The 55929-nt window shown below is 74.6% G+C and carries 56 protein-coding genes, 1 pseudogene and 1 riboswitch (2 of these 58 running past the window's edge); of the genes and pseudogenes, 17 read left to right on the top strand and 40 right to left on the bottom strand.

Features of this window, described 5'->3' with window-relative positions:
• Both AC5L34_RS20735 and AC5L34_RS20730 read right to left on the bottom strand, forming a co-directional pair.
• On the bottom strand, positions 1-78 hold the start of the coding sequence (locus tag AC5L34_RS20735; protein ID WP_441176688.1) for a TerC family protein. It extends 810 nt beyond the left edge of the window; the window shows 78 of its 888 coding nt (coding positions 1-78); the start codon lies at positions 76-78; its stop codon lies off the left edge, out of view.
• Positions 79-628: 550 nt separating this feature from the next.
• Positions 629-1327 carry a CBS domain-containing protein gene (locus AC5L34_RS20730; protein WP_441176585.1) on the bottom strand — a complete coding sequence of 233 codons (699 nt, stop codon included), beginning with the start codon at positions 1325-1327 and terminating at the stop codon, positions 629-631.
• Positions 1328-1518: 191 nt separating this feature from the next.
• On the opposite strand from AC5L34_RS20730, the gene AC5L34_RS20725 reads away from it, so the two are divergent.
• Positions 1519-2088 (top strand): hypothetical protein, encoded by a 570-nt coding sequence (locus AC5L34_RS20725; protein WP_441176591.1) that lies wholly within the window; start codon positions 1519-1521, stop codon positions 2086-2088.
• Between the two features lie 303 nt (positions 2089-2391).
• Complete coding sequence (locus AC5L34_RS20720) at positions 2392-2784, top strand: FKBP-type peptidyl-prolyl cis-trans isomerase (protein WP_357720756.1); 393 nt, start codon at positions 2392-2394, stop codon at positions 2782-2784.
• 277 nt (positions 2785-3061) lie between these two features.
• Here AC5L34_RS20720 and AC5L34_RS20715 read toward each other — a convergent pair whose 3' ends face one another.
• A complete protein-coding gene (locus tag AC5L34_RS20715; protein ID WP_441176592.1) occupies positions 3062-3412 on the bottom strand; it encodes an STAS domain-containing protein in 351 nt (116 codons plus the stop codon).
• 153 nt (positions 3413-3565) lie between these two features.
• Between AC5L34_RS20715 and AC5L34_RS20710 the strand changes: the two genes are divergently transcribed.
• Complete coding sequence (locus AC5L34_RS20710; RefSeq protein WP_494826502.1) at positions 3566-4585, top strand: SMP-30/gluconolactonase/LRE family protein; 1020 nt, start codon at positions 3566-3568, stop codon at positions 4583-4585.
• Positions 4586-4661: 76 nt separating this feature from the next.
• On the opposite strand, the gene AC5L34_RS20705 is transcribed toward AC5L34_RS20710, so the two are convergent.
• From AC5L34_RS20705 to pdhA, 5 genes are all read right to left on the bottom strand, one after another.
• The gene (locus tag AC5L34_RS20705; RefSeq protein WP_494826500.1) at positions 4662-5930 is read right to left on the bottom strand and encodes a L,D-transpeptidase; all 1269 of its coding nucleotides are present in this window, start codon (positions 5928-5930) and stop codon (positions 4662-4664) included.
• Between the two features lie 283 nt (positions 5931-6213).
• The gene (locus AC5L34_RS20700) at positions 6214-7878 is read right to left on the bottom strand and encodes a right-handed parallel beta-helix repeat-containing protein (protein WP_441176689.1); all 1665 of its coding nucleotides are present in this window, start codon (positions 7876-7878) and stop codon (positions 6214-6216) included.
• A 142-nt stretch (positions 7879-8020) separates the two neighbouring features.
• On the bottom strand, positions 8021-9397 hold the full coding sequence (locus AC5L34_RS20695; protein WP_441176595.1) for a dihydrolipoamide acetyltransferase family protein: 1377 nt from the start codon (positions 9395-9397) through the stop codon (positions 8021-8023).
• On the bottom strand, positions 9394-10410 hold the full coding sequence (locus tag AC5L34_RS20690; protein WP_441176596.1) for an alpha-ketoacid dehydrogenase subunit beta: 1017 nt from the start codon (positions 10408-10410) through the stop codon (positions 9394-9396). Before AC5L34_RS20690 ends, AC5L34_RS20695 begins: the two co-directional genes overlap by 4 nt.
• Entirely contained in the window at positions 10410-11573 is a 1164-nt protein-coding gene (pdhA, locus tag AC5L34_RS20685; protein ID WP_441176597.1) for a pyruvate dehydrogenase (acetyl-transferring) E1 component subunit alpha, read from the bottom strand. The genes AC5L34_RS20690 and pdhA overlap by 1 nt, the downstream gene beginning before the upstream one ends.
• Before the next feature lie 104 nt (positions 11574-11677).
• On the opposite strand from pdhA, the gene AC5L34_RS20680 reads away from it, so the two are divergent.
• Positions 11678-12184, top strand: coding sequence for an Lrp/AsnC family transcriptional regulator (locus AC5L34_RS20680; protein WP_357720738.1), 507 nt, complete (start codon positions 11678-11680; stop codon positions 12182-12184).
• A gap of 34 nt (positions 12185-12218) precedes the next feature.
• On the opposite strand, the gene AC5L34_RS20675 is transcribed toward AC5L34_RS20680, so the two are convergent.
• Both AC5L34_RS20675 and AC5L34_RS20670 read right to left on the bottom strand, forming a co-directional pair.
• Complete coding sequence (locus tag AC5L34_RS20675) at positions 12219-13190, bottom strand: DNA polymerase domain-containing protein (protein WP_441176598.1); 972 nt, start codon at positions 13188-13190, stop codon at positions 12219-12221.
• Between the two features lie 146 nt (positions 13191-13336).
• A complete protein-coding gene (locus AC5L34_RS20670; RefSeq protein WP_089003424.1) occupies positions 13337-13567 on the bottom strand; it encodes a hypothetical protein in 231 nt (76 codons plus the stop codon).
• A 252-nt stretch (positions 13568-13819) separates the two neighbouring features.
• Between AC5L34_RS20670 and AC5L34_RS20665 the strand changes: the two genes are divergently transcribed.
• The 7 genes from AC5L34_RS20665 to AC5L34_RS20635 all read left to right on the top strand — a co-directional run bounded on the left by AC5L34_RS20665 (position 13820) and on the right by AC5L34_RS20635 (position 20365).
• Positions 13820-14839, top strand: a complete 1020-nt coding sequence (locus tag AC5L34_RS20665; protein ID WP_441176690.1) for a sigma-70 family RNA polymerase sigma factor — start codon at positions 13820-13822, stop codon at positions 14837-14839.
• 109 nt (positions 14840-14948) lie between these two features.
• Positions 14949-15668: a DUF899 domain-containing protein gene (locus tag AC5L34_RS20660; protein WP_441176600.1), complete on the top strand. Its 720-nt coding sequence runs from the start codon at positions 14949-14951 to the stop codon at positions 15666-15668.
• A 2-nt stretch (positions 15669-15670) separates the two neighbouring features.
• Positions 15671-16393: an alpha/beta hydrolase gene (locus AC5L34_RS20655; RefSeq protein ID WP_441176601.1), complete on the top strand. Its 723-nt coding sequence runs from the start codon at positions 15671-15673 to the stop codon at positions 16391-16393.
• 136 nt (positions 16394-16529) lie between these two features.
• On the top strand, positions 16530-17261 hold the full coding sequence (locus AC5L34_RS20650) for a histidine phosphatase family protein (protein WP_494826496.1): 732 nt from the start codon (positions 16530-16532) through the stop codon (positions 17259-17261).
• Entirely contained in the window at positions 17245-18114 is an 870-nt protein-coding gene (locus AC5L34_RS20645; protein ID WP_396802100.1) for an NAD(P)H-hydrate dehydratase, read from the top strand. The genes AC5L34_RS20650 and AC5L34_RS20645 overlap by 17 nt, the downstream gene beginning before the upstream one ends.
• 147 nt (positions 18115-18261) lie before the next feature.
• The gene (locus AC5L34_RS20640; RefSeq protein ID WP_441176604.1) at positions 18262-19749 is read left to right on the top strand and encodes a S8 family peptidase; all 1488 of its coding nucleotides are present in this window, start codon (positions 18262-18264) and stop codon (positions 19747-19749) included.
• Positions 19750-19864: 115 nt separating this feature from the next.
• Positions 19865-20365, top strand: coding sequence for a hemerythrin domain-containing protein (locus tag AC5L34_RS20635; RefSeq protein ID WP_363897866.1), 501 nt, complete (start codon positions 19865-19867; stop codon positions 20363-20365).
• Here AC5L34_RS20635 and AC5L34_RS20630 read toward each other — a convergent pair.
• Both AC5L34_RS20630 and AC5L34_RS20625 read right to left on the bottom strand, forming a co-directional pair.
• On the bottom strand, positions 20334-21260 hold the full coding sequence (locus AC5L34_RS20630) for a metallophosphoesterase family protein (protein ID WP_441176605.1): 927 nt from the start codon (positions 21258-21260) through the stop codon (positions 20334-20336). The genes AC5L34_RS20635 and AC5L34_RS20630 overlap by 32 nt on opposite strands.
• 91 nt (positions 21261-21351) lie before the next feature.
• Positions 21352-22158 carry an SDR family NAD(P)-dependent oxidoreductase gene (locus tag AC5L34_RS20625; RefSeq protein ID WP_396802093.1) on the bottom strand — a complete coding sequence of 269 codons (807 nt, stop codon included), beginning with the start codon at positions 22156-22158 and terminating at the stop codon, positions 21352-21354.
• 155 nt (positions 22159-22313) lie between these two features.
• Positions 22314-22403: riboswitch (ZMP/ZTP riboswitch) on the top strand.
• A 17-nt stretch (positions 22404-22420) separates the two neighbouring features.
• On the opposite strand from AC5L34_RS20625, the gene AC5L34_RS20620 reads away from it, so the two are divergent.
• Positions 22421-23860 (top strand): glycine hydroxymethyltransferase, encoded by a 1440-nt coding sequence (locus tag AC5L34_RS20620; protein ID WP_441176607.1) that lies wholly within the window; start codon positions 22421-22423, stop codon positions 23858-23860.
• Between the two features lie 165 nt (positions 23861-24025).
• Here the strand turns inward: AC5L34_RS20620 and AC5L34_RS20615 are convergent, their stop codons facing one another.
• The 8 genes and pseudogenes from AC5L34_RS20615 to AC5L34_RS20580 all read right to left on the bottom strand — a co-directional run bounded on the left by AC5L34_RS20615 (position 24026) and on the right by AC5L34_RS20580 (position 32211).
• A complete protein-coding gene (locus tag AC5L34_RS20615; RefSeq protein ID WP_494826607.1) occupies positions 24026-24436 on the bottom strand; it encodes an FGGY-family carbohydrate kinase in 411 nt (136 codons plus the stop codon).
• A gap of 82 nt (positions 24437-24518) precedes the next feature.
• Positions 24519-25613 (bottom strand): annotated as a pseudogene (locus AC5L34_RS20610) (ribulokinase); the annotation flags it as partial.
• A gap of 275 nt (positions 25614-25888) precedes the next feature.
• The gene (locus AC5L34_RS20605) at positions 25889-26149 is read right to left on the bottom strand and encodes a hypothetical protein (RefSeq protein WP_350821249.1); all 261 of its coding nucleotides are present in this window, start codon (positions 26147-26149) and stop codon (positions 25889-25891) included.
• Positions 26150-26216: 67 nt separating this feature from the next.
• The gene (locus AC5L34_RS20600; protein WP_494826491.1) at positions 26217-27539 is read right to left on the bottom strand and encodes an aminotransferase-like domain-containing protein; all 1323 of its coding nucleotides are present in this window, start codon (positions 27537-27539) and stop codon (positions 26217-26219) included.
• 3 nt (positions 27540-27542) lie between these two features.
• A complete protein-coding gene (locus tag AC5L34_RS20595; protein WP_350821247.1) occupies positions 27543-28652 on the bottom strand; it encodes an alpha-hydroxy acid oxidase in 1110 nt (369 codons plus the stop codon).
• Positions 28652-29653 (bottom strand): LipP1 family hormone-sensitive lipase, encoded by a 1002-nt coding sequence (gene lipP1, locus AC5L34_RS20590; RefSeq protein ID WP_494826489.1) that lies wholly within the window; start codon positions 29651-29653, stop codon positions 28652-28654. The genes AC5L34_RS20595 and lipP1 overlap by 1 nt, the downstream gene beginning before the upstream one ends.
• Positions 29650-30870: a cytochrome P450 gene (locus AC5L34_RS20585; RefSeq protein WP_494826487.1), complete on the bottom strand. Its 1221-nt coding sequence runs from the start codon at positions 30868-30870 to the stop codon at positions 29650-29652. Before AC5L34_RS20585 ends, lipP1 begins: the two co-directional genes overlap by 4 nt.
• A gap of 66 nt (positions 30871-30936) precedes the next feature.
• Positions 30937-32211 carry an SGNH/GDSL hydrolase family protein gene (locus AC5L34_RS20580; protein ID WP_441176691.1) on the bottom strand — a complete coding sequence of 425 codons (1275 nt, stop codon included), beginning with the start codon at positions 32209-32211 and terminating at the stop codon, positions 30937-30939.
• Between the two features lie 299 nt (positions 32212-32510).
• Here AC5L34_RS20580 and AC5L34_RS20575 point away from each other — a divergent pair, with 299 nt between their 5' ends.
• The 4 genes from AC5L34_RS20575 (at position 32511) to AC5L34_RS20560 (ending at position 37372) form a co-directional block, all read left to right on the top strand.
• Entirely contained in the window at positions 32511-34106 is a 1596-nt protein-coding gene (locus tag AC5L34_RS20575) for a class I adenylate-forming enzyme family protein (protein ID WP_494826485.1), read from the top strand.
• Positions 34103-35422: an MFS transporter gene (locus AC5L34_RS20570; protein WP_494826483.1), complete on the top strand. Its 1320-nt coding sequence runs from the start codon at positions 34103-34105 to the stop codon at positions 35420-35422. The genes AC5L34_RS20575 and AC5L34_RS20570 overlap by 4 nt, the downstream gene beginning before the upstream one ends.
• A gap of 130 nt (positions 35423-35552) precedes the next feature.
• Positions 35553-36338: a GNAT family N-acetyltransferase gene (locus AC5L34_RS20565; protein WP_494826481.1), complete on the top strand. Its 786-nt coding sequence runs from the start codon at positions 35553-35555 to the stop codon at positions 36336-36338.
• 344 nt (positions 36339-36682) lie between these two features.
• Positions 36683-37372, top strand: a complete 690-nt coding sequence (locus tag AC5L34_RS20560; RefSeq protein WP_494826479.1) for an SGNH/GDSL hydrolase family protein — start codon at positions 36683-36685, stop codon at positions 37370-37372.
• A gap of 153 nt (positions 37373-37525) precedes the next feature.
• Here the strand turns inward: AC5L34_RS20560 and AC5L34_RS20555 are convergent, their stop codons facing one another.
• From AC5L34_RS20555 to AC5L34_RS20495, 13 genes are all read right to left on the bottom strand, one after another.
• Positions 37526-38488: a phosphotransferase family protein gene (locus AC5L34_RS20555; RefSeq protein WP_494826477.1), complete on the bottom strand. Its 963-nt coding sequence runs from the start codon at positions 38486-38488 to the stop codon at positions 37526-37528.
• 174 nt (positions 38489-38662) lie between these two features.
• The gene (locus AC5L34_RS20550) at positions 38663-40021 is read right to left on the bottom strand and encodes an ATP-grasp domain-containing protein (protein ID WP_494826475.1); all 1359 of its coding nucleotides are present in this window, start codon (positions 40019-40021) and stop codon (positions 38663-38665) included.
• Entirely contained in the window at positions 40022-40993 is a 972-nt protein-coding gene (locus AC5L34_RS20545; protein WP_441176618.1) for an alpha-ketoacid dehydrogenase subunit beta, read from the bottom strand.
• The gene (locus tag AC5L34_RS20540; RefSeq protein WP_494826473.1) at positions 40994-41965 is read right to left on the bottom strand and encodes a thiamine pyrophosphate-dependent dehydrogenase E1 component subunit alpha; all 972 of its coding nucleotides are present in this window, start codon (positions 41963-41965) and stop codon (positions 40994-40996) included.
• The gene (locus AC5L34_RS20535) at positions 41962-42759 is read right to left on the bottom strand and encodes a DUF3050 domain-containing protein (protein WP_441176620.1); all 798 of its coding nucleotides are present in this window, start codon (positions 42757-42759) and stop codon (positions 41962-41964) included. Before AC5L34_RS20535 ends, AC5L34_RS20540 begins: the two co-directional genes overlap by 4 nt.
• 1 nt (position 42760) lies before the next feature.
• Positions 42761-43690, bottom strand: a complete 930-nt coding sequence (locus AC5L34_RS20530) for a phytanoyl-CoA dioxygenase family protein (protein WP_441176621.1) — start codon at positions 43688-43690, stop codon at positions 42761-42763.
• A complete protein-coding gene (gene hppD, locus AC5L34_RS20525) occupies positions 43687-44787 on the bottom strand; it encodes a 4-hydroxyphenylpyruvate dioxygenase (RefSeq protein ID WP_494826470.1) in 1101 nt (366 codons plus the stop codon). The genes AC5L34_RS20530 and hppD overlap by 4 nt, the downstream gene beginning before the upstream one ends.
• A 67-nt stretch (positions 44788-44854) precedes the next feature.
• The gene (locus tag AC5L34_RS20520; protein WP_441176623.1) at positions 44855-46093 is read right to left on the bottom strand and encodes a beta-ketoacyl-[acyl-carrier-protein] synthase family protein; all 1239 of its coding nucleotides are present in this window, start codon (positions 46091-46093) and stop codon (positions 44855-44857) included.
• On the bottom strand, positions 46090-47706 hold the full coding sequence (locus AC5L34_RS20515; RefSeq protein ID WP_494826468.1) for a class I adenylate-forming enzyme family protein: 1617 nt from the start codon (positions 47704-47706) through the stop codon (positions 46090-46092). The genes AC5L34_RS20520 and AC5L34_RS20515 overlap by 4 nt, the downstream gene beginning before the upstream one ends.
• Positions 47703-48236, bottom strand: a complete 534-nt coding sequence (locus AC5L34_RS20510) for a beta-ketoacyl synthase chain length factor (RefSeq protein WP_441176626.1) — start codon at positions 48234-48236, stop codon at positions 47703-47705. The genes AC5L34_RS20515 and AC5L34_RS20510 overlap by 4 nt, the downstream gene beginning before the upstream one ends.
• Complete coding sequence (locus tag AC5L34_RS20505) at positions 48233-49315, bottom strand: beta-ketoacyl-[acyl-carrier-protein] synthase family protein (protein ID WP_494826466.1); 1083 nt, start codon at positions 49313-49315, stop codon at positions 48233-48235. Before AC5L34_RS20505 ends, AC5L34_RS20510 begins: the two co-directional genes overlap by 4 nt.
• The gene (locus tag AC5L34_RS20500) at positions 49308-49553 is read right to left on the bottom strand and encodes a hypothetical protein (protein ID WP_088999970.1); all 246 of its coding nucleotides are present in this window, start codon (positions 49551-49553) and stop codon (positions 49308-49310) included. Before AC5L34_RS20500 ends, AC5L34_RS20505 begins: the two co-directional genes overlap by 8 nt.
• Complete coding sequence (locus AC5L34_RS20495) at positions 49553-49819, bottom strand: acyl carrier protein (RefSeq protein WP_088999969.1); 267 nt, start codon at positions 49817-49819, stop codon at positions 49553-49555. Before AC5L34_RS20495 ends, AC5L34_RS20500 begins: the two co-directional genes overlap by 1 nt.
• 15 nt (positions 49820-49834) lie before the next feature.
• On the opposite strand from AC5L34_RS20495, the gene AC5L34_RS20490 reads away from it, so the two are divergent.
• The gene (locus tag AC5L34_RS20490) at positions 49835-50554 is read left to right on the top strand and encodes a 4'-phosphopantetheinyl transferase family protein (protein ID WP_494826463.1); all 720 of its coding nucleotides are present in this window, start codon (positions 49835-49837) and stop codon (positions 50552-50554) included.
• Here AC5L34_RS20490 and AC5L34_RS20485 read toward each other — a convergent pair.
• The 7 genes from AC5L34_RS20485 to AC5L34_RS20455 all read right to left on the bottom strand — a co-directional run.
• Complete coding sequence (locus tag AC5L34_RS20485; RefSeq protein WP_494826461.1) at positions 50485-51870, bottom strand: class I adenylate-forming enzyme family protein; 1386 nt, start codon at positions 51868-51870, stop codon at positions 50485-50487. The genes AC5L34_RS20490 and AC5L34_RS20485 overlap by 70 nt on opposite strands.
• 276 nt (positions 51871-52146) lie before the next feature.
• Positions 52147-52449: a hypothetical protein gene (locus AC5L34_RS20480; RefSeq protein ID WP_357720645.1), complete on the bottom strand. Its 303-nt coding sequence runs from the start codon at positions 52447-52449 to the stop codon at positions 52147-52149.
• Positions 52450-52549: 100 nt separating this feature from the next.
• Positions 52550-52927 carry an antibiotic biosynthesis monooxygenase family protein gene (locus tag AC5L34_RS20475; protein WP_441176631.1) on the bottom strand — a complete coding sequence of 126 codons (378 nt, stop codon included), beginning with the start codon at positions 52925-52927 and terminating at the stop codon, positions 52550-52552.
• Positions 52924-54171 (bottom strand): beta-ketoacyl synthase N-terminal-like domain-containing protein, encoded by a 1248-nt coding sequence (locus tag AC5L34_RS20470; RefSeq protein WP_494826458.1) that lies wholly within the window; start codon positions 54169-54171, stop codon positions 52924-52926. The genes AC5L34_RS20475 and AC5L34_RS20470 overlap by 4 nt, the downstream gene beginning before the upstream one ends.
• Positions 54168-55442: a beta-ketoacyl-[acyl-carrier-protein] synthase family protein gene (locus tag AC5L34_RS20465; RefSeq protein ID WP_494826456.1), complete on the bottom strand. Its 1275-nt coding sequence runs from the start codon at positions 55440-55442 to the stop codon at positions 54168-54170. Before AC5L34_RS20465 ends, AC5L34_RS20470 begins: the two co-directional genes overlap by 4 nt.
• The gene (locus tag AC5L34_RS20460; protein WP_441176634.1) at positions 55439-55843 is read right to left on the bottom strand and encodes a cupin domain-containing protein; all 405 of its coding nucleotides are present in this window, start codon (positions 55841-55843) and stop codon (positions 55439-55441) included. Before AC5L34_RS20460 ends, AC5L34_RS20465 begins: the two co-directional genes overlap by 4 nt.
• Positions 55836-55929: the final stretch of an SRPBCC family protein gene (locus AC5L34_RS20455; protein ID WP_441176635.1), read on the bottom strand. The gene runs 632 nt beyond the window's last position; only the last 94 of its 726 coding nucleotides appear in the window; its start codon lies off the right edge, out of view; its stop codon occupies positions 55836-55838. Before AC5L34_RS20455 ends, AC5L34_RS20460 begins: the two co-directional genes overlap by 8 nt.

The raw sequence follows: 55929 nt of genomic DNA, 5'->3' as shown, positions 1-55929 counted from the left end.
GACGCCGCTCCACAGCAGCGCCTCACGCAGTTCGATCACGTGGTCGTCGCGGTGGGAGAACATGTCGACGGCGAGCATGACGGCGATGACCACGCCCACCGCCGCCCAGGCCCACAGCGGTGCCGCGAACGTCGCCTCGTCCACCCGGCGTCCTCCGCATCCCCGACGGCGGCTCCGCTCCCGGCGTACGGCCGGCGCACGCCCCGACTTGCCGGCGGGGCGGACGCCCCGTGAGGCCGGCGGCGCGGGTGCGCACGTGGCGCCCGGCACGCACTGGTGCCGGCGCGCCCGATGCCGGCGTACTGGCCGGACCACCCCGACCACGCCCGCGCACTGGTGTCCGGCGGCGCAGGGGGCCGTCCGGCGGCGGCCGGCGGCCTGAGCGCGTCCGATCCCGAGCCTAGGCGAGCCGACCACGGGCCGACGGCGGTCCGGACAAGTCGGGGCCGCCGACGTTGCGGCCCCGCGCCGACGTCAGGCGTACGGGCGGCCCACCGGGTCGGCAGGGCGGTGGTCGCCTCCCGCGGCGAACCCGGCCCCACGATCGGCACCCGGCGGGTCCCGACCCGCCTCGGCCCCGGGGCGGTCCGGACCCGCACGGCGTCGGCGGGTCCGGACCGCGGCCCTGTCAGGCCACCGGGGTGACCCGGTCGGCGTCGAGGTCGACGAGCGCGCTGTCGTCGACGTCGTAGGCGAGGGTGCTGGTCACCCGGACCACGCCGCTGACCTGCCCGGCGAGCCGGGCCGCCAGCTCGACGGCGCTGCGCCGGTCCAACCGGCCGTCGAGCGTCACCTCGCCGTCGCGCACCCGGACCGTGACCAGGCCGTCCCGCACGGCGAGCACCCGACGCAGCACCTCCTGCACCACGTCCTCGCGGATCTCCGCGTCGGTGCGCAGGTGCACCCGCAGCAGGTCGCCGCGCGTGACGATCCCGACGAGGCGGCCCAGGTCGTCGAGCACCGGCAGCCGCTTCACCGACTCCCGGTCCATCCGCCGGGCGGCGGCGGAGATCGTCGCCTCCGCCCAGGTCGTCACCGGCGGTGCGGTCATCAGCTCACGCGCCACCAGCGCGTCGGCCTTCTCCCGGGCGACGCGGCGACGGCGCCCCTCGAAGACCCGCCGCTCGTCCGGGTGGCCGGCCTGCTCGACCTTATGCAGGAGGTCCGACTCCGACACCACGCCGAGGACCCGGCGGAACCCGTCCACCACGGGCACACCGCTGATGCCCCGCCGGACCAACGCGTCGACGATCTCCCGGTAGGGGGTCTCCTCCCCCACCGTCGCGACCTCCCGCGTCATCACGTCGCCCACCTGCCACGTCCTCATCACGACCTCCCTGTCGTTTCACCTGCGACGCTACGGCCGGGTCGGCCCGCCGGGTCAGGGCCGCCGGACCGGGCCGGAAGGGGTCCAAGGTCCCGGTCCGTTGGGGCCCGGTCGGCCCTGCCCCGCCGACGCCGGCAGGCGTCCAATGGAGATGCCACCGGGAAAGCGCGGTGCGAGGCACACGAAGGGACGTGGAGACAATGACCGCGACGATCGAGCGCACCACCGCCAGGACCGACGCTCCCGTGGCGGAGACGCGGCACGAGACCACCAGGCAACGGGCGGCCCGGTACGTCTTCGCCGGCATCCGGATCGCCCTCGGCTGGACCTTCCTCTGGGCGTTCCTGGACAAGGTCTTCGGCCTGGGCTTCGCCACCGAGGCGAAGAACGCCTGGATCAACGGCGGCAGCCCCACCAAGGGCTTCCTGACCTTCGGTGCCGCGGGTCCGTTCGCGGACTTCTACCACGGCATCGCCGGGGCCGCCTGGGCCGACGTGCTCTTCATGACCGGCCTGGCCGCGATCGGCGTGGCGCTGCTGCTCGGCATCGGGATGCGCGTCGCCGCGGTCGCCGGCGCGGTGCTCTACGTGATGATGTGGACGGTCGTCCTGCCTCCCGAGAACAACCCCTTCATGGACGACCACCTGCTCAACGCGGCGCTGCTGGTCGGTCTCGCCCTGGTCAACGCCGGCGCGACCCTCGGCCTGGGCAGGGCGTGGGCGAAGCTCCCGATCGTGCGGCGGTTCCCCTGGCTGCGGTGACCGGGTACGGCATCTCCCCCGCAAGCGGGCGTCACCACCGGTGGCGCCCGCTTCCGCGTGCCCGCCCGGCCAGCTCGCCTGCCCGCCCGGCCAGCCCGCGGTCGCGCCCCGGCCGCCTCACGTGCTCGCCCCACCGCCTCACGCGCTCGCCCGAACGTCTCCCGTACCCGGCCCGACTGCCGGCCGGCGCGCCGCCCCGAACCCGTCGGGCGTTCCGGGCGGGACCGCCACGCGGCGCCCGATCGCCATCGGGCAGGATCTCGGGTGACGGACATCAGGACCGAAACGGTAGGAGACTCCCGAATGAACCAGGCAGCAGGCGCCCGCTCGGGCAAGCCCGAGGTGGGTCCGATCGAGGGCGCGCCCCCGGCCGATCTCGTCATCGACGACATCACCGTCGGCGAGGGGCCGGAGGCCCAGCCGGGACAGCTGGCCAGCGTCCACTACGTGGGGGTCGCACACTCCACCGGTCGCGAGTTCGACGCCTCGTGGAACCGGGGCGAGGCGTTCGAGTTCCCGCTGGGCGGCGGGCAGGTCATCTCCGGCTGGGACCGGGGCGTCGTGGGCATGCGGGTCGGCGGCCGGCGCCGCCTGACCATCCCGCCGCACCTGGGTTACGGCGACCGGGGCGCCGGCGGCGTCATCAAGCCGGGCGAGACGCTCGTCTTCGTCGTCGACCTGCTCGGCGTGCGCTGAGCGCGAAGCGATCCACCGATCGGACGGTCGGACCCCGGGCGCGCGGCTGACCGCACGGCGGCGGGCCGGTCACCGCAGCGGGCGACCGGCCCGACCACCGGCCGGTGCCGCCTGCGAGCGGCCCGTCGGGCGCAAACGGCGAAGGGCCGGTCGGTGCGGACGGCGGACCACGGGTCGGTGCGGGCGGCGTACGGCGCCGTCGGCACCGGCCCGCACGCGTACGGCGCCCGGGCTCCGCAGGTCTCGCGGCCGGTAGGTCGCACCGGCGGCACCTCGGTCAGCAGGGCACCAGCTCCCGGTCGGCGCACAGATCCATGATCGGGATGACCCGGTGCAGGCCGGTGGCCCGCAGCACCCGATCGACGACCGGGTCGGGACGGAGCAGCACCAGCTCCCCGCCCCGGGCGCGGACGCGCAGGTGCGCGGCGACCAGCGCCCGCACCCCCGCGGCGGAGAGCAGGCGGACGCCGGAGAGGTCCAGTCGGAGCACGGGCCGGGGCGGGGCGTCCCAGAGCGCGGAGCGGAAGGCGCCGACCGTGGCGATGTCGACCTCGCCGGTCGCCCGCACCTCCACCTCGTGGTCGGCCACGGTGATCTCCATGTGGAGCCGGTCGTCGCGCTGTCGCATACCGACGAACCTATCCCCCACCACCGACATTTCCGCCCTGCTGAGGGACCGGATCCGGGTACGCCCAGGGTCTACCCGGAGACTCCCGGATCCTCCTCAGGGAGGACGCCCGCAGGGCCTGTGGGCTGCGACATCGGCGGGCGAGAATGGGGCATGGTCCCTCGCCGCCCCCGTGCGCCCCGGCTGATCCGCCCCGTCCGCGAACCCGCCACCGTGCCGCCGCCGCTCGACGGTCCGTGGGCGCCCGCCGACCGACGGCTCGACGCCGTCGAGCTGCTGCCCCTGCCGGCTGGCGTGTCCGGCCCGGAGGACGTGGTCGTCGACCCGTCCGGCCGGGTCGTCAGCGGGTCGGAGGACGGCAGGCTCTGGTGGTGGCCGGTGGACGCGCCGCCCGGCACCCTCCCCCGGCCGCTCGCCGACACCGGGGGCCGACCGCTGGGCGTGGAGGTCGACCCGCGCGACGGCAGCCTCGTGGTCTGCGACGCGTACCGGGGGTTGCTGCGGGTGACCGGTGACGGGGCGGTACGCGAGTTGGGCGGGCTCGGGGCGAGGGCGCACCTCGCCGACAACGCCACCGTCGCCCGCGACGGGACGGTCTACTTCACCGACTCCTCCGACCGCTTCCCGCTCTCGCACTGGAAGCGGGACCTGCTGGAGCATCGGCCCAACGGGCGGGTGCTGGCGTACGACCCGCGCAGCGGACGCACCGACGTCGTCCGCGCCGGGTTCCACTTCCCCAACGGGCTCGCGCTCACCCCGGACGAGTCGGCGCTGATGCTGGTCGAGACCGCCACCCACCGGCTGGTGCGGGTCGCCCTGGCCGACGGCGCGGTCACCGTCCTGGCCGACCTGCCGGCATACCCGGACAACCTCACCCCGGTGGGCGACGGGACGTACTGGATCGCGCTGCCCAGCCCCCGGGTGCCGGTGGTCGAGCGGCTACTGCCCCACCCCCGGCTGCGGCAGCTGGTGGCGGTGCTGCCGGCGGCGGTGCAGCCGAAGCCGCTGCGCTACGGCCTGGTGGCCCTCGTCGATGGCGAGGGGCGGGTGCTGCGCACCCTGCACGGCCCGCGCGGGACGTACGACATGATCACCGGCGTCCGTCAGCACGGCGGGCACCTGTGGCTGGGCAGCCTCACGGGCCCCGGGGTGGCCCGGGTGCCGCTGGGCTGAGCCGCGCGACGACCGGCACGCCCGGGACCGGCCCGCGTGGCGGCGGACCGGTCCGGCGGGTGTGCGTACGGTCTGGTCAGCCGCCGCGCACGGACGGTGCCGGCGCCGGCGAGCCCCCGGCCACCGCGCCCGGGTGCGGCACGGCCGACGGGGACGGCCGCAGCCCGGCCGGCACGGGCAGCGCGCTGCCCTTGACGAACTCGTCCCAGCTGACGTTCCAGGCCGTCCAGCCGTTGCCCTCGTTCAACTCGACCTCGGTGCCCTTGATGGTGACCAGGTCGCCGACCTGCGTGACGCCCATCAGCCAGTCCGCGGCCTCGTTGGACACGTTGGTGCAGCCGTGCGAGACGTTGGTGTTGCCCTGGTCCCCCACCGACCACGGCGCGGCGTGGATGAACTCGCCGCCCCAGGTGAGCCGCTGGGCGTCCTCGACGTCGACCACGTAGGGGTCGGCCGAACCCCGGGTGTCGAACGTCGTGAAGTCGTGCTTCTCCATGATCACCATCTTGCCGCTGGAGGTCGGCGTGCTCGGCTTGCCCATGCTGACGGGGATCTTGCGGACCACCTTGCCGTCCCGCAGCACCGACATCTGCTTGGTCGCGTTGTCGATCTCCAGGGCGACCTGCCGTCCGATCTTCGAGGTGGCGGTGCGGTCGGAGTCGCCGACCCGCTCCTTGCCGATCGGCAGGCCCTCCAGCCCGGCGCGGACGCTGATGCTGGTTCCTGGCCGCCAGAAATCGGGGGCCCGGTAATAGGCCTGGCTGCCGTCGGACACCCACGACCAGGCGCCCGGCTGCGGCGGATCCGTCTTCACGAACAATCGGCGCTGCACGTCGGCCCTGGCCTCTTTCGGAATGGGCGGGTCGAAAGCCACGGTCACCGGCATGGCGGTGCCGTACGTCCGATCACCGGCGAAGTACAGCGTGCTGGTGACTTCCGGCTTCGTCGGTTTCGGCATCGTGGTGAAGGTGGTCTTCCGGGTGGTCGTCGTTCCCGAGTCACCCGTGGCGGTCACCTCCGCGGTGTACGTGCGCTTCGGCTGCAACGGCGCCTTCGGCACCCAGCCCGAGCCGTCCTCGCGGGGCTCCGCCTCGACCCGAGCGCCCTTGTCGTCGGTGATCCGGACGGCGGTCACCTTGCCGTTCCTGACCGCGGTCCCCACCTCGGCGGTGATCGGCACCTCCCGGGCGCGGTCGGCGGGCGTCACGGTCAACTCCAGTGCGGCCGCGGCCCGTTCCTCGGCCGGCCGGGCGCCCGGTTTGCGGTCGGCGGTGCACCCGCCGAGGGCCAACGGCGCGGCCGCGATCGTCACGGCCAGCACCGCCAGTCGCCGCCTCAACTCCATGATGCGTCCCCCCGTTAATTGGTGTCCCTCAGCCACATTCTCTCCACGCCCCGTCGCATGGGAGCGCAATTTCGACGGAAATGAAGACGCAATTTCGGGAAGCATTTCCCGCCCTGCACGGAATGGGGCCGCCCGCGCCTGCTTCCGGATCCGTCCGCAATCGTCCGCCCCCGCCGTCGCCAGCCCCCCTGGTGCCCGTCCGTCCCGCCTGCGCCGCCCCGCCGAGGGCGCTCACGTTCCCGCGCCCTCGGCGCCGGGGAGGGCGCCCTGCTCCCGCCGCTGCTCACGTCCAGTCGTCGTCGCCGTGGTTGCGATCCCACCGGCCACCCACGGGCGGGGTGTCCATCCGGATCGCCGAGTCGGCGTTGCCGGCGAGGTCGTTGTCCTCGACGCGGCAGTCCACGCAGCTGCCCTGCGCGGTGATCCACAGTCCGTGGTTCTGCGTGCTCGGCTGCTTGTTGTCCCAGATCCGGTTTCCCCGGATGGTGGCCGAGTCGACGGCCGCGTTGATCGCGATGCCGGCCCGCACCGGCGGCCCTCCCGGCAGCTCGTACGGCGTGCCCGGCGCCGGGGTGGCCCCGCTCCACCCGCTCGGCGAGTCCGGTCGGATCGGCGCGAGCGTGAGCTCGGTGTCGTCGTTGGCCGCCACCACGGCGATCCGCTCGCCGACGTGCACCACCTTGCCCCGGTGGCCGTCGTTCGGCCACGTCGCCCGCCGGTCCACCACCGACTTCTCGGTGTACCGCACCGAGTTACCGTGCCCGCTCATGGCCGGCGCCCACTGCCGTCCGTTGTTCCGGATCCGGTTGCCGACCACGATGGCGTCGCGGATCGGCCGGTCGATACGGATGGCGTCGGCGCTGTTGCCGTAGAAGTCGTTGCTCTCGATGACGATCTCCTCGGCCACGGCCTCCTCGGACCCGCCGAGATCGCGCTGGTGGTAGCCGTAACGGCCATTGCCGCTGATCCGGTTGCCGCGGATCGTGTACGGGCCCGGGGTGTTGCCGATGCTGACCCCGTCGCGCAGGTTGCCGTCGATCACGCAGTCGGTGAGGATGCCGCCCCGCCCGGCGGTGTGCGTGGTGCCCTTCGCCGAGACGTGGAAGCCGGCCTCCAGGTTGCCGGTCATCGTGCAGGCGGAGACGATCAGGCCGTTCGCGCCCCAGTCGGAGATGCCGAAGCGGTTGCCCTGGGTGTGGCAGCCGATGATCCGCACCCCCCGTGGGCGCAGCTGGCCTGCCTCCTGCAACTCCAGGAAGATGCCGTTGGTGGCGTTGGCGACCGCGCTGCAGTTGACGATGTTGAACCGCTCCACGCTGCCCCAGCCGCCGATGCCGACGCCGATGCCCGCGCCACCCATCTCGGTGCCGTTGTCCAGCCGCCCACACCCGACCACCAGCACCCCGTCGATCAGGCAGTCCTGGAGGAAGTCGCAGCCCAGGCCGGTGGCGGCGGTGTGGTGGATGTACAGGTTGCGGAAGACACCCCGTACGACGTACTGCAAACCGAGCCCCTTGGCCAGCGGGTTGTAGTCCGCCGACGCCACTCCCGAGCCGTCGATCTCGAAGTCGGCGAAGGTGCAGTCGGCCAGGTGCCGGTCCCGGTCGGCGCCGTGCTGGAGCGTGGTGTAGAACGCCAGCGGCGACGGGTCGGCCCGGTTGCCGGCGTTGCTGAGCACGAAGCGGGTCGCCCCCGGGCCGGCGCCGACGAGCGACACCCCGGTACGCCACACGGTGCCCGAGTCCCGCATCGAGTAGACCCCGGGCGGGCAGTAGATGATCCTCGCCCGGCCGTCGGCGGCGTACGCGTCGCCGAGCCGGTCCACCAGCGCGGCGAGCGCCGGCTGGTCGTTGGCGACCCCGTCGCCGACCATGCCGTGCTCCCGGGCGTCGCAGAGCAGCGGGGCGCCGGCCACCGCGTGGCGCCGCACGCCTGCGGCGGAGGGCATGTCCGGGTACGCCACTCGTCCTCCCCTCGGCGGGACTGCCCGGCCCGCATTCCCGGCGCGCCCGTAGGGAAACGCGGCCCGGCACGGCGACGGCCCCGGCGCCCGCCGGGAGGCGGAGGGCCGGGGCCGTCGCGGACGCGGGTCAGACGTTGGCGATCAGCACCGCCGGCCGCTCGACGCAGTCGGCGACGTGCCGCAGGAAGCCGCCGGCCACCCCGCCGTCGCAGACCCGGTGGTCGAAGGTCAGGCTGAGCTGCGTCACCTTGCGCACCGCGAGCTGCCCGTCCACCACCCAGGGCTTGTCCACGATCCGGCCCACCCCGAGCAGCGCCGCCTCCGGGTGGTTGATGATCGGGGTGGAGCCGTCGACACCGAAGACGCCGTAGTTGTTGAGCGTGAACGTGCCACCGGTCAGCCGGGCCGGGGGCAGCGTGCCGGCCCGGGCGGCCGTGGTGGTCGCGCTCAGCTCGGCGGCCAGCTCGGCGGTGGTGAGCCGCTGCGCGTCCCGCAGCACCGGCACGACCAGCCCCCGGTCGGTCTGGGCGGCGATGCCCAGGTGCACCCCGGCGGACTGGACGATCCGCTGGCCCTCGGTGTCGACCCGGGCGTTGAGCTGCGGGTACCGGCGCAGCCCGGACAGGCAGATCCGGGCCAGCAGGGCCAGGATGCTCACCGGCGCGTCCGGGGTCGCCGCGTTGATCGCCGCACGGGTCTCCAGCAGCCCGGTGGCGTCCACGTCCACCCAGATGGTGACCTCGGGGATCTCCCGCCGGCTGCGGGAGAGCTTGTCGGCGATCACCTTGCGGATGCCGGTCAGCGGGACGACGAGGTCCTCGGCGCCGGGGACGGCCGACGGGGCGGGCTCGTCCGGCACCGCGGCGAGCCGGGCGGCGGGCGTGGCCGCCTCGGCGACGGCGGCCTCCACGTCCGCCCGGCGCACCACGCCGCCGGGGCCGGTGCCGCGCAGGGCGGCCAGGTCGAGGCCGTGCTCGCGGGCCAGCCGGCGCACGATCGGCGAGATGACCAGGGGCGCCGCCGCGGCGTCCGGACGGTCGGCAAGGGCGGCCGGACGCTCGACCGGGGCGGGCGCCGCCGACGCGGCGGGGGTGGGATCGGGCGCGGCCACGAGACGGGGGCGCCGACGCCGCCGCCCCGCGCCGCCGTGGCCGGTGCCGTAGCCGATGAGGACGTTGCCGGAGCCGGCCCGCTCCTCCTCGCGGTAGGTGGCGTGCCCGGCGGGCTCGTCGCCGGCCCCGCCGTCGCCGTCCAGGGGCGCGATGGTGATCAGCGGCTGGCCGACCGGGCGGGTCTCGCCCGCCGCGCCGTGCAGCGCCACGACCCGCCCGGCGTACGGGCAGGGCACGTCGACAACCGCCTTGGCGGTCTCCACCTCGACGACGCTCTGGTCCACCGTGACCACGTCACCCACGGCGACCCGCCACTCGACGATCTCGGCCTCGCTCAGCCCCTCGCCCAGGTCGGGCAGGAGGAAGACCTGCGTACCGTCCACGGTGGTCACGCCGCGCTCCCCCGGCTCAGCCAGCGCCCGTCGGGCTGGTCGTCCCACTGGAGCCGGGCCACCGTGTCGAGGACCCGGTCCACCGACGGCAGGTGGGTGTGCTCCAGCATCGGCGCCGGGTACGGGATGTCCAGCCCGGACACCCGCAGCACGGGGGCGTGCAGGGCGTGGAAGCAGCGCTCCTGCACTCGGGCGGCGATCTCGGCGCCGACCCCGGCGAAGCCCTGCGCCTCCTGGATCACCACGCACCGGCCGGTACGCCGGACGGAGGCCGTGACGGTCTCGTCGTCGAACGGCACGATGCTGCGCACGTCCACGACCTCCAGGTCCCAGCCCTCCTCGCGGGCGGCCTCGGCGGCCTCCAGCGCGACCGGCACCGCCGGCCCGTACGCCACGAGCGTCGCGTCGCGGCCGGGGCGGCGCACGACCGCCCGGCCGATCGGCGCGGAGGTCGTGGACAGCTCCGCCTCGGCGCTGGAGAAGTAGAGCTTCTTCGGCTCCATGAACACGACCGGGTCGGGATCGTCGATCGCCTGGCGCAGCAGCGAGTACGCGTCCTCGACCGTGGCCGGGGTGACGACCTTCAGCCCGGGGGTGTGCGCGTAGTACGCCTCGCTGGAGTCGCAGTGGTGCTCGACGCCGCCGATACCGCCGGCGTACGGCACCCGGATGACGATCGGCACGCTGAGCGCGCCCCGGGTGCGGTTGCGCAGCTTCGCCACGTGCGAGGCGATCTGCTCGAACGCCGGGTACGCGAACGCGTCGAACTGCATCTCGACCACCGGGCGCATCCCGGACATGGCCATGCCGACGGCGAAGCCGACGATGCCGGCCTCGGCGAGCGGGGTGTCGAAGCAACGCTTGTCGCCGAAGCGGGCCTGGAGGCCGTCGGTGATCCGGAAGACGCCGCCGAGCGCCCCGACGTCCTCGCCGAAGACGACCACCCGGTCGTCGTCGAGCATCGCGTCGGCGAGCGCGGCGTTGAGCGCCTTCGCCATGGTCAGGGTCGCCATCAGCGCTCACCCTCCTCGTCCGCGGCGGCGGCCAGTTCGGCACGGACCTGCTCGCGCTGCTCGACCAACTGTGGGGTGGGCTCGGCGTAGACGTGGTCGAAGAGGCTCATCGGGTCGACCGTCGGCTGCGCGTTCATCCGGGTGCGCAGGTCGGCGGCGTACGCCTCGGCCTCCTCGGCGACCGCGGCGACGGCGGCGTCGTCGAGGGCGCCGCGCGAGCGCAGGTACGTCTCCAGCCGGGCGACCGGGTCCCGGTCCCGCCAGGCCTCGACCTCGGCGCCGTCGCGGTAGCGGGTGGCGTCGTCGGCGTTGGTGTGCGCCTCCATCCGGTAGGTGTGCGCCTCGACCAGGAACGGGCCCTTGCCGGAGCGGGCGTGCTCCACCGCGCGGGTGAGCACGGCGAGCACGGCCACGGGGTCGTTGCCGTCGACCTGCTCGCTGGGCACGCCGTAGCCGACGCCCTTGTACGCCAGCGACGGCGCGGCGGTCTGCCGTGACAGCGGGACGCTGATGGCGTACCGGTTGTTCTGCACGAAGTAGACGACGGGGGCCTTGAACACGGCGGCGAAGTTGACGCCCTCGTGGAAGTCGCCCTCGCTGGTGGCGCCGTCGCCGATGAACGCCAGCGCCACGGTGTCGCGCCCCTGGTACGCCTCGCCGTAGGCCAGGCCGGCGGCGTGCACGCACTGCGTGGCCAGCGGCGTGCACTGCGGGGCGGTGCGCCGCTCGGCGGGGTCGTACCCGCAGTGCCAGTCCCCGCGCAGCAGGGTCAGCACCTCGACGGGGTCGATGCCCCTGCTGACGAGGGCCATCGACTCCCGGTAGGTCGGGAAGACCCAGTCCGACTCGCGCAGGGCGAGGACGGCGCCGACCTGGCAGGCCTCCTGGCCGCGCGAGGACGGGTAGACGGCCAGCCGGCCCTGCTTGGTCAGCGCGGTGGCCTGGACGTCGAAGCGGCGGCCGACGACCATCCGCCGGTACATCTCGACGAGCGCCTCGACGGGCGGCTCGGGGTAGGCGGCGGGGGCACGCAGCGGCGTGCCGGTCGGGTCGAGCAGGCGGACGGGCTCGGTGGCCGGCAGCAGCGGCTTGGCCGGGTCGGGCGGGGTGGCCGCCCGGCGGCTGCGCGGGGCCCTGCGGACCGCCTCGGGTGTGGTCGTCACGGCGGGACCTCCTGGACGTGTGGTGGGCCTATGCTCCTGCTGTCGGATGATTGACTCAAGATCCAGGACAAACGCGGGACGGATGGCATGGGACGGGCAGCGAAGTGAGCCAGGAGTCCGGGGGCGCGGCGGAGCCGGCAGCCGGAACGGGACGTTCGGCGCGACCGCTGGACGACGTCGACCGGCGGATCCTCGACGAGCTGGTCCGCGACGGCCGCACGTCGGTGCGCACCCTCGCCGAGCGCATCCACATCTCGCGCACCAACGCGTACGCCCGCGTCGAGCGGCTGCTGCGCGACGGCGTGATCACCGGCTTCCGGGCCCAAGTCGCGCCCGAGGCGGCGGGGCTCGGCACCTCGGCGTACATCGCGTTGAAGATCGAGCAGAACACCTGGCGCGAGGTGTCGGCGGAGCTGGCCCGGGTGCGCTACATCGAGCACGCCGCCCTGCTCGGCGGCGACCACGACGTGCTCGCCCTGGTCCGGGCGCCCGACAACGCCACCCTGCGCGACGTGGTGCTGGGCCGCGTGCAGAGCATCGCCGGCGTGCTCTCCACCCGCACCTGGCTGGTCTTCGAGGAGTTCGACGGCGAGCGCAGCCCGTGGGAGTGAGCCGGCACGGCGGCCTCCCCGCCGGCCGGTCCGCTCAGCGCTCCGGCGGGGCCTCCAGCCCCTCCCGGTCGGCCAGCTCCAACAGCGGCTGGAGGGAGAACCGCCGGTCGTCGAGGCCCGCGTGCGGGTCGCCGCGCTCGGCGAACCGGGCGGGTATCGTGGTCACGGCGAAGTCCTCCGGCCGCGCGTCGTCCAGCTCCGACCAGTCCAGCGGCGCGGAGACCAGCGCCTGCGGGGTGGGGCGGATGGAGTACGCCGAGGCCATCGTGTGGTCCCGGGACATCTGGTTGTAGTCGACGAAGACCGGCCGGTCGCGCTGTTCCCGCCACCACGTGGTGGTGACCAGGTCCGGCAGCCGGCGCTGCATCTCCCGCCCCAGCGCCAGCACCGCCCGCCGACAGTCGCCGAAGCTCCACCGGGGCTCGATGGACAGGTAGACGTGCAGGCCCCGTCCGCCGGTGGTCTTCGGGTAGCCGGTCAGCCCCAGCTCGGCGAGGAACGCGCGCACCTCGTGGGCCACCGGCACCACCTGGTCGAAGCCCACCCCCGGCATCGGGTCCAGGTCGATGCGCAGCTGGTCGGGCCGTTCGACGTCGGCGGCGGAGACCGGCCAGGGGTGGAACCGCAGGGTGCCCAGGTTGGCCGCCCAGATCACCACCGCCAGCTCACCGGGCGCGACCTCGTCGGCCGTACGTCCGCTGGGGAAGGTGATGTGGGCGGTGCGCACCCAGTCGGGCGCGCCCGCCGGCAGCCGCTTCTGGTAGAAGGCGTCGCCCCGGTTGTCCTGCCGGGTGCCGATCTTCGCCCCGTCGAAGACGCCGCGCGGCCACCGCTCCAGCATGGTCGGGCGGTCCCGCAGGGCGCGCAGGATGCCGTCGCCGACGGCGAGGAAGTAGCGCACCACGTCCAGCTTGGTCAGCCCGAGTTCCGGGAAGTACGGCTTGTCGGGGCTGGAGACGCGCACCAGCCGCTCCCCCACCTGGATCTCCTCGGCCGGCGTCGCCACGTGCACACCGTAACCCGGCCGGTCGGCCGGCACGCCGCGTCACGGCCCGCGCCGACCGACGCGGATCCCGCCGGGGCCGACGCCGGGCCCGCGCGCCGACGGCCGGGCGCTCCGCGCGCGGAGCCCCGGCCGCCGGCGGCCGGGTCTCAGCTCATCTCCTCCTGGAGGCGCGAGATGAGCATCCGCTTGCCCTGCTCGCCCGCCTTGCGGTTGTTCTCCTGGATCTTGCGGAACCAGGTGGCCAGTTCCGTGTCGCCGCGCGCGTCGGCGTCGGCGATGTAGTTCTCCAACTGCCAGATGTGCTGCAACGACATCTGCAGCGCGTGGATCAGGTCGTAGTTCTGATCCTTCACCGGGCTCGCCGGCTCCCTGACCATCGTGGCCACGGCACACCTCCCCGTCTCGGTGATCGATGGAGGCAGCGCTTACCCGGCCCGGCCCCGATCACGCCCCGGGCGCGGGGCACCCCGACGGACCTGGTCGACGCCTTCCTTGCCGGAAGCGGACGCCGGTGACGACTCCGTCGGTCGTCGTCGCACCGGTGGGTTACGGTGCGTCGATGATCCGGTGACCGGGACGGGGGGAGACGGTTCGTGGGCGAAGGCGACGCGGGATCGGGCGGGAGCGGGGTGACCGCGGCCGGTGCGGCCCTCCGGTCGGGCGACGAGCAGGCCTTCGCCGAGCTGACCGACCGGCACCGGCGGGAGTTGCAGGTGCACTGCTACCGGATGCTCGGGTCGTTCGACGACGCCGAGGATCTCGTGCAGGAGACGTTCCTGCGGGCCTGGCGCAGCCGGGAGAGCTTCCAGGGCCGCTCCACCGTGCGGGCCTGGCTCTACCGGATCGCCACCAACGCCTGTCTCGACTTCCTCGACCGCCGCCAGCGGCAGCCCGGTCCGCTCGTCGCGCCGACGTCGTCCCGGGTCCCCGGGCCCGGCCGGGCCTCGTTGCCGCAGGCGGAAATCCCCTGGCTCCAGCCCTATCCGGACCGGTTGCTCGATCCGCCCGCCCCGCCGGACGTCGAGCCGGACGCGGCACTGGTGGCCAAGGAGACCATCGAGCTGGCGTTCCTCGCCGCGATCCAGCACCTGCCGCCCCGGCAACGGGCGGTGCTCATCCTGCGCGACGTGCTCGGCTGGCCGGCGGCGGACACCGCCACGCTGCTCGACGGCACGGTCGCCGCAGTCAACAGCGCCCTGCAACGGGCGCGCGCCACCCTCCGGCAGCGCCTGCCGCAACGGCGGACGGAGTGGCCGGCGGCGACCGACCCGAGCGCCGAGGAACGGGCGGTGCTCCAGCGGTACGTCGCGGCGACCGAAAGCGCCGACCTGACGGCGCTGGCGGCGTTGCTGCGCGAGGACGCCCGCTTCACCATGCCGCCCGAGCCGACCTGGTACGAGGGACGGGACGCGATCATCGAGTGCTGGGCGCCCGCGCTGGTCGGGCCCACCGCCTGGAAGGACTGGTGTCACGTGCCCACCCGCGCGAACCGCCAGCCCGCCGTCGCCTGCTACGTGCGTGAGCCCGGCCGGCCCCGCTACCACGCGCTGGGCCTCGACGTGCTCCGCATCGAGGCTGGCGAGGTCGTGGAGGTCACCGCGTTCCCTCCCCGCGTCTTTCCGGCCTTCGGGCTGCCGATGACCCGTTGACGGATGGTGGCGGCGATGAGTTCTCACGCGCCCCGCCGTCTCAATGGGGGTGGCCGGCGGTGCGGCGCGACGCTGACGTCGCCGGAAGGACGGAGGCAGGAGAGACACCATGACCCAGCCGAGAGTTGTCAGCCGAGACGAGTGGGAGGCGGCCCGTGCGGAACTGCTCGTCAGCGAGAAGGAGCTCACCCGGGCACGCGACGCGTTGAGCGCTCAGCGGCGTCGGCTACCGATGGTCCGGATCGACAAGAAGTACGTCTTCGACTCCCCGGACGGCCCGGTGGACCTGCCGAGTCTGTTCGACGGTCGTCGCCAGCTCGTCGTCCGGCACTTCATGTTCCACCCCGACTGGGACGAGGGTTGCGTGGGCTGCTCCCTACAGGTCGACAACCTCGGCCACCCGGCTCACCTGCACGCCCGGGACACCAACCTGGTGCTGGTGTCCCGGGCACCGCTGACCAGGATCGAGCCGTTCCGGCGGCGGATGGGGTGGACTGTTCCCTGGTTCTCGTCCTTCGGTGGGGACTTCAATCCCGACTTCGGGGCCACCAGGGACGACGCGGAATGCTCCGGGCTGAGCGTGTTCCTCCGCGACGGAGCGGACGTCTTCCACACCTACTCGTCCTTCTCCCGGGGCGGCGACGCGTTGATCAACACCTACAACTACCTCGACCTGACGGCGTTGGGCCGACAGGAGGAGGGGCTGGATTATCCGCAGCAGTGGTGGCGGCACCACGACCGGTACGACGACCGACGCCGCGGGACCCGGCGCCGCGACGCCTCACCCGCGCGCGCCATGGGCCACTCCCCGGACCTGGAGGATCACTGACAGTGGCGACCTACGTGTTGATCCCGCCCGCGGGCAGTGGGCCCTGGTACTGGCACCTCCTCGCGGCGCAGTTGCGTGAGCGCGGGCACGACGTGGTGGCGGTCGACCTGCCGTGCGCCGACGAGTCGGCGGGGCTGGCGGAGTACACCGACGCCGCCGTCCGGGCCGTCGGGGACCGTACGGACCTGGTCGTCGTGGCTCAGTCGTTCGGCGCGTTCACCGGCCCGCTGGTGTGCGACCGGGTCCACGCGGACCTGCTCGTGCTGCTGACCCCGATGGTGCCCTGCCCCGGCGAGTCGCCGGGCGAGTGGTGGAGCGGCACCGGCTACGCGCAGGCCAGGCGGATCCAGGCCGAACGCGAGGGCTGGACGCCGGAGCAGGACGAGGACCCGAACGTCGTCTTCTTCCACGAGCTGCCGCCCCGGCTGGTCGAGGAGGCCACGGCGAACGCCCGGGACCAGTCGGGCACGCCGTTCGAGAAGCCCTGGCCGCTCGCCGCCTGGCCGGACGTGCCGACCCGGGCGCTGCTCTGCCGGGGTGACCGCTTCTTCCCCGTCGACTTCCTGCGGAAGCTGGTGTCCGACCGGCTGGGGATCACCCCGGACGAGATGGACGGTGGGCACCCGGTGGCCCTGAGCCGGCCGCGGGAGCTGGCCGTCCGGCTGGAGGAGATCCGGCGGGAGGTCTGCGAGGTCGCCCGCCCCACGCCGGATCGCCGGCGCTGACCGGCGCGCCGGGGGCCGGGTGCGGAATCGGCACCCCGGCGCGACCCGGGGCACCGTCTCCGTCCGCTGCCCGGGCCGAACGACACCGGTGGCGGGCCGCGGTTACCCGGGGCGGGGCGCGGGTAGGGGTTGCCGCATGGCGGAACTGGCGACGCTCTGGATCATCCGACACGGTGAGAGCACGGCGAACGTGGCGGCCACGGCGGCCGAGGCCGCCGGCGCCGAGCTGATCGACCTGACCCACCGCGACGCGGACGTGCCGTTGAGCACGACCGGTGAGGAGCAGGCCCGGGCCACCGCGCGCTGGCTGGCCGGGCTGCCCGAGGCCCGCCGGCCGGACGTGGCGGTGGTGTCGCCGTACCTGCGGGCGGTGCAGACCGCCGAGCTGGCCCTGGCCGGCACCGGCATTCCCCTCAGCCGAGACGAGCGGCTGCGCGACCGGGAGTTGGGCATCCTGGACGGGCTGACCGGGCAGGGGGTGCGCCGGCGACACCCGGAGGAGGCGGCACGCCGCGACCGGCTCGGCAAGTTCTACTACCGGCCGCCGGGCGGCGAGTCCTGGACCGACGTGGCGCTGCGCCTGCGCGCCCTGCTCGGCGACCTGCGCCGCGACCACGAGGCCCGACGCGTGCTGCTGTTCGGCCACGACGCCCTGGTCTTCCTGACCCGCTACCTGGTGGAGGGGCTCACCGAGGTGGAGCTGATGGCGCTGACCCGCGAGCACGTCATCGCCAACTGCTCGATCACCGGCTGGTCCGCCGGCACCGACGGCCGGCTCGCCCCGGACGTGTTCAACGACGTCGGTCACCTGCACGCGCAGGGCGCCCGGCCGACCAGGGAGGACGAGGTCCATGCCGAACCGGTCTGACACCCGGGTGATCACGCCCGGGCTGCTGCGGGACTGGGCGCTGCCCGTGCCGACCGGCGGCAAGGAGGCCCGGGGCACGGTGCTGGTGGTCGGCGGTTCGCGGTTCACCCCCGGCGCGGTGCTGCTCGCCGGCGTGGCCGCGTTGCGGGCCGGGGCCGGTGTGCTCCAGCTCGCCGCCGCCGAGTCGACCGCCGCCGCGCTGAGCATCCAGGTGCCCGAGGCGCTGGTGGTGGGGCTGCCGGAGACCGCCGAGGGGGCGGTCGCGGGACGGCCCGGCGAGCTGCTGGGCGAGCTGGTGGCGCAGGCCGACGTGGTGGCCCTCGGCCCCGGCCTGAAGGACATCGACGAGACCGGCCGCCTGCTGCGCCTGGTACTCGACGCCGCCGGCCCGGAGACGTCGCTGGTGCTCGACGCGTACGCCCTGGGTGCCCTGAGCCACGCCCCCGACCTGCTGGTCGGGTCCGGTCGGCCGGTGGTGCTCACCCCCAACCTCACCGAGGCCCGGCACCTGCTCGACCGGGAGCCCGGCGACGACCTGGACGCCGAGGCGACGGAGCTGGCCCGCCGCTACGACGCGGTGGTCTCCCTCTACGGCCACATCGCCACCCCCGACGGCCGCAGTTGGCGGGAGGAGAGCGGCGACGCGGGCCTCGGCACCTCCGGCAGCGGGGACGTGCGCGCCGGGCTGCTGGCCGGACTGCTGTCGCGGGGCGCCGCACCGGCGCAGGCCGCGTGCTGGGCGGCGTTCGCCCACGCGGTGAGCGGTCAGCGGCTGGTCCCCCGGTTCGGCCGGATCGGCTTCCTCGCCCGGGAACTGCTCGACGAGATCCCGCACACCCTGGCGACCGTCTGACACCTTCCGTTGGCCCGCACGGACGCGTGTAACGCCAGCGGACCCCGTGGCGCTGCTGCTTGCGGAGGCGTGCATCCCGCGCGCCTCCCGCCGGTCGCTCCCCGCCAGGGGGCGTACCCCGGCTGGAAACAGCCCCTGGGAGTCTGTGTGAAGAACCTCCGTCGCAAGACACTGGCTGCCGCGTCCGCCGTGACGCTCGGCGTCGGCCTCGCCGTCGCCGGCGGGGTGGCCCCGGCGGCGTCGGCCGCCGGCCCGGACACCACGTTCCTGGTGCTCGCCCCGCAGGGTGCCAAGACGGACAAGGCGGCCGCGCGCGTGGCCGCCGCCAACGGCACCGTGGTCGCCAGCTACGACCAGATCGGCGTGCTCGTCGTCCGGTCGACCAACCCCGACTTCGTCACGGACGTGGCGGGCGCGGGCGTCGACTCGGTGGCGTCCACCGCCGGCCTGGGCACCGCCCTCGACGAGGGCGAGACCCTGGAGGTCTCCGCGGCCGAGGCGGTCAACACGACCGCCGACCCGACCAAGGAGCCCCTCTTCGGTCAGCAGTGGGACATGCCGATGATCGACGTCCCGCAGGCCCACGCCGTCAACGCCGGCCGGGCCGACGTGGTGGTGGGCGTGCTGGACAGCGGCATCTCGTCCAGCCACCCCGATCTGGCCAGCCAGATCGCGAAGAACAAGAGCACGTCCTGCATCGGTGGCGTCACCGACACCACCGAGTCCGCCTGGAACCCGACCACCTCCGACCACGGCACCCACGTGGCCGGCACCATCGCCGCCGCCGTCAACGGCGTCGGCGTGGCCGGTGTCGCCCCGGGCGTCAAGGTGGCTGCCGTCAAGGTGGTCAACGACGACGGCTACATCTTCCCGGAGGCTGCGGTCTGCGGGTTCATGTGGGCCGCCGAGCAGGGCATGCGGGTCACCAACAACAGCTACTACATCGACCCGTGGCAGCTGAACTGCCGCAACGACGCGCGCCAGCGTCCGGTGTGGAAGGCGGTCCAGCGGGCCCTGCGTTACTCGCAGGGCAAGGGCGTGCTGCACGTGGCGTCCTCGGGTAACAGCAACTGGGACCTCGCGCACAAGATCACCGACACGGGCAGCCCGAACAACGGGACGCCCGAGGAGCGCGAGAACCTCACCAACGCCTGCCTCGTCCTGCCGGCCGAGGCGCCGGGCGTGGTGACGGTGTCGGCGGTCGGCCCGACCGGGGAGAAGAGCTACTACTCCTCGTACGGCCAGGGCGTGGTCGAGGTGACGGCGCCGGGTGGCGACACCCGCTTCCGCACCCGGGGTGCCAGCTCGACCCTCTCCGACGGCATCCTCTCCACCACCTACAACACCACCACGAAGACCAACGGTTGGGGCTACAAGCAGGGCACCTCGATGTCCTCGCCGCACGCCGCCGGCGTGGCCGCCCTGGCCGTCTCGGCGCACCCGGGCATGACGCCCGGCCAGCTGTCGGCCTTCCTGGGCACCACCGCCGAGGCGATCGCCTGCCCCAGCGGCGTCTACAACCCGGTGCCGCTGATCGCGGCCGGCCCGAACGCCTACGACGCGACCTGCTCCGGCGGCAAGCGCAACGGCTTCTACGGCGCCGGCATGGTCAACGCGTACAACGTGGTGAAGTAGCAAGCACGGCACGACCCGTGGTGGGGCCCGGCGGATCACCGCCGGGCCCCACCCGTTTTCGCTGCTCACCACGGGGGTACGGGAGGAGGTGTCAGACGAACCGAGGAGGTCGACGGTGTCCACCGATGCCATCGTGGTGTTGAAAGAGGACCACAAGGAGATGCGCCGCCTGTTCAAGGCGTTCCAGGACGCCGAGGAGGGTCCGGCGGCGCGGCGCCAGAAGCTGGTGAACGAGATCCTGGAAGCCCTCACGGTCCACACCTACCTCGAGAACGAGGTGATGTACCCCGAGGTCCGCAAGCTCCTGCCCGACCTGGAGGACGACATCCTCGAGTCGTACGAGGAGCACCACGTCGCCGACGTGCTCTGCGCCGAGCTGTTCACCATGGATGCCGGCGACGAGCGCTTCAACGCCAAGACCACCGTGCTGATCGAGAACGTCCTGCACCACGTCGAGGAGGAGGAGCAGGAGTGGTTCCCCAAGGTGCGCGAGGCACTCGGCCGTAAGCAGCTCCAGGAGATCGGCGAGCGGATGATCGCGCTGCGCGCGGACGCGCCGCGCAAGCCGACCGACCCGAAGGCGATCAAGAAGTCGCTGGACGCGGTGACGGCCTGAGCGGACGCGACCCCACGGGCCCCGGTGCGCCGGGGCCCGTCGTCACGTCCGGGGGCGCGGGCAGGATCCGCCGCAGCGTCGGTGGCGCGGCGCGGGGCCGCCACTCCCGGGGGTAGCCCACCGAGACCTCCTCGAACCGCACCCCGTCGTGCCAGGTGGTACGGGGGATGTGCAGGTGGCCGTAGACCACGGCGGTGGCGTCGAAGCGCAGGTGCCAGTCGGCGGTGGACTCGGTGCCGCACCACTGGGCGAAGATCGGATAGCGCAGCACCCGGGTCGGCTCGCGCAGCAGCGGCCAGTGGTTGACCAGCACCGTCGGCAGCCCCGGCTCCCGGTCGGCGAGCCGCCGCGCGGTCTCGGCGACCCGGGCGGCGCACCACGCGGACCGGCTCGGGTACGGGTCGGGGTGCAGCAGGAACTCGTCGGTGCATACGACCCCCACCCGGTACGCCTCCTCCAGCGCCGCCTCGGGGGTGTCGAGCCCGTCCGGGCGCCAACTGTGGTCGTAGAGCAGGAACAGCGGCGCCACCAGCACCGGCCCGCCCTCCCCCCGCCACACCGGGTACGGGTCCTCCGGGGTCAGCACGCCCAGCCGCCGGCAGACGTCGACCAGGTACGCGTAGCGCGCGGCCCCGCGCAGCGCCACCGGATCGGCGGGCGGGGTCCACAGCTCGTGGTTGCCCGGCGCCCAGAGCACCTTCGCGAAGCGGCGACTGAGCAGGCCGAGGGCCCACTCGACGTCGGCCACCGTGTCGCCCACGTCGCCGGCGACCAGCAGCCAGTCCCGCGGCGACCCGGGGCGCAGCCCCTCGACCACCTCCCGGTTACCCGCGTGACCGACGTGCAGGTCGCTGATGGCGAGCACACTGCCGCCCTCGCCGTCCTCCCCCGCCATGCCGCTGATCCTAGGCAGCGACGGGCCCCACCGCGAGGGTCACCCGCGTCGCCGGCCGGGCCCGACGGACCGCCGCCGGGCCCGGAAGGGCTCAGCCTCCGGAGCCCGGCTCGGCCATCCTGCGGTGCTGCGCCGCCTTGAGCCGGTCCGGGACGATCTTGCCGGCGGCGGTCTGCACCTTGTTGAGCAGGGAACCCGCGGTCACCGTCTGGTCGCCGCGCATCATCGCCGCGAAGCCCTGCTCGGCTACGGTCCGCGGGTCGTCCTTGCGCCCGGAGCCGACCCGGGTGTCCTCCATCTCGGCACGGTCGAAGAACTCCGTGTCGGTCGGCCCCGGCATCAGCGACGTCACCGTCACCCCGGTGTCCTTCAGCTCGTTGCGCAGCGCCTCCGCGAACGACTGCACGAACGACTTCGAGGCGTTGTAGACCGCCTGGAAGGGCCCCGGCATGGTGGCGGCGATCGACGAGGTGAACAGGACCCGTCCGGCGCCGCGGCGCACCATGGCGGGCAGCAGCAGCTTGGCCAGGTGCACCGTCGAGCGTACGTTCAGGTCGACCACGGCCAGCTCGTCCGCGAGCGCGGTGCCCCCGACGAACTCCCCGCCGGCGCCCCGCCCGGCGTTGAGCGCCAGCCCGTCGACCGGGCGGCCGGTCGCGGTCACCGCCGCCGCCAGCTCCTCGACCCCCTCGGCGCGGGTCAGGTCGACCCGGACCGGGTGCACCCGCGGTCCGCCGTCGCGCCGCAGCCGCTGCGCCGCCGTGCCGATCCCGTCGTCCTCGGCGGCGATCACGAGGTCGTACCCGTGCTCGACGAACTGGACCGCCAGCTCGTACCCGATGCCGCTGGACGCGCCGGTCACCACGGCGAACGGCCGGCCCGTGCCCGATGTGGTCATCTGCCTGTCACTCCCCTCGTCGGCCGCCGGTCACGCGCGTGCCCGGCCCCGACTGTGCTGTGCCCCGCCGCGGCCCGGTCATGCCCCGCGTCGGCACCCGCCGGTTCCGCCGCGCGAGGTGGGCCGGGAGCCGCCGGGACGGACCCGGTAGGATCGGCACGGGCCGTGACTGGCGCGTGGGGATGGAAAACCATCGGGAAGCGGTCCCGTCATGAGGACGCATGCCGAGCGCCTGGGCCTTCCGCACGTCACTGGAGGTCGCATGTCGTCGCTGAACGCCGAATCCACCGCCTTCCGCAGCGCCCTCGAGGTGATCCGCGCCGTCGAGCCGCGGGTCGCCGACGCCATCGGCGCGGAGCTCGCCGACCAGCGCGAGTCGCTCAAGCTCATCGCCAGCGAGAACTACGCCTCCCCCGCGACCCTGCTGACCATGGGCAACTGGTTCAGCGACAAGTACGCCGAGGGCACCGTCGGGCGCCGCTTCTACGCGGGCTGCCAGAACGTCGACACCGTCGAGGCGCTCGCCGCCGAGCACGCCCGGGAGCTGTTCGGCGCCGCGCACGCGTACGTGCAGCCGCACTCCGGCATCGACGCCAACCTGGTCGCGTTCTGGGCGATCCTGGCCGACCGGGTGGAGTCGCCCGCGCTGAAGAAGGCCCAGGTGCGGCAGGTCAACGACCTCACCGAGGCCGACTGGTTCGCGCTGCGCCGCGAGCTGGGCAACCAGCGGATGCTCGGCATGTCGCTGGACGCCGGCGGCCACCTCACCCACGGGTTCCGACCGAACATCTCCGGCAAGATGTTCGACCAGCGCAGCTACGGCACCGACCCGGCCACCGGGCTCGTCGACTACGACAAGGTCGCCGAGGCCGCCCGCGAGTTCAAGCCGCTGATCCTGGTCGCCGGCTACTCGGCGTACCCGCGGAAGGTCAACTTCCGGATCATGCGGGAGATCGCCGACTCCGTCGGCGCCACCTTCATGGTCGACATGGCGCACTTCGCCGGCCTGGTCGCTGGGAAGGTCTTCACCGGCGACTTCGACCCGGTGCCGCACGCGCACATCGTCACCACCACCACGCACAAGTCGCTGCGTGGCCCGCGCGGCGGCATGGTGCTCTGCCAGCCCGAGCTGGCCGACCAGGTCGACCGGGGCTGCCCGATGGTGCTCGGCGGCCCGCTGCCGCACGTGATGGCCGCCAAGGCCGTCGCCCTCGCCGAGGCCCGCCGCCCCGACTTCGCCGACTACGCCCAGCGGATCGTCGACAACGCCCAGGCGCTCGCCGAGGGGCTGCTGCGGCGCGGCGGCAAGCTGGTCACCGGCGGCACCGACAACCACCTGGTGCTGATCGACGTCTCCGGCTACGGCCTGACCGGCCGGCAGGCCGAGCAGGCGCTGCTCGACTCCGGCATCGTCACCAACCGCAACTCCGTGCCGCAGGACCCGAACGGCGCCTGGTACACCTCGGGCATCCGGGTCGGCACCCCGGCGCTGACCAGCCGGGGCCTCGGTACCGCGCAGATGGACGAGACCGCCGAGCTGATCCACACCGTGCTCAGCCAGACCAAGCCGGGCGCCAACCCCGACGGCACCGCGTCCAAGGCCAAGTACGTCCTCGACCCGGCCGTCGCCGACCGGGTCGCCAAGCAGGCCAGCGACCTGCTGACCGGCTTCCCGCTCTACCCGGCCGTCGACCTCGGCTGAACCGCGCCACCCGACGCCCCCGCCCGGCCCGCCGAGCGGGGGCGTCCCCGTCCCCCACCCCGATCCCGCAGCGTCCCGAGCGCGGCGTCGATCATGCAGCTTCGGTGCCCGTTTCATCCGCTGTGATGCCGTCTTGTGACCCACCACAACTGCATGATCGATGCGCTACTGGGGGTGGGGGTGGTGGCGCAGGGCGCGGAGGCGGTGCAGGACGTCGGTGCCGCCCCGGCCGAAGTGGTCGTGCAGGGCGCGGTACTCGGCGTACAGCTCGTCGTAGGCCGCCGACCGGGCCGGATCGGGGTGCCAGGTCTCGCGCCGGCCGGCGCCCATCGCCGCCGAGGCGGCCGGCACGTCCGGGTACGCCCCGGCGGCGACCGCCGCGTGGACGGCCGCGCCCAGCGCCGCCGGGTGGGCGGAGTCGAGCACGTGCAGCGGCCGGTTGAGCACGTCGGCGTAGATCCGCAGCAACAGCCGGTTGTCGGTCAGCCCGCCGGCCACGGTCAGCTCGTCGACGGCCACCCCGGCGGCGGTGAACGCGTCGACGACGGTCCGGGCGCCGAAGGCGGTGGCCTCCAGCAGCGCCCGCCAGATCTCCTCCCGGCCGGGTGGCGAGGGTCAGCCCGACCAGCACGCCGCTCAGCTCGTGGTCCATCAGCACCGAGCGGTTGCCGCTGTGCCAGTCCAGGGCCAGCAGCCCGTGGCCGCCCACCGGCTGCTCGGCGGCGAGGGTGTCCAGCAGCTCGTACGGGCTGAGCCCCCGGCGGCGCGCCTCGTCGGCGTAGTGGCCCGGCAGGGCGTTGCGGGCGTACCAGGCGAAGATGTCGCCGACCCCGCTCTGCCCCGCCTCGTAGCCCCACGCCCCGGCGGTGACGCCCCCGTCGACCACGCCGCAGACGCCGGGCACCTCGCGGTACGCCTCCGCGTTCATGATCAGGCAGGTGGAGGTGCCGAGTACCGCGAGCATCCGGCCGGGCTCGACCGCGCGGGCCGCCGCGGCGGTGACGTGCGCGTCGATGGCGCCGGCCGCGACGGCGGTCCCGGCCGGCAGCCCGGTCCACCGGGCGGCGTCGGCGGTCAGCCGGCCGGCCCGGGCACCCGCCGGTACGAGCGGGCCGTCGACGCGGGGTAGCAGCCCGTCGAGGCGGGGGTGCAGGGCGCGCAGGAACTCCGCCGACGGGTACCGCCCGTCCTGCCGTAGCCCCTTGTAGCCGGCGGCCGGGACGTTGCGGGTCTCCCGGCCGCAGAGCTGCCAGACCAGCCAGTCCGCGGCCTCGATGAACCGCTCCGCCCGCTCGAAGACGGCCGGGTCCTCCTGGAGCACCTCCAGCGCCTTCGCGAGCTGCCACTCGGCGGAGACCCGGCCGCCGTAGCGGGGCAGCCAGCGCTCGCCGCGCGCGGTGGCGACGTCGTTGATCCGGGCGGCCTGCCGCTGGGCCGCGTGGTGCTTCCACAGCTTCGGGTACGCGTGCGGCCGGCCGGCCAGGTCGGGCAGCTCGCAGAGCGGGGTGCCGTCGGCGAGGGTGGGCAGCATCGTGCAGGAGGTGGCGTCGACGCCGATGCCGCACACGTCCCCGGGCCGGACCCCGGCGGCGCGCAGTGCGGCGGGCACCGCGACGCGGAGCACCTCGCGGTGGTCGTCGGGGTGCTGCAACGCCCAGTCCGGCGGCAGCGGCGTCCCGTCGGGCAGCCGCTCGGTGATCACCCCGTGCCGGTACGGGTGGACGGCCTCGCCCCGTACGGTGCCGTCGGCCACGTCGACCACGACGGCCCGGCCGGAGAGGGTGCCGAAGTCGACCCCGACGACGTGCCGGGGTGGACCGGCCACGGGCTGTGCCACCGCTGCTCCTCCCGCCGCCACGCGCCGGGCGCCCGGGGTGGGCGGCCGGTCGGCAGCGCCACGAGACGCTACCGCTGTCGAGGGGCCGGACGACGTGGGGGCCGGGTGTGGTCGGGGACGCGGCCGCCCGCCCACCGGGAGCGGCCCCGCTGGCCCGTCAGCCGGGCCACGTGCAGCTTTCGCGGTGGCGGTCAGGCGATGGGCCGCTTCAGGTGGTAGCGGTGCACCTCGGTGCTGCCCTGGACGTTGTTGACGTCCTCGGCGGCGGAGACCAGCTCCCAGCCCTCCCGGCCGGCCCGGTTGAGGTGCGCGATCGCCGTGTCGCCGTACGCGGTGATGTCCCGGCGCGACCCGTCCGGGCCGTACCAGATGAAGCTGACGTGAAAGGCGCGGCCCTGCCCCTGATAACGGCGGACCAGCAACGCGTACTCCCAGGCGACCATGGCGTCCATTATGAGTGTCCACCCAGGACGACGAAACACGGGCCGTCGCGCTTTGCCATGCGGTGAACGCGGTGTGTCATCCCACCTCGGCGGTCCGGCGGGCCGTCTCGTCGGCGACCAGCGCGGCCAGCCGGTCCAGCCCGAGGTCGATCTCGTCCGGGGTCACGGCGCTGGCCGACAGCCGCAGCGCGTCGACGGGGGCGCCGTCGTCGTAGAAGTGCGCCATCGGCGTCCAGAGCACGCCGTACTCGCGGGCGGACCGGTGCAGCAGGGCGTCGTCGACGCCGAACGGCACGGTGAGCACGACGAAGAAGCCGCCGGCCGGGACGTTCCACCGCACCGGCGAGGTCCCCGCCGGGAAGCGCCGGGCCAGGCCGTCGAGCAGGTGGCGCAGGTTGCGACCGTACGCCGCCCGCTCCCGGACGGTGGCCGCCACCAGGCTGCACCCGTGCTCCAGCAGCGCCCCGCCGACCACCGCCTGGGCGATCGCCGACGTGTTCACCGTGACCATGCTCTTGATCTTGGCAAGCTGGTCGGCGAGGAGGCCCACCGTGCCGTCCGCGCCGGCGACGCGCTGGTCGGCGACCACGTAGCCCACGCGGGCGCCCGGCAGCACCGTCTTGGCGAAGGAGCCCAGGTAGACGACCCGCCGCGCGGTGTCCAGCGCCTTGAGGGTGGGCAGCCGCCCGGCGTCCGGGGCGGGGAAGAGACCGTACGGGTTGTCCTCCAGCAGCAGCAGGTCCTCCTCGGCGGCCAGGTCGAGCAGCCGCCGCCGGTCGGTCAGGCCGATGCTGGTGCCGGACGGGTTGGCGAAGTCCGGCATCACGTAGCAGGCGCGTGGGCGCAGCCCCGCCGCCCGGGCGACGCGTACCTGCTCGCGCAGGTCGGTCAGGTCGACGCCGGCCGGGCCGCCGGCCACCGGGCGCACCGGCAGGTCCAGCAGCCGGGCGGCGCCGGTCAGCCCCACGTACGTCGGTGCGACGGCGAGCAGCACGTCGCGCGGGTCGGCCCGCAGCGCCCGCAGCACCAGGAACATCGCCTCCTGGCAGCCGACGGTCACCACGATCGCCTCCGGGTCGACCGTGACGTCCTCGTCGACGGCGAGGTTGCGGGCGACGAGGTGGTGCACGATGCCCTTGGTGCGGCCGTACTGCAACAGCGTGCGGTGCACCTGCGCGGGGCTCTGCCCGAGATCGTCGGCCAGGTGCCGGCGGAACCTGTCCAGGTGCCGGTGCAGCGCCGCGACGTCGAGGAACTCCTCGTACGGCCGGCCGGCCGCCAGCGACACCGCGTCGGGGTAGTGCTGGGCCACCTCGTTGAGGAAGTTCATCGAGTTCAGCGCCGGATCGTCGACCGCCGGGTGCAGGTCGGCGACGCGCAGGTCCACCGTCTCCGTCACCGGTCAGCCCTCCCTGATCACGCGCAGCTCGCGGGCCGCCTCGGGGTCGGCGCAGCCGGCCAGCGCCAGGGCGTCGCGGAACTCGCCGGCCAGCAGCTCAAGCGCCGTGCGCGCCCCGGCCCCGCCGCCGGCGGCGAGCGCCCACAGCATGGGCCGGCCGACCAGCACCCCCCGCGCGCCGAGGGCCAGTGCGCGCAGCACGTCGAAGCCGTCGCGCACGCCGCTGTCCAGCAGCACCTCGCACCGGTCGGCCACCGCCGCCACCACCTCCGGCAGCACGGTCGCGGTGGCCGGTGCGCCGTCGAGCTGGCGGCCACCGTGGTTGGAGACCACCACGGCGTCCGCGCCGGCGGCCACCGCCAGCTCCGCGTCGCGCGGGTCCAGCACGCCCTTGACCACCAGTGGCAGGGCGGTACGGCCGCGCAGCCAGTCCAGGTCGGCCCACGTCAGCGCGGGTGCGAAGACCTCGCCGGTGTGTGCGGCGATGGCGGAGACGCCCGGGGTGGCGGTGTGCGCGAGGTCGTCGCGGCCGGCCGGCAGGTTGGCCGCCACGACGTGCGGCGGGATGGCGAACGCGTTGCGCACGTCGCGCCGCCGGGGGCCGAGGATCGGCACGTCCACGGTGACCGTCAGCGCCGTGCAGCCCGCCGCGTGCGCCCGGTCCAGCAGGTCGGCGACCAGAGCCCGGTCGCGCAGCCAGTACAGCTGAAACCAGACGCTCGCGCCGGTCCCGGCGATCTGCTCGATCGGCGCGCTGCTCAGGGTGCTGGCCACGTACGGCACGCCGGCCGCGCCCGCGGCGGCGGCCAGCCCCGGCTCCCCGTCGGGGTGCACCAGGCGCTGGTACGCCATCGGCGCCACCGCCACCGGCAGGGCGTACGATGTGCCGAGCAGCCGCGCCTCGGTGCGGGGCGTCTGCACGCCGCGCAGCACCCGGGGCAGCACGGCCACGCGGTCCAGCGCGCGGCGGTTGGCGGCGAGCGTGGTCTCGGCACCACTGCCGCCGTCGACGTAGTCCCACACGTCGGGCGGCAGCACTGCCCGGGCCGCTCCCGCGAAGTCGGCCAGGCTGGCCGGCGACGGCTCCGACTTCGGCGACACGCCCTCGACCATCACCGGTCTCCCTTCCCACCGGCACCGCCTCCGCTGGCGGCCGCCGCACTGCCGGCCCCCGCCGAAGCGGTCGCCGCGTCGAACCGGTCGCGCAGGAACGCGGCGGCCTGGTCCTGGGCACGCCGGCCGTCGTCGAACGCCCCCGGCATGGCGAAGAAGCCGTGGATCATGCCGGCATACCGGGTGAGGGTGGTCGGCACGCCGGCCTCGCGCAGCCGGTGCGCGTACCGCTCCCCCTCGTCGCGCAGCGGGTCGTGCTCGGCGGTGATCACCAGCGCCGGCGGCAGGCCGGCCAGGTCGGCGGCGAGCAGCGGTGACGCCAGCGGGTGCCGCGCGTCGGCGGGGTCGGCGAGGTAGTGGCCCCGGTACCAGGCGACCGAGCGGCGGTTGAACAGCAGCGGGTCCTCGGCGTCGCCCCCGGCGTCGGCGCTCTGGTCGGTGTTCGGGTACACCAGCAGTTGGGCGGCGAGCCGGGGCCCGCCGCGCTCGCGGGCCAGCAGGGTGACGGCGGCGGCGAGGTTGCCGCCGGCGCTGTCGCCGCCGACCGCCACGCGCAGCGGGTCGACGCCGAACTCCGCGGGGTTGTCGGCGATCCACCGGGTGGCCGCGTGGCAGTCGTGCACGGCGGCGGGGAAGGGATGCTCCGGGGCCAGCCGGTAGCCGACGGTGACCACCTGGCAGGGCACGGCGTTGGCCAGCCGTCGGCAGATGCCGTCGGCGGTGTCCACGCTACCGAGGGTCCACCCGCCGCCGAAGAAGTAGACCAGCGTGGGTAGCGGACCCTTCCCCGCCGGCCGGTGGACGCGCACCGGCAGGTCGCCGGCCGGGCCGGGCACGTGCGTGTCGCGTACCTCGTGCACCGGCTCGACCGCGCCGCCGCCGGCGCGGATCGCGGCGAGGTCGGCGGCGCGGGCCTCGGCCAGGCTCTGGGTGTACAGCGGCGGGGTGCCGGCCGCCTCGCGGACGGCCCGGTACGCCGCCACCTGCGGATGGATGCTCACGCGGGTCCTCCTCGGGTGTGTACGGCCAGCCTGTCGACGCCCCGCAGGAAGAGGCTGCCGCTGTACGTCGGCGCCTCGGCGACGGTGAGCCCGGGGAAGCGGGCCAGCAGCCTGGGCAGCGCGAGGCGACCCTCCAGGCGGGACACCGCCGCGCCGAGGCAGAAGTGCGGGCCGGCGCCGAACGCCAGCGACGGCGGTCCGCTCCGGCGCGGGTCGAAACGGTCCGGGTCGGGAAAGCGGGCCGGGTCGCGGTTGGCGGCGGCGAGGATCAGCAGGACGTTGCGGTCCCGCCCGACCGGCACCCCGCCGACCTCGCTGTCGTGGGGCGCGGCCCGGGCCAGGAAGTGCACGGGCGCCTCCAGCCGCAGGATCTCCTCGACCGCGCCCCGGGTCAACGCGTCGTCGCCGGGCAGCGCGGCGGCCACGTCGGGGTGGGCCAGCAGCAGCGGCAGCCCGTTGGAGAACATGTAGACGGTGGTGACGAAGGCGGCGTTGAACAGCACGATCAGGTTGCTCACCAGCTCGTCGACGGTCAGCTCCACGTCCCCGAAGTCGACCGCCTCGACCAGGGCGCTGATCAGGTCGTCACCGGGCCGGTGGCGCCGGTGGGCGATCAGGTCGGCGTAGAAGTCGCGCAGCTCGGCGGCGGCGGTGTTGGCGGCGGCGAGCCGCTGCGGGGTCGCGCCGGCCACGTCCAGGAACTCGTCGATCCGTTCCACCCGCTGCCGGTAGAAGTCCAGCTCCCCGGCGGGGATGCCGATGAACTCCGCCATCACCAGGGCCGGCAGCGGGTACGCGAACTCCGCGACGAAGTCGAGGCCGGCGTCGCCGGCGTCGGCCATCCGGTCGAGCAGCCCGTCGACGACCCGGTGCACGGTCGGCTCCAGCGCGGCGAGCCGGCGCGGGGTGAAGCTCCTCGCGAAGGCCGCCCGCATCCGGGTGTGCTCCGGCGGGTTGACGAACATCATCGAGGTCTGGAGGGTGCGCAGCACCTCCTGCTCCTGCCAGCCCGGCGGGGCCTGCTTGTACCACCGCGGGTCGCGCAGCACCTGGCTCACCAGGTCGTAGCCGACGGCGACGGCGGCGACCGAGCGGTGCTCCGCGCGCGCCGGCACCGGGCTGACCGGCCCCAGCGCGTGCAGGGCGGCGTAGCAGGGGTACGGATCCTGCCGACCCTCGTCGCTGTAGAGACGGGTCAGCAGCTGGGTGACGTCCACGTTCCTCCGGTCTCCCCCATCGACGGTGCCGCGGGCGGCGGGGGTCGCCCGCCGCCCGCGCCGGTGTCACAGGCCGAGCAGTCGCAGCGGTACGGCGTCCGCCAGCGCCTGGTTGCCGGCGTCGTTCGGGTGGATGTGGTCCCCCGAGTCGTACGCGGGCAGCAGCCGGCTCGGCTGCGCCGGATCGCGCAGCACCCGGTCGAAGTCGAGCAGCCCATCGAACTCGCCGCTGCCGCGCAGGTACGCGTTCACCGCCTGCCGGGTGGCCTCCTTCTCGGGCGTCCACACCCCCGGGTTGCCGTGCCCCTCGTACGGGGTCAGCGTCGACACGAGGCTGCGCAGGCCGCGCGCCTTCACCTGCTGGTTGATCTGCCGCAGCGAGGCGATGATCTGCTCGGCGGAGTCGCCCGACATCCAGACGTCGTTGATGCCGAGGTGGGTGATCACGGTCCGGGCGTCGGTCTGCGCGAAGACGTCCTCGTCGAGCCGGGCCAGGGCGTTCGGTCCGAGCTCGTGGTAGCCGGGGAAGCCGCCCGCCCCGGGCTCGGTGCCCTCGTGGTTGAGCCGGTTGCCGGCGAGGCTGAGGTTGAGCACGCCCGGGGTGCGGACGTCCGGGCGGGCGTCGATGAGCCGGTCGGCGAGCAGGTCGGGCCAGCGCTTGTTGGCGTTGACGGTGCTGCCGTTGCCGTCGGCGATGGAGTCGCCGAAGACCACCACCGAGCCGGGGCTGTGCCGCCGCTGCACGTCGATGCCGGACAGGAAGAACCAGCAGCAGTTCGGTCGGATCGTGAAACCGGCCCCGCCGGCGGCGGAGGTCAGGTCGGTGGCCCCGATGAAGTTCGTCTGCCGGGACTGGCCGTGGAAGGTCACCGGGCCGGTGGGGGTCGGGAAGTGCACCGTCAGCACCAGGTCCTGCTGGTCGCCGACGGGCAGCGCGACGGGGTCGCTGACCAGTTCGGCGCCCCGGTTCATGGTGGCCGAGGTGGCGCCGCCGAAGGTCAGCGTCCGCAGGGTCGAGGGGTCGATGTCGGACAGGTCGTCGGGGGTCGCGGTGTTCGGCTTCGCGACGGTGGCGCGGCCGACCCGAACGGCCTGCTCGCCGTAGGAGTTGCTGAGCCGGACCCGGAACCGCTCTCCGCCGACGGTGGTGTGCACGACCATCCGTACGCTCTGGTCGTTGAGGCCGTTGTTGGTCAGGCCGGTCGCGTTTCCCCTGGTGACCGCGGCGGCCCAGCTGCCCGCCCAGACCGTGCGCTGGTGGGACGCCTCGGTGTCGGCCGGGCCGGCGCTGGCCACCATCGCCGGGGTGCCGGCGACGAGCAGGGTGGCCGCGGACGCGATGACATGCCATCTCTTCGGGGTCGACATTGAACCTCCATCGTTGGCAGCCCAGGGCCATCCGCTGACGGCACCGCCTGGACGATGGTCCAGAAACCTAGCCGCCCCGTTTCACGACCGTCAATCAACCTGATCGACGCGATCAAATGTCCTCCGGTCCGCCCGGAGCGCCGTTCAGGCCCTGTCCGGTGACAGCCGGTGGTACCTACGCTCACGGACGGCGGCGGTGCGCCCGCCCGGCCGCCGCGCCGTGGCGGGCTGCCCGGCACACGGCCACACTTCTGCGGCGAGGGGGCTGTCGGATGACCGACCGACCGGAGCGACGGGCCGACTACGTGCACCGGGCGCTGGAGCTGTTCGCGGGCTTCGGCGACCGGGAGGCGCTGGTCGGAAACGGACGCCGGCTCAGCTACGCCGAGGCCGCCGCGCAGGTACGCGGGCTGGCCGCGGCACTGCTCGGGCACGGCGTACGGCCGGGGCAGGCGGTGCTGCTCGCGCTCGGCAACCCCGTGGAGGGGCCGCTGGTGCAGCTCGCCCTGCACCTGCTGGGCTGCCGGACGATGTGGATCGCCCCGGTCACGTCCCGCCGGGAGGTCGACGAGTTCGTCCGGCTGGCCCGCCCCGACACGTTCGTCTACGACGCCCGGGACCCGGCCGGCCTCGGGCCGGAGCTGGCGGCCGGGCTGCCCGGCGTACCCGTGCTCTGCCTCGGGCCGGGCGGCGCGGGCCCGGACCTCGTCGCCGCGGCCGCCGGCGCCCCGGCGGCCGACCTACCGGCCGAGGCGCCGGTGCCGGAGTCCTTCCTCCAGACCAGCGGCACCACCGGCACCCCGAAGCTGGTGCACCACCGGGAGAGCTTCTACACCCAGATCCTCGCCCTGGCCGCCGACTTCCGCGCCGCCGGCCACCCGCCGCTGCGGCACCTGTCGCACTCGCCGATGTGGCTGGCCAGCGGCCAGATCACCACGCTGTTCAACCTCTTCACCGGCGGGGTGCTGTTCCCGCGCGACGGCTGGGACGCGGCGCGGTTCATCGCCACCGTCGACCGGGAACGGATCAACTCCACCTTCGTCACCCCGCCGATGCTCTACGAGGTGCTCGACCACCCGGCCCTGGACGGCGCGGACTTCTCGGCCATGTTCATGTTCAACGTGGGCGCCGGGCCCGCCGCGCCCGCCCGGCTGCGTCAGGCGATCTCCCGCTTCGGGCCGGTGCTGCGCATCGTGTACGGCCTCAGCGAGGCCGTCGTGGTCACCGCCCTGCCGGGGCTGACCGACGACCCGGCGCACCCGCAGCGGCTGCGCTCCTGCGGGCGGCCCTACGGCGACGTACGCGTCGAGATCCGCGCCGACGACGGCACGGTGCTGCCGCCCGGCTCCGACGGCGAGGTGTGGGTGCACACCGACCTGCGCTTCGCCGGCTACCACGGCCAGCCCGAGCTGACCGCCGAGACGCTGGTCGACGGCTGGGTCCGCACCCGCGACGTCGGGCACCTCGACGCCGACGGCTACCTCTACCTCGTCGACCGGTTGCAGGACCGGATCCTCACCCGGCGGCGCAGCTGGCCGATCCACTCCCGCCCGATCGAGGACGCCCTGGCCGGGCACCCGCAGGTACGGGCGGCGGCGGTGATCGGCGTGCCCGACGAGGCGGCCGGCGAACTGCCGTACGCCTTCGTGGTGCCGGCGCCCGGCGCGACGGTGACCGCCCGGGAGCTGATCGACCTGGTGACCGCCGAGCTCAGCGACACCTGGGCGCCGGGCGGGGTGCAGTTCGTCGACCGGCTGCCGCTCAACCGCTCCGCCAAGGTGGACAAGCGCGCGCTGCGGGCCCGCCACGCCGAGGAGCACCCGTCCTCGGTCGAGCACCCGGAGGCGTCGATCGGCAGCCTGGCGTGACCCCCCGGCGGGAACTGACCGTCCTGGTCGCCGCCGACCTGATCTCCAACCTGGGCAGCCGCATCTCGGTGGTGGCCATCCCCTGGCTGGTGCTGGAGACCACCGGCAGCCCCGCGAAGATGGGCGCGGTGGCCGCCGCCGAGATGCTGCCCTACCTGCTCTCCAGCGCGCTGGGCACGCCGTGGGCGGACCGGATCGGGCTGCGCCGCGCGTCCATCCTGGCCGACGCCGGCAGCGCCGCCCTGATGGTGGCGGTTGCCCTCACCCCGTGGCTCGGCTTCGGCGCGCTGCTCGTCCTGGTGGCCCTGGTGGGCGCGCTGCGGGGCGTGGGCGACCGGGTCAAGCACGTGATGTTCCGTCCGGCCGCCGAGGCCGCCGGCGTACGGCTGCTCCGGCTGACCTCCGTCTACGACGGGCTGGGCCGGCTGGTCACCCTGCTCGGCGCGGGGCTGGGCGGGCTGCTCGTCTGGTGGTTCGGGGTGACGGGGGCGCTCCTCATCGACGCCGCCAGCTTCGCCGCGTGCGCCCTGCTCGTCGGCCTGCTGGTCCGGCCGCCGGCCGCACCGGCGGGACCGGCCGCACCGGAGGGCTACCTGCGCGCGCTCGCGGGCGGGTTCCGCCACCTGGGCCGCGACCGGATGCTGCTGACCATGCTGCTGGTGATCTCGGCGCTGAACATGGTGGTCAACGCGAGCGTCGCGGTCTACATCCCGCTCTGGGTGGCCGACGTGCTGCGCGGCCCCGCCGGGCTGGGCCTGGTCCTCGGCGCGTTCTCGGCGGGCGCGTTGCTGGGCAACCTGCTGTTCACGGCGTACGGTCCCCGGCTGCCCCCGTACCTGACCTTCGCGGTCGGCGCGGCGCTGGGCGGCGCCCCGCGGCTGCTGGTCCTGGCGCTGAGCGAGGAACTGGCGGTCGTGCTGGCGGTGACGTTCGCCTCCGGCATCGGCATCGCGGCGGTGAACCCGCTGCTGGGGGTGGCGATCTACGAGCGGGTGCCCGCCGCGTTGCAGACGCGGGTGATCGGGTTGGCCGGGTCGCTGGCGTTCGCCGGCCTGCCGCTGGGCGCGCTGCTGGGCGGCTGGTCGGTCACCGCGTTCGGCCTCGTCCCCGCCCTGCTGGTGATGGCGGCGTTCTGCCTCGTCGTCACCGTACTGCCGATGCTGCCCGGTCTGCGTCCAACGCAATCGCCCGACGGACGGATCCCGAAATCCCCCGATCCCAGCGCCGCCTGCACGGACGTCACCGGGTCTCGGCGTCACCCACGCCGAGACGCCGCCAGCACACCGGCTGTGCATGACCCGAGGGGACCCGGGTAACCGGATGATCGAGGCTGCGCTGGCGCCGCCAGGCGCGACGCCACCAACGCGAGGGCATCCGGCCCCGTCTGCCGGGGCTGTCCGTGAGCGGGAAGGTCAGGTCCTCGGGACAGGGATCTGACCCTGACACGTGAGGGCTGACGAGATGCGCATTCCCCGGGGGATGATCGACGATCTCCGTCTGGGTATCGTTGCGCCGCCGGCGACCGAGGAGCCCGCAGAGGCTGACCGGATGGCAGGCCGGCTGGCTCTGCGACGGGCCAGATATGAGGATCTCCCTGCGATGGCCCGCGCCCACGTCGAGTTGCTTCCGATGGGGCTCTTTCCAGCGCTTGGTGCCCGCTTCGTCCGCCGTTGGCAGCGCACCTACCTGAACTCCCCGTACGGGGTGGGCGCAGTCGTTGTCCGCACTGCCGCCCGGCAGGAGGAGATCGTCGCATTTGTGCTGGGTGCCAGTGACCACGCCGCCTACACCGCCGAGCTGGCAAGGGACCGGCGCGTGGCGGCGTCTCTCGCCCTCGCCGCTCTCGGCGCGCTGATTGTCCGGCCCGCTGTTGCCGTCCGTGTCCTGCGGACGCGGGTCCGGCCGTTGGCCCGGCGGGTGCTGCGCCGGCGGGCGGTCGCGGCGACACCGGAGCGAAACGGGTCGGTGGTGACTCCACACGTGGCAGTCATGACTGCGCTGGCGGTGCGACCCGATTCGCGCATGAGCGGCATCGGGGTGGTGCTGGCCGCTCATTTCGTCGACATGGCCCGAGACGCCGGCGCGATGTGGGTCGAGGCGCAGACGTCGATCGGGCCCCTGGGGGCGACAGGGTTCTACGAGCGGTTGGGTTGGGAGGCGGGAGCTGATCGGCCGACGCCCGACGGTGACAGCGTGCGCACGTACCGCCTCCGTCTTGCTGACGCGCGTTGAACCTTCGCCCGGCCGTGGCCGACGACCAGCCGCCGCTGACGCTCAGTGCGACGGGCAGTCCACGAACTGCGGCCGGCCGCCGGACCTGGGATCATCGCCTAACTGGCCAGCCGACGTGTCGATCACGTTCGCTGCCGGGCCAGGTCCGTCAACATCGCGGTCGCCGGCCCGCACACCGCCACCTGCACCATGCCGCCGTGGTGCCTGAGGCACACCCGGCCGGGGCGGGCTCGGCCGAGCGTCGCGGTCCCTGACCGACCGCACCGTCTCCACTGCCCTCACGGCTCACCCGGGTCGGACGACGGACCCTGTTCCGGGCGCCGGGGGTGGGCTAGCGTGCCGGCATGCCATCGACGTTGACCGAATCGACGGATCCGTGGTGCCTGCGCGACGGCGAGAGCGCGGCGCTGCTGCGCGGGCACCCGTGGCATCGTTTCGCGGTGCTCGGCGACAGCGTGGCCGAGGGGCTCTGCGAGCCCGTCGACGGCTATCCCGACGTGCAGTGGGCCGACCGGATCGCCGCCGAGCTGCGGGCCGTCCGGCCGGAGTTGGCGTACCTCAACCTGGGCCTGCGGGGGCTGCGGGCGCACGAGGTGCGCGCCACCCAGCTCGCCCCGGCGCTGGCGTTCCGCCCCGACCTGGCGCTGGTGGTCTGCGGCGGCAACGACGCCTTCAGCCGCAGGTACGACGCCGACGCGGTCGACGCGGAGCTGACCGCGATGATCGAGGCGCTGCGCGCCGCCGGGGCTGACGTCATCACCGTCGGCATGTTCGACGTCTCGCTCAGCCCCGCCGTGCCCGAGCGGCACCGGGCCGACCTGGGCGCGCGGATGCGCCGGCTCTCCGCACGCACGCAGGCCCTCGCCGAGCAACTCGGCACCCTGCACGTGCGGCTCACCGACCATCCGCTCGTCGCCGAGGCGTCGATGTACAGCAGCGACGGCCGGCACGGCAGCGCCCGCAGCGACGCGGTGGCCGCCGCCGAGACGGTCCGCCGCCTCGGCGCCCACCTGGCGAGCCTCCGCCCGAGCTGACCCCGCCCACCACAGCCCGGCGTGTCAGACGGGCTCGCTGGCTGACTCCCTGGCCGCCGTCGCAGCGGTGCGCCGGATCATGCGGGCGGTGACCCTGCGGTAGGCGCGCGGGTCGACCGGTGGCGGGTTCGTAACCCCGGCGACGGCGACGGCTCAGGCGAGCTGGTCCAACGTCCGGGTGATGTTGTGCTCGACGATGGCGAGCATGCCGGCCCGGTCCGGGAAGTCGCCGTCGAGCAGGCGCAGCGGACCCGCCACCAGGGACAGGTACGTCGCGAGCCGGTAGAGGCGCAGCCGGTTCCCGTCGAGACCGTCCACGGCCAGCGCCGGATAGGCGTCGCCGAAGCGCAGTTCGAGGAAGGCGTGCTCCCACTCCACGTCGAGGAACACCGCGCCCTCGATGTCCACGAGCACCGGGCGGTCCCGCTCGTCGACGAGCACGTGGTCCGGGCCGAGTTCGCCGTGGATCAGGCCGTACCGGGAGCGGGGTGCCACGGCGGCGCACCGCTCGGCCAGGGCGTCGGCGAGCCGGTCCCGCACGTCGGCGATCCGCTCCACCCGGGCGGCGGCCTCGGTCAGGTCCCGCAGCGCCCGGTCGAGGATGATCCGCTCCACCGGCCGCCCGGGCGTCGGCCCGTCGAGGCCCGGCCGGCCGTACCGGTCGCGACGGCGGGCGTGCATGCTCCGGACGGCGTCGCCGAGCCGGGCCAGCACCACCTCGGCCCGTCGCGGGTCGCGCCGGCGCAGGTCCTGCAGAGTGCCGCCCCGGACGTCCTGCACCACCGCCACCTCGCCGGGCAGCAGGCCCGCGGTGGGGGCGAGCAGCAGCGGGGGCATCCGCACCCCGGCGGCGGTGAACTCGCGGTGCGCCGCCTCGAACAGCCCCGCCCCGGTGGCGTGCCCGAACGGGTCGTCGCGTTCCGGTGCCGCCCGCACCGGCCAGTAGTCCTCCGCCGGATGCCACACGTAGGCGATGCCGGTAGACCCGTCGTCGAGGGTCAGCCGGTAGACGCCCTTCTTCGTGCCGCCGGCCAACCGCTCGGCCGACACCAGCGCCCGCCCGCCCCCGAACGCCGCCTGCGCCACCGCCCGCAGCTCCCCAACCGTCAACCCCACCCGCGCCCCACCCACCCGAAGATCCTGCCGGACCGAACCCGCCCTCGCCCGCCCGCCTGATCGCGGATCGTGCAGTCGTGGTGCCTGGCTCACCCTGTCTTCTCCGATCTGGACTCCACCACACCTGCATCATCGACGCGTCAGAGGGTCGGAGGCGCGGGAGGAGCGGCCGTGTCAGGGGGTCACCAGGAGGCCGGAGAGGAGGACGCCGCGGGCCAGGTTGAGGACGCCGTCGCAGCCCGGGAAGCCCGTACGGATGCAGGCGCCGGCGGGCCGGCGGCCGAACAGGTACGGGGCGATGCTGTACGGCACCTCGGCGGCGACCGTCTCGCCGGTGCCGACGTGCACGAAGTCCAGCGGGACGTCGTCGGCCTTCACGTACTCCTGGAGGATGAAGCCGCCCCGCCCGACGGCGCGGGTGAGGCCGTCGCGCCACGCGTCGGCGTCGGTCTCCCGGCCGATCAGCACGTCCACCCCGGCGGAGCCGTCGGCGGGCTTCGCCACCAGGTCGGCCTGGCCGGCCACCGCCCGGTCGAGCAGTTGCGCCGTCAGCGTCCAGGTACGCGGCACGTACCGGTGCACCAGGTCGCGGTCCGCCGCCGGCAGCGTGTCGGCGTCCTCCCACAGCCAGGCGAAGGCGCGCTTGTTGGCGACCAGCCAGGCCGCCGCCGACACCCACATCGGCGCCGTGCCCGCCGCCAGCGCCGCCGCCAGGGCGTCCACGCCGGCGCTCGGGGTGACCCGGTTGGGCACGAACAGCCGGAACACCCCGTCGACCGGCGCGCCGCCGGCGACCAGCCGCTTGCGGTCGTCGAGGCTCACCTGGGAGACCGGCGCGACGACCAGGTCCATGCCGCACGCGGCGGCCCGCTCGACCACCGGCGACAGCAGCCGGATGAAGCGCTGCGGGTCGTCGAGCCCCGGGTACTCGGCGTCGAAGTCGATCAGCATGGCGACCCGGGCGCCCTCGGGCAGGCCGAGGTCGGCGCGGATCGCGGCGAACCGCTGGTCCACCGCCGAGGGTGCCGCCGACAACCGGACCCGGTCGGTGAGGCCGCGCCGCCGGTAGACGTCGACGAAGCGGCGCACCGTGGTGTCCGCGTCGAACGCCCCGCCGAGGCTGCTGTCGATGTTGTACTCGACGAAGCGCGGCACCCCGTCGCAGAGCAGCACGTCGGGGCGGAACGCGGCCAGCAGCGCCTCGGTCAGCGGCTCGTCGTCGTCGAGCAGCCGGGTCTCGCCGTCGGGCACGCTCAGCAGCCGGCGCAGCTCCCCCGCCGTGGCGGCCCGCCGCCGGCACGCCTCGAAGATGAGCTGGGCGAGCCGGTCGGAGACGGCGTTGAGCACCCCCAGCGACGTCTCGTCCATCACCGGCGGCCGGGCCAGGCGCCACCGCTCGTTGTACGTGGCCCGGCCGTCGAAGACCTCGCGCCACGCCCCTGCCCCGGCGGCCACCATGTCGGCGCGCACCGGCGCGGGCAGGTCGAGCCACGCGCGCGCGGCGGAGGGCCAGCGGTAGTCGGCGTGCTCCATTCATCCCTCCTTCATGACGTGCCCGATGGCGGCCCGCAGCTGCTCGCGGCTGGGCTGCACGGCCCGGTCGAGCGCCGGGGCGAACGGCAGCACCGCGCCGTCGGGGCGGGTGACGCGGCGCGGCGGGGCGACCAGCCGCACCCGCTCGACCATCGTCGCGATGATCTCGGCGGCCATGCCGCAGGAGCGGTTGGCGTCGTCCACCACCACCAGCCGCCCGGTGCGCGCCACCGAATCGGCGAGCGCGTCCCAGTCGAACGGGTACAGCGTGCGCGGGTCGAACACCTCCACCGACACCTGGTCGGCCAGTTCCTCGGCGACAGCGAGGGCGTCGTGCACCAGGTGCCCGACCGCGACCACGGTCACGTCGTCGCCGCGCCGGTGCACCCGGGCCCGGCCCAGCGGCACCGGGGCCAGCGCGGCGAGGTCGACGTCGGCGCGCACGTCCATCGCCCCGGCGGGGGCGAAGACCACCACCGGGTCGTCGCACCGCACCGCCGACACCAGCAGGCCGTACGCGTCGGCCGGCGTGGCCGGCACGACCGTGGTCACCCCGACGTGGGCGAAGAGGCTGTACGGGTGGTCGGAGTGCTGCCCCGCCCAGCCCGTACGGGAGCCGGAGCCGGGCACCAGGTAGGTGACGGGAACCGCGCATTGCCCCCCGCTCATCAGCGGGAACTTGTGCGCGTGGTTGACGATCTGCTCGAACACCAGGAACAGCAGCGACGGGATCTGGAACTCGACCACGGGCCGCATCCCGGCCAGGGCCGCGCCCGTGGCGAAGCTCGTGAACGCCTGCTCCGACAGCGGGGTGTCGCGTACCCGCTGCGGACCGAACCGGGAGAACAGCCCGGCCGTGACGGCCGAGGCGGCCACCCGGATGTCCTCGCCGAGCAGGAACACCGACTCGTCGCGGGCCAGCTCGTCGGCCAGGGCCCGGGTGAGCGCCCTGCGGTAGGACAGTCGGGGCATCTACCCACCTCCGGTGCGCGCGGTCAGGCCGCTGGCGTACAGGTACGCGAGGGCGTCGGCCGGGTCCGGCTCGGCGCCGGCGAGCGCGAACTCCACGGCCCGCGCCAACACCGCCTCCACCTCGGCGTCGACGTCGGCGCGTACGGCGGCGGGCAGCCGGTCGCCCTGGATGTGCACCGGGTCGCGGGAGCGGCCCCGGGCCACCTCGTCGGGCGGGCGGTAGTCGAGGCGTACCGCGTGCTCGAAGGTGTGGTGGGCGTCGAAGCGGTAGGTGCGGGCCTCGATCAGTTCGGGGCCGCCGCCGGCGCGCATCCGGTCGACGGCGGCGGTTGCGGCGTCGCGTACCGCCTCGGGGTCCTGGCCGTCGACGACGGCGGCCGGGATGCCGAAGGCGGCGGCGCGGCCGGTGATGCTGCCGGCGACCGCGCCCGCGACGGGCATGGTGGTGGCGTAGCCGTTGTTCTCGCAGACGAACAGCACCGGCACCCGCCACAGCGCGGCCAGGTTGAACGCCTCCAGCAGCATCCCCTCGTTGACCGCGCCGTCGCCGAAGAAGCTCACCCCGACGGTGTCGTCGCCGCGCCGGCGCCGCGCCCACACCGCGCCGGTGACGATCGCCCCGGACGCGCCGACGATGGCGTTCGCGCCGAGTACGCCGACGCCGAAGTCGGCGGCGTGCATGGAGCCGCCCCGGCCGGCGTTGAGGCCGGTGACCCGGCCGCACAGCTCGGCGAGCATCCGGGCCGGGTCGGCGCCCTTGGCGAGCACGTGCCCGTGCCCCCGGTGGGTGCCGGCGACCACGTCGTCGGCGCCCAGGGCGGCGCACACCCCGGCGGCGATCCCCTCCTGCCCGAGGTACGGGTGGATGCCGCCGACGACGTGCCCGGAGCGGACCAGCTCGATGGCCCGCTCCTCGAACCGGCGGATCAGGCGGACCGTCCGGTAGAGCCGGACCGGGTCGGTGCCCGTCACCGGTCGCGCCCCTCCTTGACGGCGGCGAGGATGTCGTCCCAGAGCCGGGCGCGGGCGGCGAGCGCGGTGTTGACGGTGTCCGCGCACTCCTGCCACCTGGCGTCGTCGTCGCCGCACAGGTCGGCGAGCATCTGCATCGCCATCGGGGTGTGCTGCTCGCCGTCGACCTCGATGTGCCGCTCCAGGTAGTCGACGAACGTGTGCAGCCGCCGGCTGCGCTCGTTGACGGCCACGACCTGGGTGAACATGTCGGGGATCAGGTCCTCGCGACCGAAGGCGAACGCGGCGGCCTGGCAGTGCACCGGGGTGGTCTCGATGATCCGCCAGGTGGTGCCGGCGAACGCCGCCGACGGCGCGGGTACGCCCGCCGCCACCAGCGACTCGGCCACCGGCCGGCCCGATCGCAGCAGCTCGACCAGCCGGTCGACGGCGGTGGTGTCGGCGCCGGCCTCCCGCATCCCCCGCACGTACAGCTCGAAGTGGCTGATGTGCCCGTCGCCCAGCTCGTCGCTCTCCTCCACCATCACGATGTCGTTGATCAGCCGGCGGCTGCCCGTCGGGCCGGTGGGGATCCACGGCACCGTGACGCAGGTGAGCTGCCGCTGCAACGACTTCAGCAGGGACATGAAGTCCCAGACGGCGAAGACGTGGTGCTCCATGAAGGTGACCAGCGCCTCGTGGGTGTCGAGGGCGGCGTAGAGGGGGTGCCGCACGACCGCCTCGCGGCGTTCGCTCACCGCCTTCTCCAGCCGCTCGATCCCCGGGTGGGTCCTTCCCCAGTCGTACCGTGACATGTCAGCCTCCCTGCGGGGCGCGGTGGCGCCAGATGACCGGGCAGTACTCGGGGTCCGCGTAGTCCGGCCGCCCGTCGTGGGTGCGGCGGACCAGCACGTCGTGGTTGTACGCGGCGGGGGTGCCGTCGGAGAGGGGGTACTCCCGCCAGGCGTTGTCGCCGTCCTGGAGGTGCAGCGAGATCGCCCGGCGCGGGCGACCGCTGACGTTGGCGCCGCTGCCGTGGTAGGTGCGGCAGTGGTGGAAGCTCATGTGCCCCTTGGGGATCACCATCGGCACCTTGCGGATCTCCGCGCCGTTGTGGGCCGCGTTCTCGGCGAGCATCTCCTCCAGCTGGTCACGGTCGCGGTCGGCGAAGTGGCGCACCACCGTGTCGTCGGCGCCGGTCTCCTCCCAGCGGTGCGAGCCGTCGACCATCGTGATGGTGCCCATCTCCTCGCCGCAGTCGTGCATCGGGATGAACGCGGTGAGCATGTCCTCCGACGACGAGGACGCCCAGTAGTGCTTGTCGAAGTGCCAGGGCACGATGTTGGACGGCTCGCCCGAGACCGGCGGCTTGTAGATCAGCGTGGACTGGAAGACGCGGATCTCGGTGGCCCGGGCGAGCCGGGCGGCGACCGCCCCGATCAGCGGCTTGCGCAGGATCGCCCCGAGCCCGTCGTGCTCGTGGTGCACGTAGTCGTTGTGCCGCTGCACCGGGCCCTTCGACGGGTCCCAGTAGGCGAGCTTCGGTGGGCGTACCGGCAGGCGTCGGTGCCGCTCGCCGGCGTAGTAGCGGTCGGCGGCGGCCGCGAGGGCGTCCACCTCGTCGTCGGTGAGCAGCTTCTTCGACAGGTACCAGCCGTGCGCGGCGTAGAACGCCACGTCCTCGTCGGAGGGCAGCAGCGCCTCCTCCTCGGCGGTCAGTACCGGCTCGAACTCGGTCGCGGTCACGCCCGCACCTCCTGCGGTGTCGGGGCCGCGACGGTGGTTCCCGCGGCGGCCAGTTCCCGTTCCTTGGCCTCGTAGAGCGCCTTGATGTTGCCGCTGCCGAAGGTCCGCGCCCCGCGCCGTTCGATCAGCTCCAGGAAGAGCGTGCGGCGCACGTGCAGGGACTCGGTGAAGATCTGCAGCAGCTGCCCGCCGTGGTCGCGGTCGACGAGGACGCCGAGGTCACGCAGCCGGTCCAGCGGCGTGTCCACCGGGCCGACGCGCGCCTCCAGGGCGTCGTAGTAGCTGGCCGGGGTGCCGGCGAAGCGCACGCCCCGCTCGGCGAGGGCGGCGACGGCGGTGACGATGTCGTCGGTGCGCAGCCCCAGGTGCTGCACCCCGGCGCCGACGTGCTGGTCGAGGAAGGCGTCGAGCTGCCCGGGTCGGCGGGTGCGGTCGGGCTCCAGCAGCACCAGGGTGACCCGACCCGACGGGCTCTGCACCACCGTGGAGTTCATCGCCTGCCCGGCGACCTCCACGTGCTCGGCGAAGATCTCCGCGAACCCGAAGACGTCCCGGTAGTACCCGACGGTCTCGTCGAGCTGGCCGGGCGGCACGCAGACCGCCAGGTGGTCGACCTCGGCGAGCAGCTTGCCACCGCCGTCGACGGGCGTCATCTCGATCGCCCCGGGCAGGAACTCGCCCGGGTCGCCGCGCCGGGACACGAGGCGGTGCAGCACGTCGCCGAAGCCGCCCACCTCGGCGGTCACCACCTCGGCGTCCGCGCCGGTGCGGGTGGTCGGCGCCGTCACCGGCGTCGCGCCCCGGCGCACCAGCTCGGCGTACGCGCCAGCGGCGTCGTCGACCTCCAGCGCGACGACGGCCACGCCGTCGCCGTGGCGCCGCACGTAGCGCGACGCCGGATGCTCGGCGGTGAGTCCGGTGGTGAGCAGCATCCGGACGTCGCCCTGGCACAGCAGCAGCGAGCGCTGCTCGGCCAGCCCGGTCTCGGGGCCGCCCTGGCCGCACAGGTGGAAGCCGACCGCGCGGTCGAAGTAGAAGGCCGCCTGGCGGGCGTCGCCCACGAAGAGTTCGATGTGGTCTATCCCACGGATGTCCATGTCCTCAGCCCTTTCACGGTTCCCCGTGGTTGCCGCCCGGGCGCGGTCCGCCCGGGATGGAGCGTGGTCAGTCCCTCGGCTGCGCGGCCCGGGCGAGCAGCAGACTCACGTTCTGTCCGCCGAAGCCGAAGGAGTTGGTCAGCGCGTATCCGGTGTCCGTCTTGCGCGGCTCGGCGCGGATGTGGTCGGCCGGGCAGGCCGGGTCCGGCTCGTCGAGGTTGTGTGTCGGCGGCAGCAGGCCCCGGCCGAGCGCCAGCGCGGTGGCCGCCGCCTCCAGCGCCCCGGAGGCGCCGAGCAGGTGGCCGGTGAGCGCCTTGGTGGAGCTGACCGGCACGCCGCCGACGCCGAACACGTCGGCGAGCGCGGTGGTCTCGGCGATGTCGCCGAGCTTCGTGCCGGTGCCGTGCGCGTTGACGTAGCCGACCCGCGCGGCGGGCACGCCGCCGCCGGCCAGCGCGCGCCGCATGCACTCCGCCGCGCCGGCGCCGTCGGGCCGTGGGGCGGTCGGGTGGTACGCGTCGGTGGTCGCCCCGTACCCGGCGACCTCGGCGTAGCCGGCGGCGCCCCGGGCGGCGGCGTGCTCGGCGTTCTCCAGCACCAGCAGGGCGGCGCCCTCGGCGAGGACGAACCCGTTGCGGCGGGCGTCGAACGGCCGGCTCGCCGCGGTGGGGTCGGCCCAGCCCCGGGCGAGCGCCCGGGCGTTGCCGAAGGTGTCGGCGAAGGTGGGGAACAGCGGCGCCTCGCTGGCCCCGCAGAGCACCACGTCGGCCTCCCCGGCGCGGATCAGCCGCAGCGCGTCGGCGATCGACTGCGCGCCCGAGGCGCAGGCCGTGCCGACCGACGACGTGTAGCCGCGGATGCCGTGGCGGATGGCGATGCGGGCCGACGGCATGTTCGGCAGGATGCCGGTGAGCAGGTACGGGCTGACCGCCGCGCGGCCCCGCTCGGCCCGGGCCAGCACCTGCGCCTCCAGGGTGGCCATCCCGCCGACGCCGCCGACGATCACCCCGACCCGGCCCGGGTCCACGTTCCCGCCCACCTCGATGCCGGCGTCGGCGAGCGCGTCGGCGGCGGCGAGCAGGGCGAGCACCACGACCCGGTCCAGCACCCTGGTCTCCGGTCCGGAGGCGACGGTGCGCGGGTCGACGTCGGGGAGCAGGCCGGCCACCTCCAGCGACCCGGCCGCCGGGTGCCCGGCCGGCGGTCGGGTCAGCCCGGAGCGGCCGGAGCAGAGCGCGTCGAAGGTGGCCTCGACGCCCCGCCCGACGGGGGTGAACAGCCCCATCCCGGTGATGACGGCGGTCATGACGGCGACTCGGTGAGGTAGCGCTCCCGCAGCGCCACCTTGCGCACCTTGCCGGTGACGGTGACCGGGATGTCGGCGGAGCGGACCGGCACCACCCGACGCAGGGTCGCCCCGACGTCCGGGCCGAGCGCCGCCCGGACCCGTTCGGTGCGGTCCTCGGCGGCCTCGGCGCCGGCGGCGAGTTCCAGCAGCACGTCGGTGACCACCCCGCCGGCGCCCGAGGTGATCACCACTGTGCAGTCGGTGACGTCCGGGAGGGCGGCGAGGACGCGCTCCTCGGACAGGGCGGTGTAGAACCGCCGCCCGTCCCCGGCGTCGACGGAGTCGACTGCCCGGTCCAGGTGGTAGTAGCGGCCCTCGCCGTCGGCGTACACCAGGTCGCCGGTGAGGTACCAGCCGCGTTGCCGGGACCGGTACGTGGTGACCGAGTCGTTCCAGTAGCCCCGGAACAGCGACGGCGAGTCGATGCCGAGCCAGCCCACCTCACCGGCCGGCACCGGCTCACCTGCCGCGTCGAGCACGGCGACCCGGGCGAACCGGTAGGGGCGACCGACGCAGCGGCCGTAGCGGTCGGTGTCGACGCGGTGGGTGATGTGGAACATCGAGTGCCCCATCTCGCTGGAGCCGAGCCCGTCGATGAAGACCGAGCCGGGCACCCGGGTGACCCCGTCGCGGGTCGCCACGTCGCGGGAGCCGACCGCGACCAGCCGGCGTACGTGCGGCTCGTGTGAGCAGTCGCCGGTGTTGAACCACAGCGACACCGAGTCCAGGTCGTACGCGGACAGGTCGAAGCGGGCCAGCTCCGCCCAGGTCACGGAGAACCCGAACACCCCGTCGGGACGCCAGCGCTGGATCGCCTCCAGCACCCGCTCGCCGCCCTGGTCGGAGAGCAGGAGCATCTCGGCGCGGTTGCCGAGGGCCTGGTTGACCATGAGCACGGTGGCGGTGTGCGGGGCGGGCAGCGCGTTGAGGATGCGGCGGGTGCCCTGCGCCTGCGGCATGGCGAGCAGGTGCCGGGTGGCGGCAAAGAGGCTCGCGTGCGAGTGCAGCACCGCCTTCGGCACCCCCGTGGTGCCGGAGGTGTGGGTGATGACGACCGGGTCGTCGGCGTGGTGCCGGTAGTGCCCGGGCGCGGCGGTGGGGTCGCCAGCGCCGGCCTCGGCGGGTGTGCCGAGCAGCGGGACGCCGAAATCGTGGCCGGCCAGCAGGGCGCGGTGCGCGTCGTCGGCGAGCACCCCGACGCCGCGCAGCCGGCGCACGTACTCGGCGGCGATCTCGGGACGCAGCCGGCCGTTCATCAGCGCCGGTATGGCCCCGAGGCGGCTCAGCGCGAGGAAGCTGAGCACCATGTCGGCGGCCGCGGTGGCCCACACGGCCACCGGGTCGCGGGGCTTGATCCCCCGCTCGTGCAGCCAGGCGGCGCGGGCGGCGACGCGCTCGTCGAGCTGGCCCAGCGTGAGCGCCCGCCCGGCCGGGTGGCCGTCCACACCGGTGTCGAAGGTGAGGCCCGGCCCGTCCGGGTCGGCGCCGTGCGCCAGCACCCGGGCCAGCACGTTGCCGGCGCCGATCCGCTCGTCGGCGGCCAGCACCCCGCGCAGTCCCCTGTTCCTCATGGTGCGTCTCCTCCCCCCAGCAGCACCGCGACGGCGCCGGTTGCGGATGCCCCGCCCGGGACGCCGTCGTCGGGCGCCTGTTCGATCAGGACCAGCAACGCCCGGTCGGCGTCGCCGTCGTGCAGCAGCAGCTCGACCTCGGCGGTGCCCTCGGCGCGCGGGTCGCCGACGGGCGCGAGGCAGACCACCGGCCCGCCGAGGCCCCAGCGGGCGGCCACGTGCCCGGCCACGCTGTTGGGCACCGACTGGAAGAAGAACAGCGGCCCGGGTCGGCCGCCGGCGGCGACCGTGGCGCGCACGTGGGCGGCGCTGGCCCGGTCGCCGGCCGCGCTGACCAGCACGACCGCGGTCCGCTCGCCGTCGGGGGCCGGCCGCCGGCCGTACGCCCGGGTCAGGCAGCGCTCGGCGACGGCCGCGACGAGGGGCGGGAAGCGGGAGTGCACGTACCCGGGCACCGGCGGCGGCGCCCCGTCGCCCGGCTCGGGCCAGGCCGCCTCGGCCAGCACGGTGAGGTTGCCGGTCGCGCTCATGCCGTACCGACCAGCAGCGCGGTGTTGGCGCCGCCGAAGGCGGCGTTGAGGCTCAGCGCGTACCCGGTGCTGGCGGGCCGGGGCGCGTCGCGCACCACGTCCAGCGGGCAGGCCGGGTCGGGGGCCAGCCAGCCGGCGTTGACGGGCAGTTTCCCGTGCCGCAGGGCGAGCACGGTCACCACCAGTTCCAGCAGGCCGGAGGCCTCCAGGGCGTGCCCGTGCAGCGCCTTGGTGGAGCTGACCGGGACGTGTGCCGCCGCCGCGCCGAACGCGGTGCGCAGGGCCGCGGCCTCGGCGGCGTCGCTGTGGCCGGTGCCGGTGGCGTTGGCGTTGACGTACCCGATCGCCTCCGCCGTCAGCCCGGCGCGGCGCAGCGCCGCGGTGACCGCGCGGGCCAGGCCGCGCCCGCCCGGCTCGGGCTGGCAGGGGTGGAACGCGTCGCCGGCCCGGCCCCAGCCGAGCAGGTCGGCGACCGCGTCCCGGGCGACGGCCCGCGACTCCAGCACCACCGCGGCGACGCCGTCGCCGAGCAGCAGTCCGGTGCGGCCGGCGCTGAACGGGCGCACCGCGCCGTCGGTGGCGAGGGCACGACCGGCGTCGAAGAGCGCGTACTGGTCGGGCTCGACCAGGTAGCCGGCGGCCACCACCGCCCGGTCGACGTCGCCCCGGCGGATCAGGGCGGCGGCGTCGGCGACCGCACTGCTGGCCGAGACGCAGGCGGTGGTGTACGCCCGGGCCGGGCCGGTGAGCCCGCTGCGGGCGGCCAGCGCGGTGGTGAGCGCCGGCACGTGCGCGCCGCCGTGCACGGCCAGCAGCAGGGCGGTACCGGCCCGCCGGCCGGCGTCGAGGCCGGCGGCCCGGCAAGCCGCGTCCACGGCCTCGGCGAGTTCGTCGGCGAGGTCACCGGCGTCGGGCAGGGTGGCGGCGGCGTCGACCCGGCGGGGCGTGGTGTCGAAGCGGTCCACGGGCCGGAACGCCGGGTCGCCGGCGAGCACGCCGGCGAGCTGCGCGTCGGTTCCCCTGCCGAACGCGCTGCTCGAGTGGACGCCGGTGATCGGGACGGCCGCCGGCTCAGCCATCGGCGGCGGCGGTCAGGGCGGTACGGAAGACCGCCAGGGCGTCGTCGACGGTGCGGATCGCGGCGAGCTGGTCGTCGGTGAGGTCGAGCCGCCGGTCGTGGCGCTGCTCGACGAGGTGCACCAGCCAGGCCAGTTCCATGGAGCCGATCCGGTCGCCGACCTCGGCGGACGGTTTCCCGGACAGGTCGGCGAGCATGGTCACCAGGTCGGCCCGCCCCAGGTCGGGCTGACCGGCCATCAGGAGTTGTCGCTCGGCGCCCCGGCGACCCGGTCGGCGACCATCGTGGTGAACTCGCCGACCGTCATCAGGGCCAGCTTCTCGGACTCGTCGTCGGCGAACTTGAGGCCGTAGCGGTCCTCGACGCGTACGGCGAGGTCGGCGAGGGCCAGCGACTCCAGGTCCACCCCGGACGGGCCGAGCGTGGTGTCGTCGTCGATGCCCTCGACGTCGTAGTTCATGTCCTCGAGCTGCTCGACGACGAAGGCGCGGATCTCGGGTCGCATGGTTAACCTCTTTCCGTGAGCCAGTTACCGGTGCCCGGTCGGGACACCGCGTACGTGTGGATCGGTCGGGGCGTCGGCGGTCGGCCGGCCCCGGCCGGTCGGCTGTTGCGGCGGGCGGGTGCCGCGCTGCTCGGCCGCGCGGAGGCGGAGATCGTGGTGGAGCGCGGCCGCGACGGGCGTCCGCTGGTCGCGGTGCGCGGCCCGGAGGCGCGGCTGCCGGTCAGCGTCAGCCGGTCGGGCCCGGTGGTGGTGGTCGCCGCCCGGGCGGGTGGCCCGGTGGGCGTGGACGTGGAGCGGTGCCGGCCGCTGCCCGCGGCGGCGCTGGCCCGGCGGTGGTACGCCCCCGCCGAGGCGGCCTGGCTGGTCGGGCGGCCCGCCGACGGGCAGGCGACGGACTTCCTGCGGCTGTGGACGGCGAAGGAGGCCGTGGGCAAGGCCCTCGGGGTGGGGCTGCGCGACGGCGGCCTGCGCCGGCGGATGCCGGTGCCCGTCGGCGCGGACGCGTCGCTGCGGCCGGTGCCCGGTCTCGCACGGCTGCGCGTGGGGCATCCGGGCGTGGGCGCGGGCCTGGTCCTGGCGGTCGCCGTCGACGCCGTCGACGCGGCGCCGGTCGAGGTGGTCGTGGTCGAGGCGGACGGGCACGTCGGGGCGGCGCGGCACGGTGGTCACGTCGCCGCCGTACGCAGCGCGTCGGTCGAGCGGACCAGCTTGCCGGTGGTGGTGCGCGGCAACTGAGCCACCAGGCGCAGGGTGCGGGGTCGCTTGTAGCCGGCCAGCCGCTCGGCGAGCAGGTCGTCGAGCACCTCCTGCGACAGCGGCCCGTCGGGCTGCACGTAGGCGGTGATCGCGCCGTCGAAGACGACGACGGCGGCGGCGACGCCGGGCAGCGCGGCGACGGTCGCCTCCACCTCGGTCAGATCGACCTTCAGGCCGCCGACGGAGACCTGCGAGTCGAGCCGCCCGCGGACGGTGACCAGGCCCGTGTCGGCATCGACGGTGCCGGCGTCGCGGGTGTGCAGCCAGCCGTCGGCCCAGCGGGTGGGGTCGCTCAGCCCGACGTACGGCGACGCGGGGCAGCTCACCCGCAGCTCGCCGTCGACCTCCCGGACCTCGATGCCGGGCGCGGGGGTGATGGACGGGCGGTGCCGGCCGTGCAGGTCGGTGCCGATGACGCCGACCTCGGTCATCCCGTACATGTTGCCCAGCGGCACGCCGTAGCGGTCGGCGAAGGCGGCGGCGACGGCGGCCGGGACCAGCTCGCCGCCGGTGGTCATCCGCTTGAACTGCGGCAGCGGCCCGGTGGGACGGGTGGAGGCGAGCAGTCCGATGTGGAACGGTACGCCGAGCACGGTGGCCGGCGAGTCGTCGGCGGCGATCGCGGCCAGCACGGCGTCGCCGGCCAGGCGCTCCGGCGGCACCAGCTCGACGCCGGCGTGCAGGCCGTAGAGCAGGCCGCCGACCAGGCCCAGCACGTGCACCATGGAGGGCAGCAGGATGATCCGCTCGCCGGGCAGCGCCACGCCGTCGATGCGGGTGTAGCGGCGCACCTCGGCGACCAGGTCGTCGGCGGTACGGCCGATCACCTTGGACGGTCCGGTGGAGCCGGAGCTGAGCTGGATCACGGCGTGCCCGCTGACCGCCGGGCGGTCGGCGTACGCGGTGACGCCCTCGGTGACGTCGACGAAGATCCGCAGCCCGCCGCCGCCGGTGCGGACCGGGGCCACCACCACCTGCGGGGTGAGCCGCTCCAGCGCCCGGCCGACCTCGTGGTCGGTGAGCCGGTGGTCGAGCAGGATCGCCTGCGCCCCGCTGCGCCAGGTGGCCAGCAGGTTCACCACGTAGGCCAGCGAGGGTGGCAGCCGCAGCGCGGCGGCGCCGCCGGGGCGCAGTCCGGCCGCGACGAGGCGGGACTGCGCCCCGCTCACCAGCCGGCGCAGGGTGTCCCGGTCGACCGGTTCGGGCAGTCGGAGACAAATGTCGGTGGAACGGCCTTGGAGCAGAATTTCGTCAACCCAGAGCGGGTCTGTCGCCGCAGGATTTCCCGTCGTCACTACCGTTCACCGCCCAGCCTCAAAGAGGGCGGAACCGCCCATAAGGTGTGCCTGTCGGGGTGCTGCGGGGAACCTTACGACGCCGTCCGGACGCATAGCTAGATGCGAATGGCTAGATCAGAAAGAGCGGCCGGCCGGATTGCCCACGACCGGTTCGACGGGCAGGATCGGGCGCGTACGGCGGCGCAGGGTGACCGCCGGATGACCCATCGTGCGTACGGCGCGAGACGCCCACCGGACGGCCGATGGCGGTCTTGAACGGTTGGTGGAGGGAGGTCAGGAGGCAGGTGGGAGCACCACGCGGGCGGTACGCCGCTCCCCGTCCATCGCGCGCATCGCGCGGGCCAGGGTGCCGGCGTGCAGCTCCGTCTCGCCGCGCTCACGCATCAGCTCCGCCACGGCCGCGATCGCCCGCGCCTCGGCCGCCAGGGCCTGGGCGGCGAGCACGCAGCCCAGCGGGTCGAAGTGCCCGCTGTCGCGGGCCGGGTTCAGCCGGGCGACCAGGTCGACGACGCGCAGGTAGCGCTCGACGAGTTCCTGTTCGGCCCGGGTCAGCGCGGGCAGGTCGCGTTCGCTCATCCCCGCAGCCTGCCACCGCGCCCGGCGCCCGACAGCCCCGCCACGGCGCCCCGGGCGGGCTGCGGCTGGCTGCGGGGCCCGCCCCCGAGCGGTGCGCGGATCAGGCCCGCGCCACGGCCGGGGTCTGGGCGTGGATGACGAAGCGCAGCGACCGCGCGTCGGTGAAGCACTCCCGCATCGGCCGGACCAGGTCCCGGTGCTCCGGGCTGCGTTCCCATGCCTCGAAGTCGGCCAGGCTCGCCCACTCGCTGGTGATCAGCCACTGCTCCGGGTCGGCCGACGACCGGCAGACCTGGTCGACGAGGTGCCCGGGCACGCCGCCGGCCACGAGGTGCCGGACCTGCTCGTACGCGGCCAGGAACGCCTCCGTGCGCTCGGTCGGCACCCGCACCAGGAACACCACCCGCGCCCGCTGCCCGCCCGCGTCGGCACGCCGCTGCGCCCCGACCGGCGTCGTACCGGTGACCTGTTCGCTCACGGTGTCGCTCCCCTCTGCGGCGCGGCCCCGCGCAGGACCAGCGCGCTGTTGAACCCGTCGAAGCCGCGCGCGCAGACCAGCGCCAGCCGGCTGCGCGGCCGCCGGTGCTCCCGCAGGAAGTCCAGCTCGCAGCCCTCGGCCACCTCGTCCGGTCCGGCGGAGGCCGGCAGCGTGTCGTGGCCGAACGCGAGCAGCGCGGTGGCCACGTCCAGCGCCGAGCCGCCCTGATGGGCGCGGCCCGTCAGCGGCTTCTGGGTGGTCACCGGGGGCGGGCGGTCGCCGAAGACGGCGCGCAGCGCCGTGGCCTCGCTGCGGTCGTAGCGGGGCACGCCGAGCGCGTCGGGCAGCACCACGTCCACCGCCTCCGGCCCGACGCCGGCCCGGTCCAGGGCCAGCCGCATCGCGCGGGCGTACTGGACCGGGTCGCCGGCCGTGTCCGCCGTGGTGTGCACGGCGTCGTGGGTCGACCCCCAGCCGGTCACCTCGCCGTAGACGCGGGCGCCCCGCGACAGCGCGTGGCCCAGCTCCTCCACCACGAACACCGCGCCACCCTCGGCCGGCAGGTAACCGCTGGCGGTGGCGTCGAACGGCCGGTACGCCCGCTCCGGGTCGGACACGTCGCTGAGCAGCCCCGAGCGCAGCTGGCAGGCCAGGGCGTACGGGCTCAGCGGACACTCGGTCGCCCCGGCGATCACCACCGGCGTGCCCCGGCGCACCGCCCGGGCGGCGTGCGCCAGGCTGTCCAGCCCGCCGGCGGCCTCGGCGACCAGCACCCCGCACGGCCCCTTGAACTGGTGGTGGATGGAGAGCTGCCCGACGCTGGCCGCGTAGAACCAGGCGATCGACTGGTACGCCCCGACCGTGCGCGACGGCCCACCCCAGAGCCGTTGCAGCTCCCGCTGCCCGAACAGGTTCCCGCCGGAGGAACTGGCCAGCGTGACGGCGTAGCCGTACGGGTCGGGCGCCCGCTCGGGCAGGCCGGCGTCGGCCAGCGCCAGCCGGGTCGCGGCGAAGCCGAGGTGCGTCCACCGGTCGGTCTGCACCAGCCGCCGGTTGTCGGCGTACGCGGCGGCGTCGAAGCCGGGCACCTCCCCGCCGTGGCGGGTCGGGTAGCCGGCGGGGTCGAACAGGGTGATCGGCCCGGTGCGGCGGGTGCCGGCGAGCACCGTACGCCAGTGCGCGTCCACGCCGACCCCGCTGGGCGCCACGACGCCGATGCCGGTCACCACGGCCCGCGCCGTCACGACACCGCCCCGGCAGGCTCCCGGCGGAACACCATCGCCGACTGGAAACCGCCGAAGCCGCTGCCCACCGAGAGCGCCACGTCCACCGGCAGCTCCCGCGCCTCGTTCGGCACGTAGTCCAGGTCGCACTCCGGGTCGCGGGTGCTCCAGTTGGCCGTCGGCGGCACCACGCCGAACTCGACGGCCAGCGCGCACGCCGCCATCTCGATCGAGCCGATCGCGCCGAGGGAGTGCCCGACCATCGACTTGATCGAGCTGATCGGCACCCCGTACGCGGCCTGACCCAGCGCCCGCTTGAAGGCGGCCGTCTCGTGCCGGTCGTTCTGCCGCGTGCCCGAGCCGTGGGCGCTGATGTAGGAGACCTGCTCGGGGGCGACGCGGCCCTGCCTCAGCGCCGCCGAGATCGCCAGGCCCATCTCCAGCCCGTCGGGCCGCAGCCCCGTCATGTGGTAGCCGTTGCTGCGGCTGGCGTAGCCGGCCACCTCGCAGTAGACGTGCGCCCCCCGACGGCGGGCGTGCCCGGCCTCCTCCAGCACCAGCACCGCCGCGCCCTCGGCGAGGACGAAACCGTGCCGGTCGGCGTCGAACGGGCGCGAGGCGTGCGCCGGGTCGTCGTTGTCGGGACTGGTCGCCTTGATCGCGTCGAAGGAGGCGACGGTGACCGGGGAGATCGGCGAGTCGGCGGCGCCGGCCAGCACGATGTCGGCCTCGCCGTCGGCGATGAGCTGGTGGGCGTACCCGATCGCGTCGATGCCGGAGGTGCAGCCGGTGGAGACCACCTGCGCGGGGCCGTGCAGCCGGTGCCGGCACGCCACGTCGGCGGCGAGGCTGCTGGGCACGAGCGCCTGATAGAGGTACGGGCCACCGCGCGCCGCGTCGACCAGCCAGCGCCGGCCGGTGTCGCTGACCGTCACGTACTCCTGCTCCAGGGCCGTGGTGCCGCCGACGGCGGTGCCGAGCACCACGCCGGCGCGTTCCCGCTCGGCGTCGGTGAGGTCCAGTCCGGCGTCGGCGACGGCCTCGGCGGCGCAGGCGAGGGCGAACTGCACGTACCGGTCCGCGCGCCGCAGCTCGGTCGCGCTCAGGCCGGCGGCCACCGGGTCGAAGTCGCACTCGGCGGCGATCTGGGACCGGAACGGCGACGGATCGAAGAAGGTGATCCGCCGCGTCGCCGTACGCCCCTCGGTGATCGTCTTCCAGAACCGGTCCCGGCTGGCGCCGCCGGGGGCGACCACCCCGACGCCCGTCACCACCGTGCGGCGCCCGCTCACGATCCGCCTCGCTGTTCGACCAGCTCGGTGTCGACGTGCCCGAGCTCGGGCCGGGGCGCCAGCGGGCCGAGGTGGAAGACGACCTCGGCCGGCTCCTCGCCGGTGTTGCGCAGCCGGTGGCGCACGTTGCGGGGCACGAACAGCGCCTGCCCGGCGGGCAGCGGCACCGGCTCGTCGTCCAGGTCGACGGTGATCGCCCCGCGTGCCACGTAGAGGAACTCCTCGCTGTAGGGGTGGTAGTGCTCGGCGATCCGCTCCCCCGGGCGCAGCGCCGCCACGCCCATGAAACCCGAGGTGCTGCCGACGGTCTTCGGGCCGAGCAGCACCCGCAGTTCGCCGCCGCGGCGGCTGTCGGGGACGACGTCGGCGGCGGCCACGAGCCGCAGGTCGCGCTCACTCATCGCCGGCTCCCGTCGCCACGCCGGCGCTGGCCAGCCGCTCGATCTTCTCCTTGATGACGGCGAGCTGCACCGCGCTGTTGGCGTTG

This window comes from Micromonospora sp. ZG13, assembly GCF_059359355.1.
The sequence above is the reverse complement of the archived record's forward strand: the minus strand, read 5'-3'. Positions and strand labels throughout refer to the sequence as shown.

Bases quoted from the DNA above. Each gene is read 5' to 3' on its own strand.
- AC5L34_RS20730 (WP_441176585.1), bottom strand. From the start codon at position 1,327: ATGAGGACGTGGCAGGTGGGCGACGTGATGACGCGGGAGGTCGCGACG.
- AC5L34_RS20720 (WP_357720756.1), top strand. From the start codon at position 2,392: ATGAACCAGGCAGCAGGCGCCCGCTCGGGCAAGCCCGAGGTGGGTCCG.
- AC5L34_RS20715 (WP_441176592.1), bottom strand. From the start codon at position 3,412: ATGCGACAGCGCGACGACCGGCTCCACATGGAGATCACCGTGGCCGAC.
- AC5L34_RS20710 (WP_494826502.1), top strand. From the start codon at position 3,566: ATGGTCCCTCGCCGCCCCCGTGCGCCCCGGCTGATCCGCCCCGTCCGC.
- AC5L34_RS20705 (WP_494826500.1), bottom strand. From the start codon at position 5,930: ATGGAGTTGAGGCGGCGACTGGCGGTGCTGGCCGTGACGATCGCGGCC.
- AC5L34_RS20700 (WP_441176689.1), bottom strand. From the start codon at position 7,878: ATGCCCTCCGCCGCAGGCGTGCGGCGCCACGCGGTGGCCGGCGCCCCG.
- AC5L34_RS20690 (WP_441176596.1), bottom strand. From the start codon at position 10,410: ATGGCGACCCTGACCATGGCGAAGGCGCTCAACGCCGCGCTCGCCGAC.
- AC5L34_RS20670 (WP_089003424.1), bottom strand. From the start codon at position 13,567: ATGGTCAGGGAGCCGGCGAGCCCGGTGAAGGATCAGAACTACGACCTG.
- AC5L34_RS20660 (WP_441176600.1), top strand. From the start codon at position 14,949: ATGACCCAGCCGAGAGTTGTCAGCCGAGACGAGTGGGAGGCGGCCCGT.
- AC5L34_RS20650 (WP_494826496.1), top strand. From the start codon at position 16,530: ATGGCGGAACTGGCGACGCTCTGGATCATCCGACACGGTGAGAGCACG.
- AC5L34_RS20645 (WP_396802100.1), top strand. From the start codon at position 17,245: ATGCCGAACCGGTCTGACACCCGGGTGATCACGCCCGGGCTGCTGCGG.
- AC5L34_RS20630 (WP_441176605.1), bottom strand. From the start codon at position 21,260: ATGGCGGGGGAGGACGGCGAGGGCGGCAGTGTGCTCGCCATCAGCGAC.
- AC5L34_RS20625 (WP_396802093.1), bottom strand. From the start codon at position 22,158: ATGACCACATCGGGCACGGGCCGGCCGTTCGCCGTGGTGACCGGCGCG.
- AC5L34_RS20620 (WP_441176607.1), top strand. From the start codon at position 22,421: ATGTCGTCGCTGAACGCCGAATCCACCGCCTTCCGCAGCGCCCTCGAG.
- AC5L34_RS20605 (WP_350821249.1), bottom strand. From the start codon at position 26,149: ATGGACGCCATGGTCGCCTGGGAGTACGCGTTGCTGGTCCGCCGTTAT.
- AC5L34_RS20595 (WP_350821247.1), bottom strand. From the start codon at position 28,652: ATGGTCGAGGGCGTGTCGCCGAAGTCGGAGCCGTCGCCGGCCAGCCTG.
- AC5L34_RS20575 (WP_494826485.1), top strand. From the start codon at position 32,511: ATGACCGACCGACCGGAGCGACGGGCCGACTACGTGCACCGGGCGCTG.
- AC5L34_RS20560 (WP_494826479.1), top strand. From the start codon at position 36,683: ATGCCATCGACGTTGACCGAATCGACGGATCCGTGGTGCCTGCGCGAC.
- AC5L34_RS20550 (WP_494826475.1), bottom strand. From the start codon at position 40,021: ATGGAGCACGCCGACTACCGCTGGCCCTCCGCCGCGCGCGCGTGGCTC.
- AC5L34_RS20545 (WP_441176618.1), bottom strand. From the start codon at position 40,993: ATGCCCCGACTGTCCTACCGCAGGGCGCTCACCCGGGCCCTGGCCGAC.
- AC5L34_RS20535 (WP_441176620.1), bottom strand. From the start codon at position 42,759: ATGTCACGGTACGACTGGGGAAGGACCCACCCGGGGATCGAGCGGCTG.
- hppD (WP_494826470.1), bottom strand. From the start codon at position 44,787: ATGGACATCCGTGGGATAGACCACATCGAACTCTTCGTGGGCGACGCC.
- AC5L34_RS20520 (WP_441176623.1), bottom strand. From the start codon at position 46,093: ATGACCGCCGTCATCACCGGGATGGGGCTGTTCACCCCCGTCGGGCGG.
- AC5L34_RS20515 (WP_494826468.1), bottom strand. From the start codon at position 47,706: ATGAGGAACAGGGGACTGCGCGGGGTGCTGGCCGCCGACGAGCGGATC.
- AC5L34_RS20510 (WP_441176626.1), bottom strand. From the start codon at position 48,236: ATGAGCGCGACCGGCAACCTCACCGTGCTGGCCGAGGCGGCCTGGCCC.
- AC5L34_RS20505 (WP_494826466.1), bottom strand. From the start codon at position 49,315: ATGGCTGAGCCGGCGGCCGTCCCGATCACCGGCGTCCACTCGAGCAGC.
- AC5L34_RS20500 (WP_088999970.1), bottom strand. From the start codon at position 49,553: ATGGCCGGTCAGCCCGACCTGGGGCGGGCCGACCTGGTGACCATGCTC.
- AC5L34_RS20495 (WP_088999969.1), bottom strand. From the start codon at position 49,819: ATGCGACCCGAGATCCGCGCCTTCGTCGTCGAGCAGCTCGAGGACATG.
- AC5L34_RS20480 (WP_357720645.1), bottom strand. From the start codon at position 52,449: ATGAGCGAACGCGACCTGCCCGCGCTGACCCGGGCCGAACAGGAACTC.
- AC5L34_RS20460 (WP_441176634.1), bottom strand. From the start codon at position 55,843: ATGAGTGAGCGCGACCTGCGGCTCGTGGCCGCCGCCGACGTCGTCCCC.